At 61.8% G+C, this 57,344-nt stretch carries 51 protein-coding genes, 2 tRNA genes and 1 pseudogene (2 of these 54 running past the window's edge); 26 read left to right on the top strand and 28 right to left on the bottom strand.

Going from position 1 to position 57,344, the window contains the following annotated elements:
* Positions 1-80, top strand: partial view of a 2-amino-4-hydroxy-6-hydroxymethyldihydropteridine diphosphokinase gene (gene folK, locus DL86_RS17680; RefSeq protein WP_425348943.1) — the 3' portion only. Its footprint begins 430 nt before the window's first position; the window shows 80 of its 510 coding nt (coding positions 431-510); its start codon lies off the left edge, out of view; it ends in the stop codon at positions 78-80.
* 176 nt (positions 81-256) lie between these two features.
* Here folK and hemH read toward each other — a convergent pair whose 3' ends face one another.
* Both hemH and irrA read right to left on the bottom strand, forming a co-directional pair.
* Positions 257-1,321 carry a ferrochelatase gene (hemH, locus tag DL86_RS17685; protein ID WP_036264344.1) on the bottom strand — a complete coding sequence of 355 codons (1,065 nt, stop codon included), beginning with the start codon at positions 1,319-1,321 and terminating at the stop codon, positions 257-259.
* 325 nt (positions 1,322-1,646) lie between these two features.
* On the bottom strand, positions 1,647-2,072 hold the full coding sequence (gene irrA / locus DL86_RS17690) for an iron response transcriptional regulator IrrA (protein ID WP_202899231.1): 426 nt from the start codon (positions 2,070-2,072) through the stop codon (positions 1,647-1,649).
* A 249-nt stretch (positions 2,073-2,321) separates the two neighbouring features.
* Between irrA and grxC the strand changes: the two genes are divergently transcribed.
* A complete protein-coding gene (gene grxC, locus DL86_RS17695) occupies positions 2,322-2,588 on the top strand; it encodes a glutaredoxin 3 (RefSeq protein ID WP_036264346.1) in 267 nt (88 codons plus the stop codon).
* Entirely contained in the window at positions 2,585-3,043 is a 459-nt protein-coding gene (locus DL86_RS17700; RefSeq protein ID WP_036264348.1) for a DUF1178 family protein, read from the top strand. Before grxC ends, DL86_RS17700 begins: the two co-directional genes overlap by 4 nt.
* Positions 3,044-3,059: 16 nt before the next feature.
* Here the strand turns inward: DL86_RS17700 and DL86_RS17705 are convergent, their stop codons facing one another.
* From DL86_RS17705 to DL86_RS17730, 6 genes are all read right to left on the bottom strand, one after another.
* Positions 3,060-5,153 (bottom strand): M3 family metallopeptidase, encoded by a 2,094-nt coding sequence (locus DL86_RS17705; protein WP_036264586.1) that lies wholly within the window; start codon positions 5,151-5,153, stop codon positions 3,060-3,062.
* Positions 5,154-5,253: 100 nt separating this feature from the next.
* The gene (gene bluB, locus DL86_RS17710; RefSeq protein ID WP_036264351.1) at positions 5,254-5,913 is read right to left on the bottom strand and encodes a 5,6-dimethylbenzimidazole synthase; all 660 of its coding nucleotides are present in this window, start codon (positions 5,911-5,913) and stop codon (positions 5,254-5,256) included.
* Between the two features lie 130 nt (positions 5,914-6,043).
* Complete coding sequence (gene ychF, locus DL86_RS17715) at positions 6,044-7,141, bottom strand: redox-regulated ATPase YchF (RefSeq protein ID WP_036264353.1); 1,098 nt, start codon at positions 7,139-7,141, stop codon at positions 6,044-6,046.
* A 12-nt stretch (positions 7,142-7,153) separates the two neighbouring features.
* Positions 7,154-7,372 (bottom strand): hypothetical protein, encoded by a 219-nt coding sequence (locus DL86_RS17720; RefSeq protein WP_036264356.1) that lies wholly within the window; start codon positions 7,370-7,372, stop codon positions 7,154-7,156.
* A 189-nt stretch (positions 7,373-7,561) separates the two neighbouring features.
* On the bottom strand, positions 7,562-8,158 hold the full coding sequence (gene pth, locus DL86_RS17725; RefSeq protein ID WP_036264359.1) for an aminoacyl-tRNA hydrolase: 597 nt from the start codon (positions 8,156-8,158) through the stop codon (positions 7,562-7,564).
* Positions 8,159-8,325: 167 nt separating this feature from the next.
* On the bottom strand, positions 8,326-9,009 hold the full coding sequence (locus DL86_RS17730) for a 50S ribosomal protein L25/general stress protein Ctc (RefSeq protein ID WP_036264588.1): 684 nt from the start codon (positions 9,007-9,009) through the stop codon (positions 8,326-8,328).
* A gap of 200 nt (positions 9,010-9,209) precedes the next feature.
* Here DL86_RS17730 and DL86_RS17735 point away from each other — a divergent pair, with 200 nt between their 5' ends.
* The 3 genes from DL86_RS17735 to ruvB all read left to right on the top strand — a co-directional run bounded on the left by DL86_RS17735 (position 9,210) and on the right by ruvB (position 13,931).
* Positions 9,210-11,039: a chloride channel protein gene (locus tag DL86_RS17735; protein ID WP_084573010.1), complete on the top strand. Its 1,830-nt coding sequence runs from the start codon at positions 9,210-9,212 to the stop codon at positions 11,037-11,039.
* Positions 11,040-11,787: 748 nt separating this feature from the next.
* Positions 11,788-12,690: a 2OG-Fe(II) oxygenase gene (locus DL86_RS17740; protein WP_036264593.1), complete on the top strand. Its 903-nt coding sequence runs from the start codon at positions 11,788-11,790 to the stop codon at positions 12,688-12,690.
* 188 nt (positions 12,691-12,878) lie between these two features.
* Positions 12,879-13,931: a Holliday junction branch migration DNA helicase RuvB gene (gene ruvB, locus DL86_RS17745; RefSeq protein ID WP_036264361.1), complete on the top strand. Its 1,053-nt coding sequence runs from the start codon at positions 12,879-12,881 to the stop codon at positions 13,929-13,931.
* Positions 13,932-13,995: 64 nt separating this feature from the next.
* Here the strand turns inward: ruvB and DL86_RS17750 are convergent, their stop codons facing one another.
* Positions 13,996-14,820: a lysophospholipid acyltransferase family protein gene (locus tag DL86_RS17750; RefSeq protein WP_051953713.1), complete on the bottom strand. Its 825-nt coding sequence runs from the start codon at positions 14,818-14,820 to the stop codon at positions 13,996-13,998.
* 192 nt (positions 14,821-15,012) lie between these two features.
* Between DL86_RS17750 and olsB the strand changes: the two genes are divergently transcribed.
* The 4 genes from olsB (at position 15,013) to fliI (ending at position 19,269) form a co-directional block, all read left to right on the top strand.
* Positions 15,013-15,921, top strand: coding sequence for a l-ornithine N(alpha)-acyltransferase (gene olsB / locus DL86_RS17755; RefSeq protein WP_036264363.1), 909 nt, complete (start codon positions 15,013-15,015; stop codon positions 15,919-15,921).
* Positions 15,922-16,417: 496 nt separating this feature from the next.
* Positions 16,418-17,209, top strand: a complete 792-nt coding sequence (locus tag DL86_RS17760; protein ID WP_036264366.1) for a DUF1217 domain-containing protein — start codon at positions 16,418-16,420, stop codon at positions 17,207-17,209.
* A gap of 3 nt (positions 17,210-17,212) precedes the next feature.
* A complete protein-coding gene (gene flgF / locus DL86_RS17765; RefSeq protein WP_036264368.1) occupies positions 17,213-17,938 on the top strand; it encodes a flagellar basal-body rod protein FlgF in 726 nt (241 codons plus the stop codon).
* The gene (gene fliI / locus DL86_RS17770) at positions 17,935-19,269 is read left to right on the top strand and encodes a flagellar protein export ATPase FliI (RefSeq protein WP_036264370.1); all 1,335 of its coding nucleotides are present in this window, start codon (positions 17,935-17,937) and stop codon (positions 19,267-19,269) included. Before flgF ends, fliI begins: the two co-directional genes overlap by 4 nt.
* Before the next feature lie 194 nt (positions 19,270-19,463).
* Here the strand turns inward: fliI and DL86_RS17775 are convergent, their stop codons facing one another.
* The 4 genes and pseudogenes from DL86_RS17775 to DL86_RS17790 form a co-directional block, all read right to left on the bottom strand.
* On the bottom strand, positions 19,464-20,519 hold the full coding sequence (locus DL86_RS17775) for an AI-2E family transporter (RefSeq protein WP_036264371.1): 1,056 nt from the start codon (positions 20,517-20,519) through the stop codon (positions 19,464-19,466).
* Positions 20,520-20,817: 298 nt separating this feature from the next.
* Entirely contained in the window at positions 20,818-23,919 is a 3,102-nt protein-coding gene (gene putA / locus DL86_RS17780) for a bifunctional proline dehydrogenase/L-glutamate gamma-semialdehyde dehydrogenase PutA (RefSeq protein WP_036264374.1), read from the bottom strand.
* 156 nt (positions 23,920-24,075) lie between these two features.
* Positions 24,076-24,724: pseudogene (locus DL86_RS19510) on the bottom strand (IS6 family transposase).
* A 161-nt stretch (positions 24,725-24,885) separates the two neighbouring features.
* Positions 24,886-24,962 (bottom strand) — tRNA-Arg (locus DL86_RS17790).
* Between the two features lie 272 nt (positions 24,963-25,234).
* Between DL86_RS17790 and DL86_RS19515 the strand changes: the two genes are divergently transcribed.
* From DL86_RS19515 to DL86_RS17815, 5 genes are all read left to right on the top strand, one after another.
* Complete coding sequence (locus DL86_RS19515; protein WP_156964732.1) at positions 25,235-25,927, top strand: DUF938 domain-containing protein; 693 nt, start codon at positions 25,235-25,237, stop codon at positions 25,925-25,927.
* Between the two features lie 99 nt (positions 25,928-26,026).
* Positions 26,027-26,926 carry a tryptophan synthase subunit alpha gene (trpA, locus tag DL86_RS17800; RefSeq protein WP_084573024.1) on the top strand — a complete coding sequence of 300 codons (900 nt, stop codon included), beginning with the start codon at positions 26,027-26,029 and terminating at the stop codon, positions 26,924-26,926.
* A 115-nt stretch (positions 26,927-27,041) separates the two neighbouring features.
* Entirely contained in the window at positions 27,042-27,911 is an 870-nt protein-coding gene (gene accD, locus DL86_RS17805) for an acetyl-CoA carboxylase, carboxyltransferase subunit beta (RefSeq protein ID WP_036264375.1), read from the top strand.
* A 23-nt stretch (positions 27,912-27,934) separates the two neighbouring features.
* Complete coding sequence (locus DL86_RS17810) at positions 27,935-29,248, top strand: bifunctional folylpolyglutamate synthase/dihydrofolate synthase (protein WP_036264603.1); 1,314 nt, start codon at positions 27,935-27,937, stop codon at positions 29,246-29,248.
* Positions 29,249-29,413: 165 nt separating this feature from the next.
* Entirely contained in the window at positions 29,414-30,388 is a 975-nt protein-coding gene (locus DL86_RS17815; protein WP_036264376.1) for a hypothetical protein, read from the top strand.
* Positions 30,389-30,508: 120 nt separating this feature from the next.
* Here DL86_RS17815 and queD read toward each other — a convergent pair whose 3' ends face one another.
* The 6 genes from queD to DL86_RS17845 form a co-directional block, all read right to left on the bottom strand.
* Complete coding sequence (gene queD / locus DL86_RS17820) at positions 30,509-30,865, bottom strand: 6-carboxytetrahydropterin synthase QueD (protein ID WP_036264378.1); 357 nt, start codon at positions 30,863-30,865, stop codon at positions 30,509-30,511.
* A 10-nt stretch (positions 30,866-30,875) separates the two neighbouring features.
* On the bottom strand, positions 30,876-31,511 hold the full coding sequence (gene queE / locus DL86_RS17825; protein ID WP_036264379.1) for a 7-carboxy-7-deazaguanine synthase: 636 nt from the start codon (positions 31,509-31,511) through the stop codon (positions 30,876-30,878).
* Between the two features lie 139 nt (positions 31,512-31,650).
* A complete protein-coding gene (gene trxA, locus DL86_RS17830) occupies positions 31,651-31,971 on the bottom strand; it encodes a thioredoxin TrxA (protein WP_036264380.1) in 321 nt (106 codons plus the stop codon).
* A gap of 97 nt (positions 31,972-32,068) precedes the next feature.
* On the bottom strand, positions 32,069-35,575 hold the full coding sequence (gene addA / locus DL86_RS17835) for a double-strand break repair helicase AddA (RefSeq protein WP_036264605.1): 3,507 nt from the start codon (positions 35,573-35,575) through the stop codon (positions 32,069-32,071).
* Positions 35,572-38,733 carry a double-strand break repair protein AddB gene (gene addB / locus DL86_RS17840; RefSeq protein WP_036264381.1) on the bottom strand — a complete coding sequence of 1,054 codons (3,162 nt, stop codon included), beginning with the start codon at positions 38,731-38,733 and terminating at the stop codon, positions 35,572-35,574. Before addB ends, addA begins: the two co-directional genes overlap by 4 nt.
* Before the next feature lie 325 nt (positions 38,734-39,058).
* The gene (locus DL86_RS17845) at positions 39,059-39,631 is read right to left on the bottom strand and encodes a hypothetical protein (RefSeq protein ID WP_036264382.1); all 573 of its coding nucleotides are present in this window, start codon (positions 39,629-39,631) and stop codon (positions 39,059-39,061) included.
* A gap of 366 nt (positions 39,632-39,997) precedes the next feature.
* Here DL86_RS17845 and thiO point away from each other — a divergent pair, with 366 nt between their 5' ends.
* From thiO to DL86_RS17865, 4 genes are read left to right on the top strand one after another with little or no spacing between them, the layout of a single operon-like run.
* On the top strand, positions 39,998-41,023 hold the full coding sequence (gene thiO, locus DL86_RS17850) for a glycine oxidase ThiO (RefSeq protein ID WP_036264384.1): 1,026 nt from the start codon (positions 39,998-40,000) through the stop codon (positions 41,021-41,023).
* Entirely contained in the window at positions 40,992-41,189 is a 198-nt protein-coding gene (gene thiS / locus DL86_RS17855; RefSeq protein WP_036264608.1) for a sulfur carrier protein ThiS, read from the top strand. Before thiO ends, thiS begins: the two co-directional genes overlap by 32 nt.
* A gap of 2 nt (positions 41,190-41,191) precedes the next feature.
* The gene (locus DL86_RS17860; protein WP_036264386.1) at positions 41,192-41,983 is read left to right on the top strand and encodes a thiazole synthase; all 792 of its coding nucleotides are present in this window, start codon (positions 41,192-41,194) and stop codon (positions 41,981-41,983) included.
* Positions 41,976-42,587, top strand: coding sequence for a thiamine phosphate synthase (locus DL86_RS17865; protein WP_036264388.1), 612 nt, complete (start codon positions 41,976-41,978; stop codon positions 42,585-42,587). The genes DL86_RS17860 and DL86_RS17865 overlap by 8 nt, the downstream gene beginning before the upstream one ends.
* A 21-nt stretch (positions 42,588-42,608) precedes the next feature.
* Here the strand turns inward: DL86_RS17865 and DL86_RS17870 are convergent, their stop codons facing one another.
* The 3 genes from DL86_RS17870 to DL86_RS17880 all read right to left on the bottom strand — a co-directional run bounded on the left by DL86_RS17870 (position 42,609) and on the right by DL86_RS17880 (position 46,337).
* Positions 42,609-42,851: an aldehyde dehydrogenase gene (locus DL86_RS17870; protein WP_245276426.1), complete on the bottom strand. Its 243-nt coding sequence runs from the start codon at positions 42,849-42,851 to the stop codon at positions 42,609-42,611.
* Positions 42,852-43,017: 166 nt separating this feature from the next.
* Positions 43,018-44,739 (bottom strand): heparinase II/III family protein, encoded by a 1,722-nt coding sequence (locus DL86_RS17875; protein WP_036264391.1) that lies wholly within the window; start codon positions 44,737-44,739, stop codon positions 43,018-43,020.
* 248 nt (positions 44,740-44,987) lie between these two features.
* Complete coding sequence (locus DL86_RS17880) at positions 44,988-46,337, bottom strand: RsmB/NOP family class I SAM-dependent RNA methyltransferase (protein WP_051953736.1); 1,350 nt, start codon at positions 46,335-46,337, stop codon at positions 44,988-44,990.
* 195 nt (positions 46,338-46,532) lie between these two features.
* Between DL86_RS17880 and DL86_RS17885 the strand changes: the two genes are divergently transcribed.
* Positions 46,533-46,745, top strand: coding sequence for a DUF1674 domain-containing protein (locus DL86_RS17885; protein WP_245276427.1), 213 nt, complete (start codon positions 46,533-46,535; stop codon positions 46,743-46,745).
* A 22-nt stretch (positions 46,746-46,767) separates the two neighbouring features.
* Here DL86_RS17885 and pheS read toward each other — a convergent pair whose 3' ends face one another.
* Complete coding sequence (gene pheS / locus DL86_RS17890) at positions 46,768-47,850, bottom strand: phenylalanine--tRNA ligase subunit alpha (protein WP_036264393.1); 1,083 nt, start codon at positions 47,848-47,850, stop codon at positions 46,768-46,770.
* A 172-nt stretch (positions 47,851-48,022) separates the two neighbouring features.
* On the opposite strand from pheS, the gene DL86_RS17895 reads away from it, so the two are divergent.
* Positions 48,023-49,063 (top strand): cytochrome-c peroxidase, encoded by a 1,041-nt coding sequence (locus DL86_RS17895; RefSeq protein ID WP_036264396.1) that lies wholly within the window; start codon positions 48,023-48,025, stop codon positions 49,061-49,063.
* 57 nt (positions 49,064-49,120) lie between these two features.
* On the opposite strand, the gene cutA is transcribed toward DL86_RS17895, so the two are convergent.
* The 5 genes from cutA to DL86_RS17920 form a co-directional block, all read right to left on the bottom strand.
* Positions 49,121-49,438: a divalent-cation tolerance protein CutA gene (gene cutA, locus DL86_RS17900; RefSeq protein WP_036264397.1), complete on the bottom strand. Its 318-nt coding sequence runs from the start codon at positions 49,436-49,438 to the stop codon at positions 49,121-49,123.
* 54 nt (positions 49,439-49,492) lie between these two features.
* Positions 49,493-51,313 (bottom strand): aminopeptidase P family protein, encoded by a 1,821-nt coding sequence (locus DL86_RS17905; RefSeq protein ID WP_036264399.1) that lies wholly within the window; start codon positions 51,311-51,313, stop codon positions 49,493-49,495.
* Between the two features lie 45 nt (positions 51,314-51,358).
* Positions 51,359-51,820, bottom strand: a complete 462-nt coding sequence (locus tag DL86_RS17910) for a DUF2948 family protein (RefSeq protein ID WP_036264401.1) — start codon at positions 51,818-51,820, stop codon at positions 51,359-51,361.
* 202 nt (positions 51,821-52,022) lie between these two features.
* Positions 52,023-53,318 carry a UDP-N-acetylglucosamine 1-carboxyvinyltransferase gene (gene murA / locus DL86_RS17915; RefSeq protein WP_036264403.1) on the bottom strand — a complete coding sequence of 432 codons (1,296 nt, stop codon included), beginning with the start codon at positions 53,316-53,318 and terminating at the stop codon, positions 52,023-52,025.
* 18 nt (positions 53,319-53,336) lie between these two features.
* Positions 53,337-53,558 carry a hypothetical protein gene (locus tag DL86_RS17920; RefSeq protein WP_036264404.1) on the bottom strand — a complete coding sequence of 74 codons (222 nt, stop codon included), beginning with the start codon at positions 53,556-53,558 and terminating at the stop codon, positions 53,337-53,339.
* 161 nt (positions 53,559-53,719) lie between these two features.
* Between DL86_RS17920 and DL86_RS17925 the strand changes: the two genes are divergently transcribed.
* The 5 genes from DL86_RS17925 to DL86_RS17945 all read left to right on the top strand — a co-directional run.
* Positions 53,720-53,794 (top strand) — tRNA-Thr (locus DL86_RS17925).
* 90 nt (positions 53,795-53,884) lie between these two features.
* Complete coding sequence (locus DL86_RS17930; RefSeq protein ID WP_036264405.1) at positions 53,885-55,495, top strand: tyrosine-type recombinase/integrase; 1,611 nt, start codon at positions 53,885-53,887, stop codon at positions 55,493-55,495.
* A 109-nt stretch (positions 55,496-55,604) separates the two neighbouring features.
* Positions 55,605-56,858 carry a phage portal protein gene (locus tag DL86_RS17935; RefSeq protein WP_084573012.1) on the top strand — a complete coding sequence of 418 codons (1,254 nt, stop codon included), beginning with the start codon at positions 55,605-55,607 and terminating at the stop codon, positions 56,856-56,858.
* Positions 56,855-57,199, top strand: coding sequence for a gene transfer agent family protein (locus DL86_RS17940; RefSeq protein WP_036264407.1), 345 nt, complete (start codon positions 56,855-56,857; stop codon positions 57,197-57,199). The genes DL86_RS17935 and DL86_RS17940 overlap by 4 nt, the downstream gene beginning before the upstream one ends.
* A protein-coding gene (locus DL86_RS17945) for a phage major capsid protein (RefSeq protein WP_036264409.1) crosses the window boundary here: on the top strand, positions 57,186-57,344 show its 5' end (the start). 1,419 nt of this gene lie beyond the right edge of the window; only the first 159 of its 1,578 coding nucleotides appear in the window; it begins with the start codon at positions 57,186-57,188; its stop codon lies beyond the right edge, outside the window. The genes DL86_RS17940 and DL86_RS17945 overlap by 14 nt, the downstream gene beginning before the upstream one ends.

Below are 57,344 nucleotides of genomic sequence, written 5' to 3' on the forward strand. Positions count from 1 at the left end.
AGGCCGCCGCTCGTTTCGCCGAAGAGCCGCTGGAGAAATGGACGCCGGAGGACAACAAGACGGCGCCATCCGATCCCTGATCGGAACAGGCTTCTACTCGCACCCTGCCGTTCGACGGGGATCTTGCTCTTTATCCTTTTAATTTAGCACATAATCTGATCCAGAAAGTCCGCAACTTCTTGGGATTATGCTCGCTACTCTATCCTGCTGACGCATAATCTGATCCAAAAAGTCTGCAACTTTTTGGGATTATGCTTTAGACCCAGCCGTTGATTTCGCGCTCGACGAGATCGTAAAGAACCATCATCCCTAATTCGCTATCGTTGAGACAAGGGATCACGGCGAAATTCTTGCCGCCATTCTCCTTGAAGATAGCGCGGTTTTCGACGCCGATTTCGAAAAGCGTCTCGAGGCAATCGGCGGAGAATCCCGGCGTGATGACGACGAGGCTCTTGACCCCTTCGCGGGCCAGTTTCTTCACTGTTGCATCCGTATAAGGCTGCAGCCACTCCGTCTGGCCGAAGCGGGACTGGAAGGTGATCGGACACCGGTCGGCGCTGAGGCCAAGCTCTTCGCGCAGAAGCCGCCAGGTCTCGGTGCATTGTTCAAGATAGGGATCGCCCTTGGCGACATAGGATTTCGGAATCCCGTGAAAGGAGACAAGGATCATTTCGGGGACGAAATCGAGACGCGACAGCGTCGCCCGCAGGGACGTCGCCAGAACATCGATATAGGCGGGATCGTTGAAATAAGGCGGCGCGATCCGGACCGCCGGTTGCCATCGCATGCTTTCCAAAGTCACGAAGACTTCGTCGCAGACCGAGGCCGTCGTCGCCGCCGAATATTGTGGATAGAGCGGGAGGACGAGGATTCGTCCGCACCCATGCTCTTTCAATTGCGCCACGCCGAGACTGATCGAGGGGTTGCCGTAACGCATTGCCCAGGCGATGAAGATTTCGTCGCTTTGCGGGCCTGGCGCGTGCGTCTCAAGGCCGCCAGCGCGGATCCAGGCGGCGAGTTTCTCGGCCTGCGTACGCGTCGTGGCCTTCAATGGACCTTCATTGCGCTCTTTGTTCCAGATCGCAGCGTAATTCTTGGCCACCCGTCCTGGCCGAAACCAAAGGATGATGAAATGTAAGATCGGCCACCAAATGATTCGCGGCAAATCGACGACGCGGCGATCCGACAGAAACTCCTTCAAAAAACGGCGCACCGACCAAAAGCGGGGAGCGTCGGGCGTGCCGAGATTGACGACAAGGATGCCGACTTTGCCGGGTAGGACGGGTTCATGCTTGTTCGAATGGGCGCCGGACGGTGACATCAATCTGAAAGCCTAATAGCTGGGGCATGAACTTCGAAAAAGCGCAGACTTCTCGGATCAGGCCATGCGTTGAGACAAATCGGATAAAGCGCGATCCAATCTGACTGGATCGCGCTCCAAGATGATCCATATTTGAGTCATTTCTTAGGGCGGTTGCGCGGCGAACGGAAACGGGAAAGCGCGCTATCCTCAGGAATTATCGTTCTGCGGCTTGAAGGTTGTCCCGTCTCGCGACCGATTGTGACGCCGCGCAGGCCGCCTGCCGGCAATCAGGTCCCCGGAATCCGCGCCGGCGCGATTTGTTGAGGAGCAAACCCAGGCGCCATCACGCGAGGGGCGTATCGCGCAGCCGGACGATGACCTCCACCTGTGCGATTCGCTTGCCCGTCGGCGCCGGCGGCAAGCGCAATAGATCGACGGCGACCTGCGGAATATCGATCAGGGTATTTGCGCCCTCGATCAGAAAGTGGTGGTGGTCGGTGACATTGGTGTCGAAATAGGTTCTGGACCCATCGACGGCGATTTCCCGCAACAACCCGGTCTGAGTGAATTGATGCAGGCTGTTGTAGATCGTCGCGAGCGAGATCGAAACGCGCGAGGCTTGCGCCTCCTCCTGCAGGTTTTCGGCCGTGAGATGGCGGTCGCCCTTGGCGAACAGCAGCCAGCCGAGCGCGAGTCTCTGACGCGTCGGCCGTAGCCCAGCGGCGCAAAGCTTCACGCGCAAATCGTGAAAGGGACAGCCGGCCAACATGCCTAGCCGAGGCCTAACGCGCAAATTCGCAACGCGGCGGGACTTCGTTTGGCGTTTGGGCGGCGGCTGGCGGGAGACCATGCTCTTGGCGACCTTTGCAGCTTCTCCCGCCATGAGGCGACGGGAGACTCATTCAAAATATAGAAGAAACCAGTCTCAATCGCAACCTCGCAGAGCCTGGGTGGCACAGGCGCTGCTTGTGACAAAGAGCCGATTGCCCATATAACAGACAGTGAAAGGGAAAGCTCAATGCCTGAGATCACGATCTATACAACGGCCACCTGTCCCTATTGCCGCCGGGCCAAGGAGCTGTTGCGCAAAAAGAACCTCGATTTCACCGAGATTCCCGTCGATGGCGATGGAGAGGCCCGGATGAGGATGATGGAAAGGGCCAATGGCCGGATGACGGTCCCGCAAATTTTCTTCGACGATCTGCACGTCGGCGGCTGCGACGACCTCCACGAGCTCCATTATGACGGCAAGCTCGATCTATTGCTCGCAGATTTGGCGCGATGATCAAATTCGCCCTGCTCTGTGCGAGCGGACATGAATTCGAGAGCTGGTTCCAAAACGGCGCCGCATTCGACATGCAGGCCGCCGGCGGACTCATCCGTTGCCCGGTCTGCCAAACCGCGAGGGTGACGAAAGCCATCATGGCGCCAGCGATCGCCAGCAGCGGCCGAGAGAAACCCTCTCCCCTCCTCTCGCCGCCGGAGCCTTCCGCCAATGTCGCGCTGCTTGACGCCGGCGACAAGGAACTGCGGAGCATGATCGAAGGCATCCGCAAGCGCATCTTGGAACAGACCGACGATGTTGGGATGCATTTTCCGGAAGAGGCGCGCAAGATCCACCACGGTCTTGTCCCGGAGCGTCCAATCCACGGCCAAGCGAGCTTCGAAGAGGCCCGCGCCCTGATCGAGGAAGGCGTGGGAATCTTGCCGATCCCCTTGCTTCCAAGCGAGCAAAACTAACGCCGCGCCGCCTGACTCAAGCCTCAGCGCCCACCGTCTCCGTGGTTGTCGCCTCGGAAAGGCCGCGCTTGCGCAAAAGCGCTTCCGGCGAAGGCGCGCGGCCGCGAAACCCCTTATAGGCCGCCTCCGGGTCTCGGCTATAGCCAGCGGAATACACATAGTCATAAAGTCTCTTGGCAATCGCCGGATCGAATATATCGCCACTCTCTTCGAAAGCCTCGAAACCATCGGCGTCGAGGATTTCCGACCAAAGATAGCTGTAATAGCCGGACGAATAACCGTCGCCGGAGAAGATATGCTGGAAATGCGGCGTGCGGTGACGCATGACGATCGAAGCCGGCATGCCAAGCTTTTCGAGCTCCTTCTTCTCAAAAGCGAGAACGTCGATCGATTGAGGGTCGGGCTCGAGGTGCAACCCGAGGTCGATCAGGGCGGAGGAGGCGAATTCGACCGTCGCGAAGCCCTGGTTGAATTGGCGCGCCGAAAGCAGCCGTTGCAGCAGCGCCTCGGGCATCGGCTCGCCTGTCTCATAATGCACGGCGAAGCGCCGCAGGATCTCCGGCTGCTCCAGCCAATGTTCATAAAGCTGCGACGGGAATTCGACGAAATCCTGAGCGACGCTGGTCCCCGAGATCATCGGATAGGTCACGTTCGAGAGCATGCCGTGCAGCGCATGGCCGAATTCGTGAAACAAGGTCCGGGCATCGTCGAAACTCAAGAGACAAGGCGCATTCTCGCTCGCCCTCGCGAAGTTCAAGACATTGACGATGATCGGCAGAACGTCGCCGTCGAGCTTCTGCTGGTCGCGGAAGGCGCTCATCCAGGCGCCGCTCCGTTTCGAGGGCCGCGCGAAGTAATCGCCGATGAACAGCGCGAGCGCTTCGCCATCCGGCCCCGTTACAATCCAGGCGCGTGCGTCGGGATGATAAAGCGGGATGTCCTTGCGTTCCGTGAAGGTGAGGCCGAACAGCCGGCTTGCGGCATGGAACGCCGCCTCGATCATCTTGCCAAGTTGGAGATAGGGCTTGGTCTCGCCTTCATCGAGATCGAACAGAGCCTTGCGGCGCTTTTCGGCATAATAGCGCCAATCCCAGGGCGCGATCTGGAAATTGCCGCCTTCGCTGGCGGCGATCGCCTGTAAGTCCGCCTCTTCGCGCTGAGCGCGAGCCAGCGCCGGCGTCCAGACCGAATGCAAGAGCTCCAGCGCGGCTTCGGGCGTTTTCGCCATCCGGTCGGCGAGGCGGAAATGCGCGAAAGTCTCGAAGCCGAGGAGTTTCGCCCGCTCCGCGCGAAGCCGCACCATTTCGGCGGCGATGGCGCGATTGTCGGTTAAGCCGCCGTTCTCGCCGCGCGAGGCCCAGGCGCGGAAGGCCTTTTCGCGGAGATCGCGCCGCGCCGAGAATTGCAGGAAGGGCTCGATGCTGGACCGCGATAGGGTAACGCCATGTTTGCCCGGCAGGCCGCGGTCGGCCGCGGTCCGCGCGGCGGCAGCGATAAGCGGCAGGGGCAAGCCAGCCAAATCGTCCGGCGCATGGAGAACCAGCATATAGGCCTTTTCATCAGCCAGGACATTTTGGCCAAAGGCGGCGCCAAGCGTCGCGAGACGTTCGCCGATATCCGCCAGCCGCGCCTTGGTTTCCGGCGGCAGGCCGCCGCCATTGCGGACAAAGGCGATATGATAGCGCTCGAGGACGCGGGCCTGCTCCGCGTCAAGGCCGAGACTGTCCCGCTGGGCCTGCAACGCCGCGACGCGCGAAAAAAGCGCCTCGTTCAAGTAGGTTTTGCTGCGATGGCGCGAAAGGATCGGGGCAATTTCGCGCTCGATCGCCTCAAGCGCGTCATTGGCGTCGGCGCCGGCCAGGTTGAAAAAGACCGAGGCGACCTTGTCGAGGCTGGCGCCGCTGCGCTCCAGCGCATCGATCGTATTGGCGAAGGAGGGCGGCTCGGGATTGGCGGCGATGGCTTCTACTTCGGCGCTGTGTTCGGCCAATGCGATCTCAAAGGCCGGCCTGAACTGGTCCGGCTTCAAGCGATCGAAGGGCGGCGCCTCGAACGGCCCGGTCCAGGGCTCGAGAAGCGGGTTTGTTTCGCTTGAGCTGGCTTGGTCCATGTCCCGGACATTCCTCTTTTCCATTCGTTCAATCCTATAGCGGATTGCGGCGATCCGATCCAATGGGCCAGCGACTCTGAGTCGCCTTTGGGATCACGATCTAACGCCGCAAGAGCCGATCATTTTCATCGAGATGCGCCTGCCAATGCTGACGCTCGAGCTCGGGATCCTGATGCTCTTCCTGCGGAAACCCGACGCAGAGATAGCCGATGAGCTTCCAGTCCGGCGGCGTTTCGAGCGATGCCGCAAGCTCCAGCGGATCTATGATCGAGACCCAGCCGACGCCGAGGCCCCGCGCCCGAGCCGCGAGCCAAAATGCGTGGATCGCGGCGACGACGGAATAATCCAAAACTTCCGGCATGGTCTTCCGGCCAAGTCCGGAGCCGGCCTGCGTCGCCCGATCGCAAAACACAGCCAGATGCACCGGCGCCTCCCGCAGCCCGGACAATTTGAGGCGGGCGTAAAGCGCCGCGCGTTCGCCTTCGTAATCATTGAGCGCGGCGGCGTTGCAGGCGTTGAAATTGGCGATGACGGCCTGGCGCCGGTCCGGCGTCTCGACGCTGACGAAACGCCAGGGCTGGCTATTGCCGACGGAGGGCGCGAGCGCCGCGATCGCCACGAGGTCCTCAATCAGCCGGTCCGGCACAGGATCGGGGGTGAACCGGCGGACGTCCCGCCGCCAACGGAAAAGATCGACCAAGCGGAGGTTGAAGGTCTCGTCGAAGACCGGAGCCGGCTGGATGGGCGCATCGCGGCTCACCGGAGCCTGCCTCCACTACTCGAAGCGTCCCTCCGTCCCAAAGCGGCGGGAAGCGAGATCAAGGCGACTTTAGAAGCGGCCCTCTTCCCGAAATCCGTCATGGCCCGCTCCCGCGCGGCTGAAGCAATCGTCAGGTTGCGAACCTGAAATGCAGGACATCGCCATCGGCAACGACATAATCCTTGCCTTCGAGCCGGAACTTTCCCGCCTCGCGCGCGCCGGATTCGCCGTTGCAGGCGACATAATCAGCATAGGCGATGGTTTCGGCGCGAATAAAGCCTTTTTCGAAGTCGGTGTGGATCACCCCCGCCGCCTGCGGACCCTTGGTTCCTTGCGGGATCGTCCAGGCGCGGGCCTCCTTGGGCCCAACCGTGAAATAGGTGATCAGCCGCAACAGGCCATAGCCGGCGCGAATGACGCGGTTGAGCCCCGGCTCCTCGAGGCCCACGGCTTCGAGATAGTCCTTCTGATCCTCGGGCGCCAAGACCGCAATCTCGCTCTCGATTTTCGCCGAAACCGTCACCGCCACGGCGCCCTCCTCGGCGGCTCGCGCCTCGACCGCCTTTGAAAAGGCGTTGCCCCGGTCGGCGGACGCCTCCTCGACATTGCAGACGTAAAGCACCGGCTTTGATGACAGAAGGCCAAGCCCCTCGAAAAGCTTTTGCTCTTCGGGCTTGATTTCGACCAGCCGCGCCGGCTTGCCCTCGCGCAGCAGCACAAGGCAGCGCTGCACGAGATCGAAAGTTTCCTTGGCCTCCTTATCGGCGCCCTTGGCTTTCTTTTCCAGCGCCGTCACCCGCTTTTCGAGACTTTCAAGATCGGCCAGCATCAATTCGGTCTCGATCGTCTCGATATCGTCGACCGGCGCGATCTTGCCCTCGACATGGGTGATGTCGGAATCCTCAAAGCAGCGCACGACATGGGCGATGGCGTCGCATTCGCGGATATTGGCCAGGAACTGATTGCCGAGCCCCTCCCCTTTCGAGGCGCCGCGCACCAGGCCGGCGATATCGACGAAGGTCAGCCGGGTCGGGATGATCTCCTTCGAGCCGGCGATTTTTACCAGCATCTCCAGCCGCTCGTCGGGCACCGCGACGTCGCCGACATTGGGCTCGATGGTGCAAAAGGGATAATTGGCCGCCTGCGCCGCCGCCGTCTGCGTAAGCGCGTTGAAAAGGGTCGACTTGCCGACATTTGGCAAGCCAACGATACCGCATTTGAAACCCATGGTGAAACTCTTTCAGGCGGCGGCTGTCCGATCAGCGAGGATTTGCGCTTCGCCACGATAGACAAACGCGCGCCGCCACATGGCGCGGCCATCTCGCGCTTGATCGCGCAATCCGCTTTCCAAGCCAATCAAAAGCTCGATGTAGGCTTCGAGCGACAAATTCTCGGCATCCGCGCGTTCGCGCGCGAACGCGACAAGATCATCGGCCATTTCAATGTCGATGCGAGACATGACAAACTCTTTGGATTGTGTTGCTGCCCCTATGCGGGCAGGAGACGGAAAAAGCAAGCTTGCCGCAGAACTTTGTAGGGCAGCGGGGTGCGTCATGCCCGGCCTTGAGCCGGGCATCCAAGCACTGACGATCAGCGTTGGATGGCAGGGTCAAGCCCGGCCATGACGTTGCCGCCAATAGCGCGCCCCCTAAAACAGCCCGTCCTTGCCGAGGCCGGCGGTTTCCATGGCGTGGTGGATCTTGTTCTGGAAAGCTTCGTCCTCGCCTTTGGCCAAAAGCTCGGCATTGGCGGCGATCGAGAGGCACAGAGCCTCGACCCAGGGCGCTTCGCTCTTGGCGAAATCGCCGAGGACGTAATTGTGAACCAATGCCTTGTCGCCCGGATGGCCGATGCCGATCCGCACCCGGCGATAATCATTGCCGAGATGTTCGGTCACCGACCTGAGCCCGTTATGGCCGGCGTTGCCGCCGCCTTTCTTGACCCGCACCTTGCCGGGCGCGAGATCGAGGTCGTCATGAAGCACGACGATGTCGGACAGGGCGATCTTGTAATAGCGCGCCGCCTCGCCGACGGAGCGGCCGGATTGGTTCATATAGGTTTCCGGCTTGAGCAGGGCGACGCGCTCGCCGGCCAGCGTTATCTCGCTGACAAGGCCCTGAAACCGCGAGCGGAAAGCCGGCGCGCGATATTGCCGGGCAATCGCGTCGACCGCCATGAAGCCGATATTGTGACGGTTTCCGGCATAGGCTCGGCCAATATTGCCGAGGCCGACGAAAAGAAGCATGACGCCAGCTCACGACAAGCGCAACACTATGCGCGAAAGGAAGGCCCGCCTTCTTCCAAGGCATAATCCCAGTTGGACGCATTCGCGTCTTTTTTGGATTATGCCTCAGGCAATGAGCGGGAAGCAAAGAGCGGGCCTCCGCATTTTTTCCTTGAGACTCGCTCTGGCTATTTCTTGGCCTTTGGCGGAGCCTTGGCGGCGGGCGCAGCCGCTTTTGGAGCGCCTTTTCCACCCTTTCCAGCAGCGGCTGCGGCGGCGGCTGCAGCGGCCGGATCCTCGGGAACGACCAGCGGCGGCGTGATCGTCGCCACGGTGAAATCGCGATCGCGCAGCGTCGGCTTGCAGCCTTCCGGCAGGGGAATCGCCGAAATATGCAGCGATTCGTTGATCTCGAGCGCGCCAAGATCGGCGATGATCGCGTCGGGAATGGCGTCCGCCGGAACCCGCATCTCGACCGAGTGAAGCACCACGTTCAGCGCGCCGCCCTTCTTGATGCCGGGGCAGGTTTCCTGGTTGATGAAATGCACCGGGACCTGGACGCGCAGGCTGGCGCCTGGCTTCAGCCGCAGGAAATCGACATGCAGCGGGTGATCCTTGACCGGATCGAGCTGGTAATCGCGCGGAATGACGCGCTGCTTGCCGCCGTCGAGCTCGATCTCGAAGATGGTCGTCAAAAAATGCCCGGCGTAGATGAGCTTGTTCAATTCGCGATAATCCAGCGCAATCGGTTCGGCGGCGTCGCCGCCCCCATAGATGACGCCTGGAATACGGCCTTCACGGCGAACGCTGCGGGCGGCCCCCTTGCCTGTCCCTCCGCGCACCGTGGCCGTGAGAGTCTTGATCTCGGCCATGTTGGTGATGTCCTTGGTAAAAAGAAGTTTGGAAAAAACGCGTTGCGCCCTCGCCTCCAGGGGTGTCGGAAGGTGCGCAACCGGGCTTATAACGGCGACGGCGCGCGCGCGCAACGGGCTCCCACTTGTGCGCGCACGGAGAACGCCCGGCCCGCGGCATGAAGTGGGCTTGCATTCAAGCGTTTGGGATTTCAGTCAGAATGGTCGACCCCGAACGCGCCAACGCCAGGATTCATTTCATCTTCCAAATTCCCTCGCAGCTCTTTGCCCATCTCCGCGCCCAAGTCCGCGCCCTCGTGCGGCGCGACGAGATCGGACTCATCGGCTTGGGGCTTCTCGCCGGCGCGACCTCGGGTCTCTTCGTCAGCGGCATCCTCGCCGGCTCAAGCTTCCTGCATGAATGGCTTTTCGGACAAGCGCGCGTAAGCAGCCTCGCGGCGCTGGGCAGCCCGGCGCAAGCGCTGGCTCCGCTCGCCGGCGGCCTGCTGCTCGGCTTCTGCGGGATATTCATCCGTAGATGGCGCCCGCGCCGGCCGGTCGATCCGATCGAGGCCAATGCGCTGCATGGCGGTCGGATGTCGCTTCGAGACAGCGCCATCATTACCGCGCAAACCGTGATTTCGAACGGTTTTGGCGCTTCCGTCGGATTGGAGGCGGCCTATACGCAGATGGGGTCGGGCTTCGCCTCATGGCTCGGGCGCGTCTTTGCGCTGCGGCGCAACGACATGCGGACGCTGGTGGCATGCGGTTCGGCGGGCGCGATCGGCGCCGCGTTCGGAGCGCCCGTGACCGGGGCCTTTTACGCATTCGAGCTTATTCTTGGAACCTATACGCCCTTTGGCCTCGCGCCGGTCGGCGCCGCGGCCATCGGCGGCGTCCTGGTCGCGCGCCTGCTTGGCTCCAGCGGCGCATTCATGGGAGAGGTCGTCGCGCCATCGGCCCTTTCCGAAACCGAAATGGCGCTGCTGCTCCTGCTTGGGGTTTTTTGCGCCGCGTTTGGCATCGCGATTATGGGGGCCGTGCGATATGTCGAGGCGTTTTTCCGCTGGACTCGACTGCCGCAGGCGATTCAGCCGGCGCTTGGCGGACTTGCCGTCGGCGCGATGGCCCTGGTGACGCCTCAGGTGCTGGGCTCAGGCCATGGCGCCTTGTTCGAATTGTTCTTTGGGGCCGGTCGTCCGGCGATCGACCTCATCGTCCTGGCGCTGGCCCTAAAAGCGATCGCCTCCGTGATCTCGATCGGTTCGGGCTTTCGCGGCGGCCTCTTTTTCGCCTCGCTTTTCCTTGGCGCGATGATGGGCGAGGCCTACGCCGCCGCGATTGGGGCTCTCTATCCGGTCATCGCGCCCAATGCCTGGGTCTGCGCTATTGTCGGAATGACGGCGCTCGGCGTCGCGATCGTCGGCGGCCCCTTGACGATGAGTTTTCTGGCGCTGGAGACCACCGGAGATTTCCCCTTGAGCCTCGCGATGCTTTCCGTCTCAACGGTCGTCTCCGTCATCGTCCGACGCCTGTTCGGCTATTCATTCGCGACCTGGCGCTTGCATCTGCGGGGAGAATCGATTCGCAGCGCCCATGACATCGGCTGGATGCGCGATCTGACGGTCGGGCGGATGATGCGAACCGATGTCGCGACGGCGCCATCTTGGATGACCATCGCGGAATTCGTGGAGCGGTTCCCGCCTGGGTCCGCCCAATGGGTCGCGGCGACCGATTCATCCGGCCGCTATGAAGGCATGATTTCTCTTCCCGATGCGCATCTGGTCAATTTGAACGCCGAATCGAGCGGCGCAAGAATCAGCGCCTTATCACGCGACCCCGAAGGTTTTCTGCTGGCGCAGATGAACATCAAGCTCGCGGCGCAGCTTTTCGAGCAAAGCGAGAGCGAGGCCTTCGCTGTGGTAGACAATGAGGCCGACCGGCGCGTCATCGGCCTTCTGACCGAGGCGCATGTGCTGCGCCGCTATGCCGAGGAACTCGACAAGGCGCGCCGCGACCTCGCAGGCGAAATCTGGACCGCGAATAGCTGAGCAGGTTGGGCTTAGGCCGGTGCCTTAGAGCCGGATGACTCTCGACGGAATCGCAACGCGATCTCGTCCAAAGTCTTAAATCCGCCTCTCCTCAAAGAGTTAGAGCATGATGTCGTCCGAAAACCGGTTTCCACTTTTCGGCATCATGCTCTAGATCCGACTTGCATCGTCAACTCGCTCCTCCGCGCCAAGCGGCGCGGTCGGACTACGTTGTCTCTGACGCGCCGATCGCCAGTCCTATGAGCGCTTCCCGATCAGATGGAATCATCTGATTGAAAAGGAATCGCTCAAATTCAAAGGCTTAGAGTATGTTCTTATGAGACATCGGATATATCCGATGTCTCAATATCGAAAAAGTCGATCAACTTTTTCAAGAGCATGCTCTTGGCAAGCAAATGCCGAACAATAAAGCCGATCAACTCGCTTAGAGCAATTCTATGCCTTGAAAGAGCGCGCAACGATGCGCCCTTCTTAGTGAAACTAAGGTATTGCGCGGATAAAAGCTTGACGCAGCGCCGCCGTTGCAGCTATGAAAGCCTCCATCGCGAGGCTGCCCAAATAGCGCCGATCGTTACAGTTGCTCGCGAAGGCCCGCCCTCGCCGTTCGGCTCGCGGCTTGCCTTTATTGAGAACGAAGTTTCAGACGATTTATTAAAGTCATGCTACCTAGCGCCGGCGACGGTTGACGCCAAGCGAATGCCGCGAACTTTGGCGCTATGGGCGGCATGCGCCCGGAGGACCCTTCAGGATGCGCCAGGTTTCCACATTGAGCCAATCGCTCCCCGCAGCCGAGAATCCGCACCTCCCTCCGGATCAGGTCATTATTGGCGGGGTCGCGCTGGAGCTCGACGCACTCCTGAACAGCGCGTTTTTCGCGCCAAAGACGGTCGAATCCCTCGCTAGCGCGTTCAAGACCAATACGCCATTTCCGCATCTCGTTTTCGAAGGCCTTTTCGAACCGCGCCTCCTGGAGCTCATGCATTCAGAATTTGACAATCTGAAATGGAGCAACTGGAGACATTACGACAATACGAATGAGCGCAAGCGCGGGTCCTTGCCCAATACGCGCTTTGGAAATGCAACGCAGCTCTATTTCAATACGATTCATTCCGGCCGCTTTGTCGATTTCCTCCAGCGGATTACCGGGATCGCGAGCCTCATTCCCGACCCCGAACTCTTCGCCGGCGGACTGCATGACATCCCCCAAGGCGGCAAGTTCGCGCTGCATACGGATTTCAACCAGCATGCAGTCACGAAGCTCGACAATCGCCTTGTTTTCATCACCTATCTCAACAAGGATTGGAAAGCGTCCTACGGCGGCGCGCTGGAGCTTTGGAGCATTGAGGAAGACAAGTGCAAGGCCGAAATTGAACCTGTCTTCGGCCGGTCCATCCTGTTCTACCAATCCTCCAACAGCCTGCATGGCCATCCCCAACCGGTCAATGCGCCGGACGGACGCTCGCGGCGCTCCGCCGCCGCCTATTTCTACAGCAATGGGCGTTCGGACGATGAAAGCACGAGCTTTCACACAACGCTTTTTCCCAAACCGGTCACGCTTTCGCGCCAGCAGAAGATCGTCAACACAATCAAATATTTGACCCCACCCTTCATCGTCGATGCGGTGCGCAAGGCAAAAGCGATCCTGGGATAGCGCCCGCCATCGGCTCTCCTCGCGCCGAGGCCGCTTAAGCCATTGGCCACGTTGTCGCGGTTTACGCGACAACGCGGCGCGCCTTATAATCCTTGCGCCGCATCCGGTGAGTCGCGCCTTGCGCTTCCGGTTCGCCATGACGGGCGGATATTATCGCGGCCGGCCCGCGCAGGAAGAGGTTGCACGCCTTGGCCATCGGCCCCCGCCGCCTGGTGACAGCGGAAAAGCGCGAGGATGACGCGGAAATGTCGCTGCGCCCGCTCAACCTCGCCGATTTCACCGGCCAGGAGGCGGCGCGCAATAATCTGAAGGTGTTCATCGAGGCCGCCAAGGCGCGCCGCGAAGCGCTTGATCATGTCCTTTTCTGGGGGCCGCCAGGGCTCGGCAAAACCACCCTCGCCCAGATCGTCGCGCGCGAACTCGGAGTGAATTTCCGGTCGACCTCGGGGCCGGTCATCGCCAAGGCCGGCGATCTCGCCGCCCAGCTGACAGGGCTCGAAGACCGCGACGTGATTTTCATCGATGAGATCCATCGGCTCAATCCGGCCGTCGAGGAGATTCTCTATCCCGCGATGGAGGATTTTCAACTCGATCTCATCATCGGCGAGGGGCCGGGCGCGCGCTCGGTCAAGATCGACCTTTCCAGATTTACGCTGATTGGGGCGACGACGAGAGCCGGCCTGCTGACAACCCCGCTGCGGGACCGTTTCGGCATACCGATCCGGCTCGAATTCTACACCATCCCAGAGCTTGAACGCATCGTTCGGCGCGGCGCGCGGGTCCTCGCGATCGCGATTTCGGATGACGGCGCCAATGAAATCGCCAGACGCGCCCGCGGCACCCCGCGCATCGCCGGACGTCTCCTGCGCCGGGTCCGCGATTTCGCTGCCGTCGACAACGAACCGGAAATCACACGCGCGATCGCCGACAAAGCCCTGCGCCTCCTCGAAGTCGATACGATCGGGCTCGATCAAATGGACCGGCGTTACCTTCTTGCGATCGCGGTCTCGTTCAGCGGCGGCCCGGTCGGAATCGAAACCATCGCCGCCGCGCTGTCCGAGCCGCGCGATGCGATCGAAGACATCATCGAACCCTATCTGATCCAGCAGGGATTTTTGCAGCGGACCCCGCGCGGCCGGGTGCTGACCCAACATGCTTTCCGGCATCTCGGGCTGCAGGAGCCCATCCGCGACGCCGCTCAATTTCCGTTGTTTTCTGAGGCGGAAGACAGCCCATCCTGAGCGGAGCCCGGCAACCCCACAGCCGCGCCGCCCCCTTTGCCTAGCCGCGCCCGTTTGCGCCGACTTAAGACGCCGCCGTTGCCGCGAGAGGCTCGAACGATGGCCCTCCGGACCTGCCAGCGACAACGCCCCCGGCCGCCGGCGCCATGGACGCAAGCATTTCGGCGATCGCGGAGGCGACAGTGCTGGCGACGACCTTGCGATTCGTTCCGCGCTCATAGGCGAGAGGCTCGCCAAAGACGAGATCGCATTGGATCGGTTCGCCCTTGAGCACCGACCAGAGGTGCGGCGCCAAGGATGCGTCGCCGAACCAGGCCGCCGAAGGCGACGAATAGCGGATCGCGACGGGCTGCACGGCGACAGCCTCGACGTCATTGGCCTTGACGAGCAGATCGCGCGCGGCGGCGAAATGCGAACTGTGAAATTTGCGAAGCGTCAGGCCGTCGCCGGTCGTGCCTTCGGGAAACAGGAGCGCGCAGCGGCCCTTGAGCATGCGCTGCGCCAATGCCCCGTTCGCGCCCGGAATCGACCGGCGTCGATTGCGATCCACGAAGACGGTTTCCTGCAGGCGCGCGAAGGCGGAAATCATCGGCCAGGAGCCGACCTCCCGCTTGGCGAGAAAGCAGATCGGCTCGACGCTGCACAGCGCGAGAATGTCGAGCCATGACACGTGATTGGCGGCCAGAAGCCGGGGTCCTTGCGGTCCAACAACGGCGCCCCGCGCGGAAATCTTCAATCGCACCAACCCCGCCAGAGTCCGGCTGAAGAGTATGGGGAGCCAGAGCCGGATCGGCCAGCCCATGCGCAAAGCCATCCATTGCAAAGGCGCGCAGATGAGCAAGAAAAAGATCAGCGCAAGACAGATCATTGAAATTCGCAAATAAGCCATGTTGCTTTGCAGGCTCCGAATTTGAATCGGCTCTGTTTATCGCTGTAGACTTTCAGTTTGATGACAGACGAGCGTCAGTCCGGCTCAGCATGAGCTTCGGCCATGGGAGCGAAGCCTTCTTGCCTTCGTCATGAAAGCTTCGTGTCGCGCTCCTAGGCTTCGCCTTCTGTTTCTCGACGAGATTCGTTGATCATGTGGCCCATCGGCACGCCTTTCGGCGGAAATGTCCCGCGCCCTGCCCCCTTCATGCGGCCCCGCCGCATCATCCGCGACCTTACCGGTCTGCCGGCGGTGCTTGGACGTTTCGGTCCCTTCGAAATCAGACTCGCGACGACAAAACAGGAAATTCGCAAGGCGCAGCGCCTGCGCTTCCATGTCTTCTATGAGGAAGGCAACGCGACGCCGCAGCAAGGGACCGCGCTGATGCGCCGCGACATTTGTCCATTCGACAATTTTTGCGACCATCTGCTCGTCATCGACAGAGAGGCGCGCAATCGTTTCGGCCGGAACAAGCCGAAAGTGGTCGGCACCTATCGTCTGTTGCGCAGGGACGTCGCCGAACGCAATCTCGGCTTCTACAGCCAGCGCGAATTCGACATCGCCCCGCTGCTCGCGCGGCACGCCGACAAGCGGTTCCTTGAGCTGGGACGCTCCTGCGTTCACCCGAAATATCGCTCGAAGCGAGCCATCGAACTTTTATGGCGCGGTCTTTGGATCTACGCGAAACACCACCGCATCGATGTCTTGATCGGCTGCGCCAGCCTGCCCGGAATCAATCCGTTGGCTCTCGCGTTGCCTTTGAGCTTCTTGCATCATCAAGCTTCCGCAGCCGAGGAATGGAGCGTTCGTCCGCTCGCCGATCGCATAGAAATGGCGATCCTCGACAAGAACGCCGTCGATTCGCGCCGGGGGATCGCCGCTCTGCCTCCCCTGCTCAAGGCCTATCTCCGCGTCGGGGCGCGGTTTGGCGATGGCGCGGTGATCGACGCTCAATTCGGAACGACCGACGTCTTCACGATCATGCCGCTCGCCGATATCGAAGAACGCTACATCAGCTATTATGGCGGGCCGATGGAAATGCCGGAGAGCTTTGTCGCCTGAAGCGCGCAAAGGCTCCGTAAGGCGAGCATTCATTTCTTACGCATGATCTTATCCAAAAAAAGTCTCCAACTTCTTGGGATCATGCTCTCCGTCAAATTATCCGCATGATCTTATCCAAAAAGTCTCCAACTTTTTTGGGATCATGCTCTCGATCAAATTATCCGCATGATCTTATCCAAAAAAAGTCTCCAACTTCTTGGGATCATGCTCTCCGTCAAATTATCCGCATGATCTGATCCAAAAAGTCTCCAACTTTTTTGGGATCATGCTCTCGATCAAATTATCCGCATGATCTGATCCAAAAAGTCTCCAACTTTTTTGGGATCATGCTCTCGCATCCCCGTTTCGACGCAATTCCAAAACCACTTCTTTACCGGCGCGAATGTCAATTGAGGCGGTGAGCTTTCTGCGCCAATTTAAGCGATGCGCCGCTGCGGTCAGTCCCGGGCAAGCTCCTTCGGAAAAACTCCGCAGACCCGCTTGAGAGCCCAAATCCATGCTCAACGCCACAACTTATTATCGCGCAATCACAAAAGACTATTCCCGGACCCTGGCCGGGACAGCGTCGGGCGTGACGGCATCGCGGGAAACGGATTATTTTCTCGCGAATATCGGAAAGGTGAAGTCCGCCGACGCCCTATTGAAAAACAACAAGCTCTACGCCTATGTCATGAAGGCCTTCGGCCTGACCGACAAAATCAATGCGAAGGGATTGATTCGCAAGGTCCTCGAGGGGGGCGTCTCGGGCCCAAAAAGCCTCGCCACGACTTTGCATGACCCCCGCTACAAAGCCCTCGCCACGGCGTTCAACTTCGCGGCGAATGGCGCCGCGACGACGAGCATGACCGCGGCCCAACAGGGAACGGTCGACAAATATGTTCAACAGACCCTGGAAGCCAATGTCGGGCAGCAAAATGAAGGCGCGCAGATGGCGCTTTATTTTCAGCGCATGGCTCCGAACATCGCCACCGCCTACAATATCCTTGGCGACAAAACCCTGTTGAAGGTCGTTCAGACCGCGTTCGGCTTGCCAGTGTCGATGTCACAGCAAAACATCGATATGCAAGCCAAGCTGATCAACAATCAACTGAAGATCAGCGATTTGCAAAATCCCGCCAAACTGAAAAAATTCATCGAGCGGTTCACCGCCACCTATGATTCCAAGAATGCCTCGACAGCGCCGACGAATCCGACATCGGCTATGCTCTTCTCATCGGCGAGCGGAGCCGCCGGCGTCAGTTCGGATCTGCTTTTGCGGCTTGCAAATCTGAAACTTGGAGGCTCCTGAATCATGCAATCCGGGCTTTACGTCACCCTTTCCGCCCAAGTGGCGCTCGAGCGGCGCATGACCACGATCGCCGCCAATGTCGCCAACCAAGGCACTCCGGGGTATCGGGCCGAGGAGGTCGACTTCAAAGCGCTTGTATCGCGGTCCGGAGACAGACCCGTCGCCTATGTTTCGCAAGGAGAAACATTTATTTCCCGGCAGCGCGGCGTGCCGCTAAAGACCAACAATCCCCTCGACGTCTCGGTTCAAGGCGATGGCTGGCTCGCGCTGCAAACGCCAGCCGGAACGGTCTATACGCGCGATGGCCGCCTGCGCCTGCGGGAAAGCGGCGCATTGCAAAGCATTGACGGCTATGCCGTTCTCGATGCCGGCAACGCTCCTATTCTTCTCGATCCTGATGGCGGTCCGCCGAGCATCGCCCAAGACGGAATGATCACGCAAAGCGGCCGTCAGATCGGCGCCATCGGCCTATTCAGTCTGGACGACGGCGCGAAGCTCAAGCGCTACGACAATTCCGGCGTCATGTCCGATAAGGGCGCGACGCCCGTCCTCGACTTCAGCCGCAATGGACTTGCGCAAGGCTATGTCGAGGGGGCGAACATCAATCCGGTTCTTGAGATCGCTAGAATGATCGCGGTGTCGCGCGCCTTTGAAAGCGTGTCCTCCGCGCTGCAGGGGTCCGAAGCTTCTTTGAAAGACGCGATCAAGACGCTTGGCGGCCCGTCGTGAGCGAGAACGCGCTCGCTCGTCTCGCCCTCGGCGTGGAGCAGGCTTGCGATGAACTGCCGATGGTTCGCGTCTCCGGCAGCGTTGCCGAAATTGCGCCGTCGCATGCGCGCGTGGCAGGCCTATCGCTATACCTGAAACTCGGAGACTGCGTCGATTTCGAGTCGGGCGGACTGAGCCAACGCGCCGAAGTGGTGCGGATCGATGCGCAAGGGGCGAGCGTCAAGACTTTCGAGACCAATACGCGCGCCCGGCTCGGCGACCGCGTGTTTCGCGTCGGCCCCATGCAACTCGCGCCGCATGTGAGCTGGAAAGGCCGCGTCATTAACGCGCTTGGCGTCCCGATCGATGCGGCGGGTCCGCTGCGCCAGGGCGAGGAGGCCGTCGGGATCGAGGCCTTGCCGCCTCCCGCCATGCGGCGCGGCCGCGTCACCAGACCTTTGAGGACCGGCGTGCGGGTGATTGACCTGTTCACGCCGATCTGCGCCGGCCAACGCATCGGAATTTTTGCGGGTTCCGGCGTCGGCAAATCGACGCTCCTCGCGATGCTCGCGGGATCGCGCGATTTCGACGCCGTGGTGATCGCGCTCGTTGGCGAACGCGGCCGCGAAGTGCGCGAATTTCTCGACGACGCCCTGGCTTTGAACCGCGCGGTTTCAGTCGCCGTCGTCGCGACCGGCGATGAAAGCCCGACGATGCGGCGCATGGCGCCAAAGACCGCCATGGCCATCGCCGAATATTTTCGGGATCGCGGCGAATCCGTGCTGCTGATCGTCGACAGCGTCACGCGATACGCCCATGCCGCGCGCGATGTCGCGCTGGCCGCCGGAGAGCCCGCCGTGGCGCGCGGCTATGCCCCGAGCGTGTTCAGCGATCTGCCCAAGCTTCTCGAAAGGGCGGGGCCGGGCGAAGAGGGCAAAGGCTCGATTACCGGCGTGTTTTCCGTCCTCGTCGACGGCGACGATCATAATGATCCTGTGGCGGACGCCATACGCGGCACGCTCGACGGCCATATCGTTCTCGATCGCGCCATAGCGGATCAGGGCCGCTTTCCGGCGGTCAATGTCTTGGCCTCGATCTCCCGTCTGGCGCAGGTCGCCTGGACGCCCGAGCAGAACAGCCTCGTCATCAAGCTGCGCGGCCTCATCGCCCGCTTTGAGGACACGCGCGATTTGCGGCTGATGGGCGGCTATCGGCACGGCGGCGACGGCGAGCTCGACCAAGCGGTCGCGCTGGTTCCGAAAATCTACGAAGCCATGGCGCAAGCGCCAAAATCCGAGCCGAGCAAGGATGCGTTTCGGGAACTCGCCCAGCTCCTGCAGGAGAAGACATAAACTTAACTCCGTCGGCTGTGTGGGCTCGAGCGCCTGGATTTTTACGACCGCATCTGCGCCTGATCAGAAGTCTATCGATCGTCGGGCAGCTCTTCGAGCAACCGTGAGCCCCACCGATGCTGTCTGATTTTTTGGGCGGTCGGACGGACGGAACACAGACGTTTTCTGCTCGCTGATTCGACAACGGTGACCGTTCATATCGCGTTCGCCCCTGCGGGCCCATCTTCATCCAACCATTCCCGCCAGATCGCTAGAAGCACGGCGAGAATGAGCGGGCCAAGAAACAGTCCAATCAGTCCAAACGCAAGCAGTCCGCCCATCACGCCAAAGAGAACCATCACCAGGGGAATGTCAGTGGCGTTGCTGATCAACAGCGGCTTCAGAATATTGTCGGTCAGATTGACGACGACGGCTCCCCAGGCCAACAACGCGAGACCGGCGCCGACCTGGTCGGAGAGCAAAAGCCAAACGCTGATCGGCCCCCAGACCGCCACCGTGCCAATAAAGGGGATCAAGGCCGTCAATGCTGTCAGCGCGCCTAACAAAATGGGAGTTCCGACGCCAATGATGGCATAGCCGACGCCGGCGATGAAACCTTGCGCCATCGCGCTGACGATCACTCCGGAAACCACGGCTCGCGTCGTGTCTCCGACCGCTTTGAAATAATGGTCCGCGGGATCGCCCACCACTTTGCGCAATCCCTTGCGAACCTGCTCCAACACCTGGTCGCCGTCGCGGTAAAAAAAGAAGAGCGCCACCGCCGTCACGGCGAGCTGCGCTGCGCTGCGTCCAATCTTCCCAACCATCCCCGCCAGCTCGCGTATCCACGGCTCGAGCCATTCGTTCACCTGTTGCTTTCGAAGCTCGGGATCGTTCCAAACGCGAGTCAGCGCCTCGTTCAGAGCGGGGCCAACGACGGGAATGCGGGTGATTGCCTCCGGCAAGACAAATGGCTGCTCGGCGAACCTCGTCGACAGCTCACGATAGGCGGCGGCGAGCTCGCTCTGCAGACGGATCAAGAGAATCGAGACCGGCACGACCAGAACAATGATCAGCAGCAAAGTCGTGACCGTCGCCGCGAGGGTGGGCCGATCTCCGGACAGGCGAAGAATGCGCCGATGCGCGGGGTCAGTCACATAAGCAAGAATGGCGGCCCAGGCGAGCGGCGCCAGAAAGGGCTTGACCACGAAAAGACCGAGCCCGACGACGACGCCCAGCAAGATCAGGCCGAAACTCTGGTGATTTTGCATGGCGCACGCGCTCCCCGACCTCTTCGCCTTAAGCCTGATGACCCTGACTGCCAATGGGCCCCAGTGACTAAGCGCCGAAGTCCCGCCCTGCCGCGTTGCAACGGTTTTGGCGCGAAAACATCCAGCTCAAGGCTATGGGTCGAAGGCTAGAGCCTATTAGAGCATTTTCAAGCGAGGTGGATACCGGTTCGCCTTAAGAAAATGCGACAAAACAAAAGCCTGGAGCTGCTTTCTGATTCCGTCGGAACCGAAAGCGCTAGGCGAATGTTGGCTGAGCGTCAGTGTCTTTGCGCTTGGGTCACTGGCCGGCGTTGATGAGGCTTGCATTGCCGCCCACCGCAGCCGTGTTGATCGTCACCGTCTGCTCAACACAGAAGCGGTCAAGGTAATGCGGTCCGCCAGCTTTCGGGCCCGTGCCCGAGAGGCCGAAGCCGCCAAAGGGCTGCGTTCCGACGACCGCGCCGATCATATTGCGATTGACGTAGCAATTGCCGGCCAGTCGCCGCTCGACAATCTCATCGATCACCGCGTCGATCCGTGAATGCACGCCCAAAGTCAGCCCGAAGCCGGCGGCCTCGATGCTATCGAGCAGGCCGCCGAGCTCGCTCGCCTTGTAGCGCGCCACATGAAGGATCGGCCCGAACGCTTCGCGTCTGAGATCGCTCACGCTCGACAGTTCAAAAATATGCGGCGCGAGGTAAAAGCCGCGCGGCGGCGCGGTTGAGGGCGCCCGCCCGGCATAGTGGACGATCGCGCAGGCGCGCATGTCCTCGATATGAGCTTCGAGGCTTCGCTTGGCGGCGAGATCGATCACCGGGCCGACGTGGACGCCAAGAGCGCGCGGATCGCCAACGAGTAACTCGCGCGCGGCGCCTTTGATCATCGCGATCATCCTATCTGCGACATCCTCTTGAAGACAGAGCAGCCGGAGCGCCGAGCAGCGTTGTCCGGCCGAGCGGAACGCCGAGGCGACCACATCGTCGCACACCTGTTCGGGCAGAGCTGTCGCATCGGCGATCATCGCATTGACGCCGCCCGTTTCTGCGATCAATTGCGCGATCGGCCCCGATTTGGCGGCAAGGCTGCGATTGATCTTTGTCGCCGTATCCATCGAGCCTGTGATTGCAACCCCGGCGACGCCGTCGAGGGCGACAAGCGCCGCGCCCACATCGCCGTCCCCCGGCAAGAGATGAAGAACCGACGCAGGGACGCCGGCCCGATACAGCAATGAAACAGCTTGCGCCGCGATCAAAGGCGTCTGCTCGGCCGGCTTGGCGAGGACGCTGTTGCCAGCGGCCAGCGCGGCGGCGATCTGGCCAAGAAAAATCGACAGGGGAAAGTTCCACGGACTGATGCACACGAAGACGCCGCGGCCATGACAAAAAAGCCTATTGTCTTCTCCAGTCGGCCCCGGCATCGGAGCTGGCGAGGCGAACCGCCGCCGCGCCTCTTGCGCATAATAGCGACAAAAATCGATCGCCTCGCGCCATTCGCCGATGGCGTCCTCGAGCGTTTTGCCGGCCTCGATCTGGAGAAGATGAAGCCATCGCGGCGCCTGCGCCTCAAGCTCCTGCGCGGCGCGATCGAGACAGGCCGCGCGCAAGCCCACCGGCGTGCGCGACCATATTTTGAAGCCGCCGCGGGCCTCGCGCATGGCCTCCTGCAAGAGGCCTGGCGCCGCCTCCCGCACGAGGCCAATCGAAGACCCATCGATGGGCGAGGCGATGGCGCGCGCCGCTCCCTCCCGCGCCGCGCCGGAGACTATCGGCGCGGCCTCGAACGCGCCGGCCTCTCTTGCGATCGCGGCCATCAGCGCGCCAATTTCTTGCCGGTCGCCGAATTCGACGCCTTTTGCGGTCTTGCGCCCAGGGTGCAGATCTTCCGGCAAAGGCAGAAATGGCGGGCGGGCGTTTGTCGCCTCGCCGATAATCGTCTGCGGGCGGATCAAGAGCTCGGCCGCCGGCACATGCGGATCGCCAAGACGCGCGACGAAAGACGAATTCGCGCCATTTTCGAGAAGCCGCCGCACCAGATAGGCGAGCAGGTTTTCATGCGCGCCGACCGGCGCGTAGATCCGGCATGCGGCTTGGGGAAACTCGCTCCGAAGCGCTGCGGAAAGATCATCGCCCATTCCATGCAGCCGCTGAAATTCATAGCCCTCGACGCCGCCGGCCAATTCAATGATCGTCGCGATGGAGAGCGCATTGTGGGTGGCGAATTGCGGATAGATCGTTTCGCGCAGCGACAGGAGCCGCCGGGCGCAGGCGATGTAATTCAAATCGGTCATCGCCTTGCGGGTGAATACCGGATAGTCGGCGAGACCACGCTCTTGCGCACGCTTGATCTCGCTGTCCCAATAGGCGCCCTTGACAAGCCGCAGGGTCAGCCGGCGATTGAAGCAACGCGCGCTCGCCGCGACATGATCAATCACGTTTGAGGCGCGCTTCTGATAGGCTTGCACGGCGAGGCCAAAGCCCGACCAGTCCTTGAGCGTCGGATCGCTCAGCAATCGGTCGACGATATCGAGCGACAGCTCGAGCCGGTCGGCTTCCTCCGCATCGATTGTGAAGTTCAGATCATGCCGCTTCGCCGCGCAAGCGAGCTCCAAGACCAGCGGCGTCAACTCGGCGAGAACGCGCGCGCGCGATTGCGCTTCGTAGCGCGGGTGGAGCGCGGAAAGCTTGACCGAAATGCCGGGACGCGCCGCCAGCGAGGAGGCGGGTTCAGCCAACACGCCAATGGCCTCGATCGCATGCGCATAGGCGGCATAATAGCGCTCCGCATCGTCCATGGTCCGGGCGCCCTCGCCCAGCATGTCGAAGGAATGGCGATAGCTCCAGCCAGCGGCCGAGCCGGCGCGATACAAGGCGTCCTCTATCGTTTGACCGAAGACGAAATGCGAGCCCATGAGGGCCATCGCCTGCCGCGCGGCCGCGCGCAATGCGCCCATGCCGATCCGGCGCGCCAGCACAGCGACGACGCCTTCGGCGCACTTGCCCTTCTCGATGACGCGCGCGGAAATCCCGAGCGCCCAAGCTGCGGCGGAGACAAGCAGGGCCTCCGAGCCTCCGGCATGGCTGCTCCAATGGGCCGACGCAAGCTTGTCCTCGATCAATCGGTCGGCGGTGAAATCGTCCGGCACGCGCAGCAACGCTTCCGCCAGCACCATCAGAGCGAGGCCCTCCTCCGACGACAGGGAATATTCCCGGAGCAAATCCTCAAGCCCGCCAATGCGGATGGATCTGCGCCGGACCGACGCGATGAGGCGCGATGCGAGCCCATCGATCCGCGCCTCGGCCTCGTCGCCGAGCCGCGCATCTTGCAGCAATTTTGCGGCGAGCAGCGCGTCCGCTGGCGCATAAGGCGCGCAGAATGCGGGAAGCCCGAGTTCGGTCGTCATCGGCAGCTTTTAAACGGTGTTGAACGAGAGTCTCATATAGGCATCGGGCGCGGCTGTTCGAGTATGGCTCTTTTCGGAGATCGCAAGCTTCACAAGGCTCCTCTGGTGCAAACTTTCGGAATCAACGCAACGAATTGATGGGGAGCACGAGTCGGCTCATGCAGCGAGAACTGCATTCCAGATTTCGGGCGCGGTTTTGCCTTTGACGAGAAGCTTGCCGAGTTTGAATTGACCTTTTCTGATCCGATGCATCAGTTAAATGCCGGCAATGGTGATCGAGGCGCTGCGAAGCCGCTTCAATCCAAGCATAGGACCCAAACGAAGTTTGATTGATCGGTGATCCTGCTCGATCAAATTGTTGAGGTACTTGGACGATCGTATTTTGGTCCGCTCGCCGCGCCGATGTTCGCCGAGGACTTCCCGCGCCGCCCGATGGGATGCTTGGCAGCCATCGAGCGTGACGGCGCGCGGCAGCCGGCCCTGGCTCTTGAACGCCCGATGGAGAAACGCTCTGGCGGCTGCGACATCCCGCTTGGCGCAGAGCAGGAAATCGACGGTCTCTCCCTCTTTATCGACGGCGCGGTAAAGATAAGTCCAGCGGCCTTTGATCCTCACGTAGGTTTCGTCGACGCGCCAAGGCGCGCCAGCTCGGCATGCAAAGCCGTTCCCGCGCTTTTCGAATTCCGGACGATAGCGTTGGATCTAGCGCATGAGCGACGGAAATCCCGCGCTCGGCCATCATTTCCACGAGATCCCGAAAGCTAAGCTTAAACCTCAGATGCCACCGGACGCAAAGGATGATGATCTCCCGGTCGAAATGGCGGCCTTTGAAAGATCATCAATGTTCAGCATTCGAGTTCCTGTCCTCCAAAAGCGTGTTCACGGCAAATATGCCGCGCTTTTGCCGTTCGCACCAGAACCCTTGATCCAGGGCGCCAATAGGCGAGCCGATGTCATTGAAAAAATTGGCGCACCCGAGAGGATTCGAACCTCTGGCCTCTGCCTTCGGAGGGCAGCGCTCTATCCAGCTGAGCTACGGGTGCCTGCGCAGGATCTCTCTTTGCGCTATTTGATTTATCTTAGCCGATTTTGCTGCGTCGCGCCAAGCGGCTTCTTTCCGGCCTTGGCCTTCAGACCCCTTTTTCGCCCAGCCGAATCCCGCAAAACCGATGTTCCCCGTCGCCGCGTCGAAAATTCTGGCGTAGGAACATGGACCAACGCTCCCGAACGCCTCGCAAAGCCGCGGGACAGGCATGACTGTATTTCTCGCCCTCCATCCATCGGCCCAAGCGCGCGCCGCCGCAAACAAAGGCGCATGATGGAGGATCTCCGCCTCTACGCGCCGGCCGCCCGGCGAAACTGCAATCCGATTCTGGAAATTCTGCTGGAGCATCTGCCCTCCGAAGGACTGGTCCTTGAAGTGGCGAGCGGCTCCGGCGAACATTGCATCAGGTTCGGCGAAAAGCTGCCCCGCCACGTTATGCAGCCGAGCGATCCCGATCCGGCGGCCAGAGCCAGCATAGACGCCTGGATCGCGGCGTCCCGCGTGGAAAATGTCCGCGCCGCGATCGCTCTCGACGCGGCCGCGACTGTCTGGCCGCTGAATGAGGCCGCCGCCATCATCTGCATCAACATGGTCCATATTGCGCCTTGGGCCGCGACGCAGGGCCTTTTCACAGGCGCCGCGCGCGTTTTGCCTTCGGACGGCCCCTTGTTTCTTTATGGACCTTACAAGCGCGGGGGCGGCCATGTCAGCCAAAGCAACGCGGATTTCGACCTCGATCTGCGCCGGCGCAATGCGCAATGGGGCGTCAGGGACATTGAGCAAATCGCCGAGCTTGCCTTGGCGACCGGCTTTTCAGAACCGCTCGCCATCGAGATGCCGGCCAATAATATGACGCTGGTGTTCCGCAAGCAGCGCGAGGGCGCGTGCGCAAAGCCTTTTTCGTCCGAGCGCGCCGAATCGAGCCGCATTTGCGGCCTTCCGCCTGACCCGACTTCATGTTAGAGCGCTCCCTCTCCTCTCGGGACGAGCAGCCGATCCGCCGCGATGCAGCGGCGCTTGATTTTTTCGGCTCCTCGCCCGTCAAACGCCTGGCAAGACCGCATGCCAACTCGGATCGATAACCGTTTTGCAGACCTCGCGCGGGAAAAACGCGCTGCGCTCATCACTTTCGTGATGGCCGGCGATCCCGACCTCGCGACATGCCTCGATATCCTGAAAGCCTTGCCGAAGGCTGGGGCCGACGTGATCGAGGTCGGCATGCCCTTCACCGACCCCATGGCCGACGGCCCGGCGATCCAGGCGGCTGGGCTGCGCGCGTTGGCGGCTGGAACCAATCTTGTGAAAACGCTCGCCCTCGTCGCTGATTTTCGCAAGAGCGATCAGGCGACGCCGATCGTCCTCATGGGTTATTACAATCCGATCTATGTCCATGGCGTAGACGCCTTTCTGAAGGAAGCCCAGGCGGCCGGCGTCGATGGCCTGATCGTCGTCGACCTGCCGCCCGAAGAGGACGAAGAGCTCTGCCTGCCGGCGCTCAAGGCCGGGCTAAATTTCATCCGTCTCGCGACGCCCACCACCGACGATGCGCGCCTGCCGGCCGTCCTCGCCAATACGTCGGGCTTTGTCTATTATGTTTCGATTACCGGCATTACCGGAGCCGCCGCGCCGGATTTTTCGAAAACCGCCATGGCCGTCGAGCGGATCAAGCGGCATACGGCTTTGCCGGTCGCCGTGGGATTTGGCGTCAAGAACGCGAAATCCGCCCGCGCCATCGCCGCCCATGCGGATGGAGTCGTCGTCGGCTCGGCGCTGGTTGAGGCCTTGCGCGCCTCGCTCGACCGCGATGGCAAGGCGACGGGCAAGAGCGTCGAGGCGGTCGTCGGCCTCGTCGCCGAGATCGCCAAGGGCGTTCGAATGGCGGCGCCGCGATCCGCCTTGCGCATGATCTTCGAAAAACTGCAAGGTTTCTGGATAGGACCATCCGTTAAAACAACGAGATAGAGAGCATGATTGGAGTTCTGGCGCTGTTTCGCGGCTTGGATCGAAAAATGCTCCAAGGCCCCGCCGCGAGTTCCAAGTTGCGCCCAGCCAAGATCGCCCTTAAACAGGATCGCCCATGAACTGGATCTCAAATGTCGTCCCGCCCAAGGTCAGGTCGCTGCTGCGCCGCGAGACGCCGGAGAACCTTTGGGTCAAGTGCCCGGAAAGCGGCGAACTGGTCTTTCACAAGGATCTTGAAGCCAATCTCTTCGTGGTGCCGGGATCTGGCTATCACATGCGGCTCGCGCCCAAGGCGCGGCTGGACAATCTTTTCGACGGCGCGGTCTATGAAGAACTCGCCACGCCTGAAGTGCCTCTCGATCCCTTGAAATTTCGCGATGTGAAGCGCTACACCGACCGGCTCAAGGAATATCGCCTGAAGACCGAGGCGCTAGACGCCATAAAGCTCGCCTTCGGCGCGTTGGAAGGCAAGAACGTCGTCGTCGCCATTCAGGATTTCGATTTTCTCGGCGGTTCGCTCGGCATGGCGGCGGGCGAAGCCATCGTGACCGGGATGCTGACCGCGGTTGAGCGCCACACCCCATTCATCATCTTCACGGCCTCGGGCGGCGCGCGCATGCAGGAGGGGATTTTCTCGTTGATGCAAATGCCGCGCACGACGATCGCCGTGCAGCGCCTGCGCGCCGCCAAGCTTCCCTATATCGTCGTGCTGACCAATCCGACGACGGGCGGCGTCACCGCCTCTTACGCGATGCTCGGCGACATCCACGTCGCGGAACCAGGCGCGGTGATCGGCTTTGCTGGCGCAAGGGTGATCGAACAGACCATTCGCGAACGCCTGCCCGAGGGCTTCCAGCGCGCGGAATATCTCGAGGCGCATGGCATGATCGACATGGTCGTCCACCGGCACGACATGCGCGCCACGCTCGCCCGGCTTTGCGGCCTTTTGACCCGGACGCCAACCGCGGCGCAGGCCGCCGCCTGACAGGCGGCGCGAACAAGAGCACCATGGATTCGCTGGACGCGCTCCTCTCTCGCCTATTCAAGCTGCATCGAAAAACGATCGAGCTGTCGCTCGGGCGGATCGAACGGCTGCTTGCGGCTCTCGGATCGCCGGAGCGCAACCTGCCGCCCACCATCCATGTCGCCGGCACGAATGGCAAAGGCTCGACGATCGCCTTCATGCGCGCGATCCTGGAGGCGGCGGGAAAGCGCGTCCATGTCTATACGTCGCCTCATCTGGTGCGCTTTCACGAGCGCATCAGGCTTGGGGCCGAAGGCGGCGGACGGCTCGTCGGCGACGCCGAACTTTTCGCCGCGTTGAGCGCTTGCGAGGAGGCCAATGCTGGCGCGCCGATCACCTTCTTCGAATCGACCACGGCCGCCGCGTTCAAACTGTTCAGCGAAACGCCAGCCGATTATCTCCTGCTGGAGGTCGGCCTCGGCGGCAGGTTCGACGCCACCAATGTCATTGCGCAGCCGCGCGCTGCGATCATCACGCCCATCTCGATCGATCATCCGGAGTTCCTCGGTTCGACGATCGAAAAAATTGCTTTTGAAAAGGCCGGGATCTTCAAGCCGGGCGCGACGGCGATTTTGAGCGTGCAACACGAATCGGCCTTGGCGGCGCTGCGGCGGGAAGCCGGGCGCAAGGGCGCGCCGCTGATCGTTGCGGGCGAGGATTACGCCGCCAGGGAGGAACACGGCCGCCTCATATTCGAGGATGAGCGCGGCCTTCTCGATCTGCCGGCGCCGCGTCTGCTCGGCCGGCATCAGCATCAAAACGCCGCGACCGCCATAGCCGCCGTGCGCTACATCGAGCCGGATCTCGAACATGGCGCCTTCGAGCGCGGCCTCAGCCAGGCCGAATGGCCAGCGCGGCTGCAAAATCTCGTCAAGGGGCATGTCGCGGCGCTCGCCCCTGAAGGCGCCGAAATCTGGCTCGATGGCGGCCACAACGAGGACGCCGGGCGCGCGCTGGCCCAATCCATGGCCGATTTCGAGGACAAGCTGCAAAAGCCGCTCATCCTCATCTGCGGCACGCTCGCGACCAAGGACACCAGCGGCTTTCTGCGGGCGTTCAAAGGCCTCGCGCAGGAAGTGCTCGCCGTTCCAGTTGAGGCCGAACAAGCCAATCCGGCGCGCGACGTCGCCGCCGCGGCAAACACTGTCGGGATCAGGTCGGCGGCATGCGAAAGCGTCGAATCGGCGCTGCGCTTCCTCGCCGTGCGCGACTGGCGCGCGCCGCCGCGCATCCTGATCACAGGCAGCCTTTATCTCGCCGGCGAAGTGCTGGCGCTCAATGGAACGCCGCCGCAATAGCGCGCAAATGGCGCGACGACTCGTGGAGAAAATCAGACGCTTAGCGGCCGCCGCTTAGGGCCGGAAAGGAATAGCTTCGCGATGCATAGTTTTTGATTTCTGCGCGAAACATGTAGCTTTATATGGCGACGGTTCGTGTTTGTTAAGAATCGTCCAGGAAAAGAAATGCCCGAGATAAGCCGGAACCGCGTTTATGAGCGCGACACTGATTCCCTTTTCTTGCGTCTTCTGCGTGATCGTCCGGATGTAGGGGGCAGCCTCGCCGAGATGACGACCGCAAATCGGCCAGTCGGAACCTTCGAGGTGAAGAGCCAGGTGCGACATGCGACGGGAACTGGTTCTGTCGATATCGTCGTTCGGTATCGCGACGGACCGCTTCTCCTAATCGAAAATAAGATTGATGCTGCTTACAGTATCACGCGCGAGGGTCACGGCCAGCCGCAGCGCTACCAGAAAAGCGTCATGGCCTTCCGGGCAGCAGGCGTCGACGCTCACTCCGTGCTGCTCGCCCCGGCGAGATACCTTGCGAGCAGTCGGCTCGCCGATCTGTTTAATGCACGGATTCCCTACGAGAGCCTCCGGACTCTGATGGAAGGTAAAGACCGTACATTACTTGAGGCGGCGATTTTGCAGGCCCAAGCGCCATACGAGCCTCTCGCGAATATGGGGGCGGGCGAATTCTTTGCCGGGATCCGTCAACTGATTGTCGAGCGCTACCCTGATCTCGTTATGAAGCGCGATCCGAACGATGGCGGTATTCGACCAGATGCATCGCGTACAGTGTATTTCGATGTTCCTCGGACATTGCGCTTGCACCAAAAAGTGCCCCGGCCCCGCATGTCGCTTCAATGCTGGGATAGCGCGGCGCGTTCCGCTTCCGTCAAAATCATGCTGCCGAATCGGGCTGTGCTCGCATCGCGCTTGGCTGTGCCGCAAAGCCTAGCAGACGTTGGGGGTTATTTGCGCACAGCAAATCGCTCGCTCGGCATCACAATTGATACGCCGCGTCTCGATACACAGAAACCATTTTTTGAACAAGCAGATGACATCGGCGAAGCAATGGAAGCCGCTTTGCGTCTGCAAAGCTGGTGGAACGGGAACAGCGAACTCTTACGGCAGTGGGACTCTATTATTCTATAACGGCCGCAAAGGTGCTGTGCAAAAATCTCAATTTTTGCACAATTCCCAAAGGCTACTCCTGGTCAAAAATACATGTTCAACGGGGTGCCAACCGGATTAATCCCCTGGCAAAGTCTGCACTCAACCGCCATCATATTCGGCCCAGCAATCCGGCGTCTCGAACACGATGACGCTCGCAAGCTGCGGCAGTTTTGGCCGGACGCGGTCGAAAATCCAGATCGCGATGTTTTCGGCGGTGGGATTTTCGAGCCCTTCGATATCGTTCAAATAAAAATGGTCGAGCCGCTCCAGCAAAGGCCCGAAGGCGGCCTCGATTTCAAAAAAATCGACCACGAAACCGGTGAGCGGATCGACCTCGCCTTCGAGCCTCAACTCGACGCGATAGGAATGGCCGTGCAGCCGGCGGCAGCGATGCTTTTCGGGCACATTGGGGAGAAGATGCGCCGCTTCGAAGCGGAAAGCTTGAGTGATCTTCATTGAAGGAATTTCATGGAATGCCGATCAGCTTGTGGGTTTGCAGACTGAGCCGCCAGCGCGGATGCGCGAGACAATAAGCGATCGCCTCGGCGGTATTCGCCGCGAGATTGGCGCCATCCATCGGCTGGAGCCAGAAATGCGCAAACGAAAGCTCAGCGAATTCCTCCGGCGCGACGCCCGGTTGTGGGAAAACCAGCTTGAGTTCGGATCCGCCCGTGGCGACCAAGGCGGCGCCGGCCTTCGGGCTGACGCAAATCCAGTCAAGGCCTGAGGGCGCGGCGAGCGTTCCATTGGTCTCGACGGCAATCTCGAAGCCGCGCGCATGCGCCGCGTCGATGAGTTCCGCGTCGAGTTGCAGCAAAGGCTCGCCGCCGGTGAAAACGACAAAGCGATTCGCCTCTCCGCCGCTCCATACCGCCTCGATCGCGGCGGCAAGTTGCTCGGCATCGGCAAAGGCGCCGCCGCCCGCGCCGTCGGTTCCGACAAAATCGGTGTCGCAGAAACGGCAATCGGCATCGACGCGATCCTTCTCCCGGCCCGACCAAAGATTGCAGCCGGAAAAGCGGCAGAAGACCGCGGCCCGCCCGGCCTGCGCGCCTTCGCCCTGCAAGGTCAGGAAAATCTCCTTCACCGCATAGTGGCTCATGAAGGCTCCGCCCCCGCTTTCGCTCCTCGCCCAAGCGAAGCTCGTGGAACAAGCAAAAAGGACCTCTCTCGAGGTCCTTTTTCCAAGTGAGCGGCCAACAAGTGAGCGGCCGACAGGCGGCCGGCGCGCTGGCGGCGGATCAAATGGCGTCGGTGATCCATTTCTTGAGTTCGCCCTTCGGCGCGGCGCCGATTTTCGTGGAGGCCTGCTTGCCATCCTTGAACAGCATCAAGGTCGGTATCGTCCGGATGCCATAGGCCCCGGCGACGCCCGGGTTCTCATCGACATTGAGCTTGGCGATGGTGACCTTGCCTTGCAACTCCTCGGCGATTTCCTCGAGCGACGGGCCGATCATCTTGCAGGGCCCGCACCATTCGGCCCAAAAATCCACCACGACGGGGCCGCCGGCCCCCACCACGTCGGCTTTGAAGGTGGCGTCTGTGACTTTAACGGTGGACATGCTCGTCTCTCGTCATTGTAGGGCGCGGGACTATACCCGCCGCATTGCACCCAGCAACGTAGGAAAGCGCGCGCCTTGCGTCAAGCCAAGCCTTGAATCAATCAAAGCTGGGCGAACCCGCTCCATGAGCGGCGAAGCCCCCCAAGGCGGCGTCGAGCGCCGCATCCTCCAAATCAACGACGAGCGGCCCTTCCGTCCAAATCAACAGCATGCGCAGGCGCTTGTCGGGCCAAAGCGGAGCCAGGACGGCCCGATAAAGCGCCATCTGAGCCAGATAGGCCGCGGGCGTCCGCGCCACGGCACAAGGCGCGCCGGTCTTGTAATCGGCGACGAGAACTTCGCTTTGAGCGACGGCAATCCTGTCGACTTGGCCGGTCACCTCGATAGAGCCGCCGGAGGGCAACGACGCCTTGCCGGCGACGGAGACTTCGGCCCTTGAGTCCGGCCCGAAGAGGCCGGCGAGCGAGGGCGAGTCGATCACCGCCAGGGCCTTATCGGCAAGGTCTTGCCGAATTGGCGCGTCGAGATCCCCGGCCCGCGCGGAGAGAAACGCCAGCGCCGCCTTGCGCCGATGCTCGGCCTCGACGCCCGGCAGATATTGGAGCAGGACATGCATCAGCCCGCCCTGCCGCAGCGCAATGCGCCGCGTTTGCGTCAGATCGGCATCCTCCAGCCGATCGGCGGCGGCAAGAGCGTTCGATGGCCGGATCGGCGGCGGCGCATTGGTTTCGGGCGCGGCGGGGCACCAAAGCCAGTCCGGCGCGTCCAAAGCCGCATCATCCGAAGGCGGATTTACCGCATCATCGGCCAAGGGCGCGCCGCCCAGCGTGTGGCGGCGCAAAATTGTCTCCTCGGCGTCCCAGAAGGCCGGCGCGCGCTCTATCTCGTCGTCCTGCGCCAGCGCCGCTTCGATCATCGCCGCCCAGCTGCCGGCGCTCGGCTTTCTCACCCCGTAGAATCCGGCGATATACAGGCGCTCCTCGGCGCGGGTCAAAGCGACATAGAGAAGCCGCCGGTATTCGTCGGCCGTCGCCTCCTGCATTTTCTTGCGCGCGGTTTCGATCGCGATGCAATCCGCATCGCGGCGCGGCGACCAGGCGATGACCGACTGCTCGGCTGTCCCGGTCTCAAGCGCGAATATCTTCGGTTCGTGATGCGCCGAGGGCGCCCCGCAGGTATCGGGAAGAAAGACGATCTTGGCCTCGAGCCCTTTGGCCGCATGCACCGTCATCACCCGCACGACATCGCGTCCAGCCTCCATGTCGCGCCGGATCGAATGCTCCATGCCTTCAAGATCGGCGAGGAACGTCGCCAGGGAAGGTGCCGCCTCGTCTTCATGCGCCAAGGCGAGCGCTAAAAACTCATCGATCGCGTCGCCCGCTTCCGGGCCAAGCCGCGCCTCCAGCGCGCGGCGCCCGCCTTCCTGTCCGAGCAGACGCGAATAAAAGGAAAAGGGGCTCGATGCGGTCCGTTGACGCCAAAGAGAGAGCTTGGCGAAGGCCCGCGCAGACCGCGCATCGGGTGCGCTCCCGAGCGCGTCGAAAAGGCTGCCGTCGCGATGCGGCGCGATCGCCAGAAGATCGTCGTCATCAAGCCCCATCAACGGGGATTTCAGGACGCAGGCAAGCGTGAGATCGTCCTGCGGCAGCAAGGCCGCGCGCCCGGCTGCGATGAGATCCATGACCGCGATGTGTTCGCCGAGCTCCAGCCGGTCGGCGCCGGCGACGGGAACCTTGCAGCGCTTCAGGGCGCGAATCATCGCCTCGAAAAAAGCATCGCGCCGACGCACCAGAATCATGATGTCTCCGGCGCGAACCGGACGCAATCCGCCGACTTTATCATCATGGACATATTCGCCGGAGCCGACAGCGGTGAGCCGGGCGATCTTTTGCGCGATCCGCTCCGCGACGAGACTTGCCGGGTCCTTGGCGTCGAGAATGTCGAGCGGCAGCCTCCAGTCGCGCGGATCATCGCGCGCCTCGGCGGCAACAATCGGCCAGATTTCGACAAGGCCAGGTAGCTGAAGCTTCAAGGCTTCGTGCGGCATCCAGACGTCATTGGGCGCGACGAGGCCGTTTTGATGTTCGCTTCGCTCGAATACCTTGTCGATGGCCGCGAGCACGCCGGGCGCCGAGCGAAACGATTGGACGAGGCGCACATGCGCAAAGGATTGCGCGCCGGCAATGAATCGCGTTTCGAATTTTCGCCGCATCTGCCCGAACATATGCGGCGCGGCGCCCTGGAACGAAAAGATCGATTGCTTCTCGTCGCCAACCGCGAAGAAAGTGCGCGGCGCGCCGTCCCGCCCGAAGCCGGACGCGAAATCGCCGGTAAGCCGTTCGAGGATCTTCCACTGCGCCGCGCTCGTGTCCTGCGCCTCGTCGACGAGAATATGGTCGATGCCCGCGTCTAACTTGTAGAGCACCCAACGCGCATCGGATCGTTCGAGCAGAGCCAGGGTCCGCGCGACGAGATCTTCGAAATCGAGCGCGCCGCGCGCGGCCTTCATCTCTCCATAGCGCGTGAAAACCGCGTCGACGACCGCGATAAGCGCAAGCGTGCGATCCAGCGCCGCGGCGCTCTTGCGCTCGGCGCGCAGCGGCTCGAGGCGCTCCTGCTTTGAAAAAAGCGCATCGGCAATGTCGGGGCGATCCTTGGCGAGGCTTGCTGTGAGAAGGCTTTTGGCCTTTGCGCCCTCGCCCTTGTCGATGAAGAAGACGGCGAGAAATGAAGCGAGACAATCTTGAAGATCGTCATCGAAGCGGCGCGCCTGATAGGCCGCCGCGGCTTGCCGTAGAAGCCCCGCCCTGTCTTGGTCGCTCTTCTTGCCGCGGTCGAGAAAGGCCGCGATCTCGCTCCATTGCCCGGGCGCAAGACCATCCTCGATCATCTCGCGCTCGATGCATGCGCTGTTGCGGCCAGGCGCCAATCCCAACGCCTTGCGCAACGCCGGTTTGGGGTCCTGCGGCCAGCGCGCCCGCGACATCGCGCGATGCCTCATCGCCTCCTTGATCAGGGCTTCGAAATCGCTCGCCGAACATTCGTCCGCGATGCGCGAAAGCGCCTCGCCCAGATTGGCGGCTGCGTCCCCCGCCCGCGTCAAAATCTCGCGCCGCGCGCGCTGCAACAGCTCATCCCGGCGCATATCGTCGGCGACCTCGAAACGCGCCGGAACATTGGCCTCGAATGGAAACAGGTGAAGCAGTCTTTCGCAGAATGCGTGGATCGTTTGAATTTTCAATCCGCCCGGCGTCTCCACCGTCCGCGCGAAAAGTTTTCGCGCTGCGATTATATCCTGCCGGCGAGGCGTCGGCGCTCCAGTCGAGAGAATCGCCTCGGCCAACTCCTGATCGGCAAGGCGCGTCCAGGCCGCGAGCGTATCGAACACGCGCGCCGCCATGTTGGCCGCCGCCGCCTTGGTGAAGGTCAGGCAGAGAATTTTCGAGGGCGCGACGCCTTGCAGAAGAAGCCGCACGACGCGCTGCGCCAGGACATGCGTCTTGCCCGATCCGGCATTGGCCGAAACCCATACCGAAGAGGCCGGATCAGACGCCGCATGCTGCTTCTTGAGCGTCGAAAGCGAAATTCGCAAAACGTCCGTCATTGGCCCGCCGCTTCCGGCTCGCCGCCGAGCGACCATTCCTTGACCCGCGCCAGATGATCATAAGCATTGAAGCGCGCGTAAAATTTCGGAAAGGGACGCGGCGGATAGGGCGTCGCGGGGTCGCGGAACTGATTGAGCAGATCGACGAGACCGGCATAGTGGCTCGCGGCGACTTCGGCGAAACCGCCATTGTCCTTGAACTCCACCGGATATTCCTTGCCGCCCTCGGCCCCGCCGAGTTTGAGATAGAGACCCTCGATCGACGCCAGCTTCGGGCGAGGCCCGAAGGCGCCCTCCCCCGCCATCACGGCCTCGAGCGTGAGTTGCGGCGCGAAGCCGACGAGAATTTCCGTCTTTCCCGGCGGCGCTCCGGTCTTGTAATCGACAAGCATCAAGCCTCCGTCGGCCCGCAGCTCGATGCGGTCGGCGCGCGCCCGAAGCGTGAAATGCGAACCATCAACCAGGGGAATGACGAGCCTGCCCTCGACCTCGGTCTTGATCTCTCTTATGCCGCCGCGCCGCCTTGCCTCGAACCCGAGATAGAAATCGATGGTCCTTTCAAATCGCGGCCGTTGAAACGCTTTGAAATCCGGATCCATCAGATTGGCTTTGAGACCCTCGCGCAGCAGCGCGCAAAGCTGCTCGCGCGCATCGGGCGGCAATGCGCCGCTCGGATAGGCCGCAACAAAACGCTCCAGCGCGGCATGAACCGCGCTGCCGACCTCGGCCGCGCCCGCCGCGCCGCCAAGGGGCGGCAATTCCGTGAGCCGCAAGATCCTTTCGGCATAGATGGCGTAGGGATCGCGCCGCAAGGTCTCGATGCGCGTGACGCTGAGATTGTCCGGGCGCAGATCGACCGGGGGCCTCGGCATCGGCCTCTTGATTTGCGCCGTCGCCTCCACCGGCCGGTCGATCGTCCGCGTCAGGTCCAGATAAAACTTTCCGCGCCGGGCGCATTCAAGCCAGGCCTCGTCCCCAAGCGCCGCCATGCGCTGGAGAAAACGCGAAGCCACCGTCGGCGCGCCGCCGCGTTTACACGCCCGGCTCAAGATCACCCGGCGATGGCCGAAGGCTTGCGTGAAATCATGCGCGGTCTGACCGAGTTTACGCTCTGGCGGCGTCAATCCCAGAGCGGCGCGCATCGGACGATTGAGAAAGGCGTCGGTTCGCGCTTGCGGCGGCCAGACGGTCTCATCGAGGCCACCAAGCAGCACCACATCGGCATCCATGAGGCGGGCTTCGAGAAGACCAAAAATCTTGAGGCGCGGATGGGCGCGCTTGGGTCCCCGCAATACGACCTCCCGCGCGACCGCGGCGAAGAAATGGCCATAGGACTCCGCGTCAAAGACCATGCCCGCGGCGGCGCTCGCCGAAAGCTCATCGAACAACGCCTCCAAAGCCTCGCGATCCTCGCCGCCGGCGGGATCGTCTTCGGCGCTCGCGACCGCATCGAGCGTTTCGCGATGCGCGGCGATCCAGGTTTTCAGACCCTGCTCCCCGCGCAAGGCGAGAAGCGGCTGAAATTGCGCGCCAAGGCGGATCAGGAGCTCGTGCAACCCCGCCCATTCGCTCGCCGAAATCCGTTGCTTGGCGGGATGCGCGAAGCGATCCTTGGCCTCCTCTTGCGCCGCCGCGATCATATCTGCAGCGGCGCCAAGAATGCGATCCTTGAGGCCTCCGGCGGCGCGCGGCGAGCGCAACACGCCGATTTCGAGAAGCGGCGCGAGGCGGGCGACTTCGCCGGAACAAAGCCCGAGACGCAACTCAGGATGGGCGAGAAGCGCGGCAAGGCTTTCCGCGCTCATCGCGCTAGCGGCGCAAGCGATGACCAGCCGCGCCAAAACCCCATGCGGGCTTGCGCTCAAAGGCGCGCCGCCGGAATCGTCGACCTCGATCCCCCAGCGCAGCAATTCGGCGCCGACGCGGCGCGCAAGGGTGCGGTCGGGCGTCACCAAGGCCGCCGTAGCGCCCGGCGTTTCCAAGGCCTCCCGCATGGCGATGGCGAGTCCGAGCGCCTCCTCGCGTTCGTCGGCGGCTTCGATGAGGCTCACGCTTTCCAGCGCGGCGGTGCGGGCGGCTGGGTCAAGCTCTGCGCGATAGGCGATCCATGCGTCGGTCGCATCGGCCGGCCGCAGCGCCTGCGAAACGAACCGGGCGCGGGCCGCGCGCGCGGGGTCCACTTCGCCCAAACGGACAACCTCCTCGCGTTTGACCTGGAGCGTCTTCAGAAGGCGGCAAAGGGCCGACTGCGGATGGGTGAAGGAGGCGTCGACATTCGCCTTGGCGTCGCCCGCGATCAGCGCGAAGGCGCCCTCGTCCAGGTCCTGATCGAGACCGGGCAGAACCACCGCGCCCATTGGCGCGCGGGCAATGGCGGCCAGCAGCCGCGCCGTCGCGCGATTGGTGCCAGTCGAGCCGATCGCGATGACCGGCGTCGTGACGCGGCCCTCTTCCAGTCTTTTGATCTGCGCCTCGACGAGCGCCGCCTGCCGGCGGGCCTTGTCGACAAGGCCTTGATCCTGCAGAATTTTTGGCCACTGACCGATGGCTATGTTAAGGAAATCAAGGGTGATGCGCCAATAGGAATCGAACTCAGGCAGGACCAGCGGATCGAGTGCGCCCCAAGCGACATCCTCGATGATCAATTCGTCGATAAGCCCCGCCAATTCGCCGGAGAGATGCCAGGCGTCGGCGGCTGTCGTCGCGACGAGGAAGGATTCGGCGGGATCGACCTCGTGTTTGCCGCCGGCGCAGATTCTGACGATCGCATGAGCCAGAGCGCGCGCCCATTTCAAGATCAATTCGGCAAGTTGCATGCGCCGCGCGATTTCGCCCATCGCCAATGGCGGGTCGAAGCCTTGCGGCTCATCCAGAAACGACGCGGCGTCGAAGAGAAGCCCGGTCTCAGTCTCCTCCAAGCCACCGAGCGGCAGAATGCGCGGCAGCAGCGTCGAGGAGCGCCCCAAGGCGCGGGCGAGTTCATCGGCCAAGGCGCGGGCGGCGCGGCGGGTCGGCACATAGATGGTCGCCCCGGCGATTTCCAGTGGCCCCAACTGGCGGGAAAACCTCTCGACGACGCGCCCGTCAAGCAGCGCCTCGGCAAAGGTTTTGAGAAATGGCGCGCCGGGAGGGATGGTGAAGATTCGTTTTTTTTCCACGCGCGCCGATCCGTGCCGTTAGAGCATGATGCCGAAAAGTGGAAACCGGTTTTCGGACGACATCATGCTCTAACTCTTTGAGGAGAGGCGGATTTAAGACTTTGGACGAGATCGCGCTGCGATTCCATCCAAAATCATCCGGCTCTAGAGCATACTTTTGACGCGAACCAGCGCCCGCTTCGCTTGAGAAGGGTCCAACGATTTGGACGCCCCGGCGCAGATTTTATGCATTGATTTTCGGGAAATTTCACTCCTTGAGCGCATCAATTCAGTGCGTTTGCACAGATGCATGCTTTGATCGAGGATTTCAGCCATGAACCGCAGTTTACTCACGGGCGCAGCAATCCTGGCCCTGGCGCTCGCCATTGGCGCGCCGAACACAGCCGACGCCTTCCGCGACGGACCTGGCGGGCGCGTGGCTGGCGGCGCGGGCTTTGACCGAGGCGCCGGCGGCGGTGAGCGGGGCGGGGACCGTGCTGGCGGCGCGGGAGCCGAGGGCGGCGGATGGCGCGCGGGCGCGGGTGGAGCCGAAGGCGGCGCGGTCTACGGCGGAGCAGCGGGCGGAGTCGAGGGCGGCGCGGTCTACGGCGAAACAGGCGGCGTGGAGGGCGGCGCTGTCTATGGCGGCGCGGGCGGCGTCGAAGGCCGAGCGGCATATGGCCGCGCCGGCGGCGCTGAAGGCGGCAAGTGGGGCGCAGGTGGCGGTGATGGCCATGCAAGCCGTTTCGGCGGCGGCGAGGGATTCGGCGGCCGCGCAGGCGGCTTCGGCGGCGGCCACGCAAGATGAACAGATAGACGCGCCTTCCGTGGACTCGTCACCTTGCTGAAAGAAGGTCCAGGGATTGATCGCTTGCCAGAGCCTTTGCGGGGCCAACGAGATCTGGAAAGGTCTCGACATGGTCGCCTCATGCTGGGAAGGAGACTAGGAGACAAGCCAGAAGCATAGAATTTCCGAAGGCGGGACGAAAAAGGCTTCCAACTGGCGCGCCTTGACGCCAGCCGCCGCCGCGCCTACCTATCTTGTTCAAACCTAGGGGATCCCCGTCAGGGGGCTGAGAGGCTGGCAGCGCTTATTTTCGGCGCATGAATCTATCCGAAAAGTCTGCAGCTTTTCGGGTTCATGCTCAAAAGAAGCGGCCCGGCGACCCTTCGAACCTGATCCAGTTCGCACTGGCGTAGGGATGGTCGGCAATGCTCCCCTTTAGAGAACCGCCTCTTCGCAGCTCCTTTGGTCGGCGCCCCGTGCGGCTTGGGCGCGACGCAAATGGGTAAGACCCCGCGCATCCGCGTCATCGGCGCCGGCGTCGCCGGCCTGACCGTCGCGTTTGAATTCGCCCGAGCCGGCTGCCCCGTCGAGCTGATCGAGCGCCGCGCGGGACCAGGCCTTGGCTGCTCGCATTTCGCCGGCGGCATGCTCGCGCCCTGGTGCGAGGCCGAAAGCGCCGAACAGCTCATCGTCGATCTCGGCGTCGAATCGTTGAAGTTCTGGACGCAAACCGCCGCCCTCGCGCAAAGGTGCGGCTCGCTCGTCCTCGCGCCCGCGCGCGATCAACCTGAGCTAACGCGCTTTGCCCGCCGCACCAGCGGCTTCGAACGCCTCGACGCCGAAGGGATCGCCGCGCTCGAGCCCGATCTCGCCGGGCGTTTCGAGCAGGCGCTTTTTTTCACCGATGAGGCTCATCTCGATCCCCGCGCGGCCATGGCGGCGCTGGCCGCGCGTTTGCAAGAATTCAAAAATGTCGCGCTGCGCTACGGCGCTGAGGCCAAGCCCTCGCGCGACAAAGACGCCGATTGGACGATCGATTGCCGTGGTTTCGACGGGCGCGACGCCCTGCCCGACCTGCGCGGCGTCCGAGGGGAAATGCTGGTGTTGGCGACATCCGAAATCAGATTGGCGCGGCCGGTGCGGCTCATTCATCCGCGCCATCCCGTCTATATCGTACCGCGCGGCGATGGGCGCTTCATGATCGGCGCGACAATGATCGAAAGCGATGCGCCAGGCCCCGTCACCGCCCGCGCGATGCTGGAGCTTCTGGGCGCGGCCTATGCGGTTCATCCGGCTTTCGCCGAGGCGGAGATCATCGAGACCGCGGCGGGCGTGCGGCCGGCCTTCGCCGACAATCTGCCGCGGATCCGTTGCGAGGATCGCAGGATTTATGTCAACGGCCTGTTCCGGCATGGTTTTCTGGTCGCGCCCGCGCTCGCCCGACGGGTTGTCGACATCGTGCTGGAAGGCGCCCATTTTCCGGAGGTCATGGATGCGGATCCAGGTGAACGGCAAAGCGCTTGACGTTTCGGCGACGACGCTCGCAGCCCTGCTCAGTGAACTTGGAGTCGATGAAGCTATCGTCGCGACCGCGCTCAACCAGAATTTCATCCGCAAGACCGAGCGCCAGCGGACGCAGGTGAAAGAGGGCGACGCCGTTGAAATTCTCACCCCGCGCCAGGGGGGCTGAACATGGATGAGCTCTCCCTCTATGGCGTCACGCTCGCCTCGCGCCTCCTTGTCGGAACCGCGCAATATCCCTCGCCCGCCATCCTCGCGACGGCGATCAAGGCGGCGAAGGCGGAGGTCGTTACAGTCTCGCTGCGGCGCGAGTCGGGCGCCGGCCGCGCCGGCGAAAATTTCTGGGCGCTGATCCGCGAACTTGGCGTCAGGGTTCTGCCTAATACGGCGGGATGCCGGACCGTGAAAGAAGCGGTGACGACGGCGCAGATGGCGCGCGAAGTCTTCGATACGTCCTGGATCAAGCTAGAGGTCATCGGCGAGGAAGACACGTTGCAGCCCGATGTGTTCGGCCTTGTCGAGGCCGCCGCGATCCTGGCGCGGGACGGATTTCAGGTTTTTCCCTACACGACCGAGGACCTCGTCGTCGCGGAAAAGCTGCTTGGCGCGGGTTGCGAGGTTCTGATGCCCTGGGGGGCGCCGATCGGCTCGGGACGCGGCCTCAACAATCCCTATGGGCTGAAAGCCTTGCGCGCGCATTTTCCGGGCACGCCGCTCGTCATCGACGCTGGAATCGGCGCGCCCTCGCATGCGGCGGCGGCGATGGAGCTTGGCTATGACGCCATCCTGCTCAATACCGCGATCGCGAAGGCGGGCGATCCCGTCGCCATGGCGCGCGCCTTCGCCTTGGCGGTCGAGGCCGGACGGCTCGGCTTTCGCGCCGATCCGATGCAACCGCGCGACATGGCCGCGCCTTCGACGCCCGTGATCGGGCGGCCGTTTTCGGATCTCGCGCGTGCTTGACCCGTTTTATCTCATCGTCGACAGCGCGGCCTGGATCGAAAGGCTTTTGCCTTGCCGCGTTCGGCTCGTGCAATTGCGCGTCAAGGATGCTTCCGACGCAAAGCTTCGGGCAGAGATTGTTGCCGCCAAAGCGCTTTGCCAACGTCATGGCGCGCAGCTTGTCGTCAATGATTATTGGCGCGAGGCGATCGACGCCGGTTGCGACTACATCCATCTCGGCCAAGGCGATCTCGATGCGGCGGACCTGTCCGCGATCCGCCGCGCCGGATTGAAGTTTGGCGTCTCGACCCACGACGAAGCGGAGCTAGCCCGCGCGCTCGAAACCGCGCCGGATTATATCGCACTCGGGCCGATCTATCCGACAATTTTGAAGCAGATGCCTTTCGCTCCGCAAGGCCTGCCGCGCCTAGGCGAATGGAAGCGCAAAATCGGCGCGATCCCTCTTGTCGGCATAGGCGGGATCACCCTTGAGCGCGCGCCGGGCGTATTGGAGGCCGGGGCCGACGTCGCCGCTGTTGTGACCGACATCACGCTCAACGCCGAACCAGAGCGACGCGCGAAGGATTGGGTGAAGGCGATGCGCCGACGCGCGGAGCATCGTTAAGGCTGCGTCACGTCAAAAAACTCACTTACAAAACTGCGCCTGGAACGCCGCCTGTTTCTCCGGCGTGTCGAGGCCTTTTCTGGGGTTCCAGTTTTTCGCGGCGAAAAACGAGCGCACGTCGAGCGTGATCTCCTTCCCGTGGACATACCAGCGCTCGATCGCGTCAGGCGTGATGACGGCGGGGCCATCCGTGCGATGCACCTTGCCGTCTTCGAACCAGATCTTGGTGTCGGCATAGACGTAATAGCCGAGCAATCGACCCATATCATCCTGGTTCACTTCATCGACTAAACGCATCTCGGCCACGATCAAACCTCTCAAATCAAACTGGCGAGCAATTCAGCACCCCTCGCGGGCGACCGTTTTCCGGCGCCGTTTTGTCCTCATAGCAGATTATGGGCCAGGGAAACATTTCTCGGCGCGAGAGCCCTCACCCCGCATCGGGCGGCCGCTTCTTCTCGACGTTTCGGAAACTCCATTCGATTTCCACATTTTCGTCGGCATCGCCAAAAATGACGATTTGGGCGCAGCTGCGCGGACCGTCCGGCGCCGCGAAAAATATGCTCTCTTCAAGGTCGACGAACCAATTCGGAGATTCGAAAAGCCAGCGCCTTCCATTGGGCAGCACGCAAAGGACCGCATGTCCCTCGCGCACGCGTTTCAAGCGCACGGCCGGGTGGATGTGAAAGCGCAAGGCGAAGGGGCGCGTTTCGATCGCGGCCCCGGCTATTGTCCCGCGCAGGCGATCTACGCCTTCGAGCCTCTTGCCGTCCCGCTGCAGCATGATCTGACGCTGGCAGATGACGCCAAACCGGGACTCATAGCCGTCATGCGCCACCAGGATCATTGTTCCGGAAGGGTGATCGCGGCGTTCGACGTCAACTTTCTCCGGCCCGGCGACCATCTCGTCGCCGAGCCATTTGCCGATGCCGGCATGGAAGGCGAAACGGCAAGAGGAGGTGTCGTCGATCACCAGCGTCGAATGCGCCGCGGTCATCCGCGCGGCCTCGCGGGCGGCGGCGCGATTGGCGTCGGGCGCGCCGCAATTGATGACGAGCCGCTGCGCGCCAACCGAAAACTCAAAGGACGAACATCCGGCATGCGCCCGATTGGAAAACACCGGCGGCGGCGGGCGGCCGGCATCCATCACGAAAATCGCATCCTGGGCCTCGATTCGCTGATACCCGGAATGGCGCGCATTGGCGAGCGCCTGCGCGCGCACGTCGTCATAGGCGAGAACCGTCGCAAGCTGTTCGGGCGCGGTAACGCCCATGCCGTTGAACAAAGCGAGCGTCCCATCGCCATGCCGGAACAAACGCAGCATGGGCATCATTCGGTCAATCGCGTTGAGGAGTTGCGCCGGGGTCTGCAATCCCCGCGCGGCATAGGCCTGCCGCAATGGAAGCAGATCGAGAAGCAGGTCGACCAGGATCTGCGGATTGCGGCTGACATGGCCGCCATCGGGAAGAATCTGGCGCTCCAACTCCTCGACAAGCTGCTTCGTGCTTCGTTGCTGCAGCTTGCCGGTCCCTTCGGCGCAAAGCCCCAGTTCGGCAAGCGCGATCGCCACGATGAGGCGCTGTTCGCCGGCCAGTCCGGCGGCCATCCGGCGCTCCAGGAAAGCCTGGGTGCGGCCGATGCCTTTCATGAATCGCCGGTAGAAGAGACGATCGGAGCCTTCGAGAATGATCGGCGATTGCGAGAGCCAGGCGAGCAGCCGGCGCGCCGCGACCTGCGGCTCCCAGGCCGGGGTTCGGCTAGGCTTTCCAGCCAGGGTCAAGAAATCCTCGACAAGGGCGCGGGCGTTGGCGCGGGCTACAGCGGTGTCGGCGGCGCGCAAGTGGCGGAGCCAGCTGAAGCTCGCGAGCGAACGCATCCAGGCGGGCGAACCAGGGTCCAATTCGAATGGCGAGCGGCCATGCGCATTGACGATCTTGCCGCCGAACGCAAAATAGCCGGCGTAAATATCCGCCGCCAGGGTCGGATCGCTGGTCCGGATGTCCTGCGGCGCGATCAGCAGCCGCTCCGGCGGCCGATGCCGTCCCACGATGGCGCGCAACGGCGCGCCAAGGCGCCGCCACAAACCCGACGCCGCCCGAGCAGCGAGGAGCCCGACCACGCGCAACCGGTCCTTGAATGTCGCGCCGGCCACCCGCTTCAACTCCTCGAATTCGCGCCGGCCGACGTCCGCGCCAGCCGATAGCGGCGCCTCTTGTCACGCAGCGCGCCAGTGCATGATCTTGTCCAAGAAGGCGCGGACCTCTTGGACAAGATCATGCGTTAAAACAAAGAGACAAAGAGCATGATCGATTTCTATTTGAAGCGCTCATGCCCGCACGGCGAAACCGGACAGTCCTGGCCCGGAACATTGCCTTATCCCCGAAAATCCTATCCGCTTTATTAACCACGACGGATCAAGCGGGCGGCGAAAAATCCATCAAGGCCGGCAAGCCGCGTCTCGGCCGCCGGAAGATGCGAGGACAATGTCCGCAATTCACCGTTTTCGTTCAGGATTTCGGTTACGTGACCAACCTCCGCGGGATCGATCGGCAACCGCATCACATCAGGATTGCGCCGAAGCAGAGCCGAGATCTGCATCTCGCCCTCCTCCGGTTCGATCGAACAGGTACAATAGACGATTCGCCCGCCCGGCTTCACGAGTTCGACTGCCTTGTCGAGCATGCGCGATTGCGCGAGGGTCAGCGCGGCGATGTCGCTCGGCTTCTTGATCCAGGCGATATCGGGGTGACGCCGGATGGTTCCGGTCGCAAGACAGGGCGCATCGACCAGAATGGCATCGAAGGGCGGCGCCTTGAGATTGACGATATCGGCGACGACGACGTCGGCGTGAAGACGCAGCCTTTCGAAATTGGCGGCGAGCCGCTTCAACCTTTCGGCGGAGCGGTCGATCGCGACGACTTCTGCGCCCGCCGCCGCGAGTTGCGCCGCCTTGCCGCCGGGAGCCGCGCAAAAATCGGCGACCCGCGTCCCCGGCGCAACCTCAAGGAACCGCGCCGGCAGAGCGGCGGCCGCGTCCTGAACCCACCATTCGCCATCCGCGAATCCGGCGAGTTCCGTCACCGGCTGATGGCTCCGCAACCGCAACGATCCGGTCGGCAACAGCACTGCTCCAAGACGCTCCGCCCAGACCAGAGGATCCGATTTGACCGTGAGGTCGAGCGTCGGCTCCTCCCGATTGGCGGCGGCGATGGCGCGCGCCAGGTCCTCGCCATAGGTCTTGCGCCAGCGCGCCGCCAGCCAGGGCGGAGTGTCATGGTCGAGCGGATCGCTTTGGGCGAGGATCTTCTCCCGCTCGCGCGCGAGATTGCGCAACACGCCATTGACGAGAGCGGCGTAGGGCGCATTCTTCGATTCGAGACGGGTCATGCGGACGGCGAGATCGACGGCGGCGTGATCCGGGACGTCCAGGAAGAGGATTTGCGCCGCCGCGACGATCAAGGTCCATTCAAGATGCGCGGCCTGGCGCGGCAGACCCTTCTCCATAAGCTCGGCCAAGGCCGCCCGGATCGTGCCGAGCCGGCGCAGCGCGACGGTGACGATGGAGCGCGCCAAGCTGACGTCGCGGGCGTCGAGTCCGCCGAGCCGGGCGGGGATCGCCCCCGCCGAAAAGCACTCGTCGAGGGAATGCGCTTTGGCGACGATGTCGCAAAGGATCGCGGCGGCGGCGAGACGGACCGGCAAGCCCGGCTGCTGCTCGGCGATCAGCCTTTGCGCCTCGGCGGAAACCATTTGGCCGGGACGGTTCAGCGACGCCTTGCGGGTCCGACGCCGATCCACCGGCGGGCGCGGAGGTGCGTTCAAACTCAGGCTCCGCTGCGAAGGCTTTGGCTAAGAATCATAGGCTTTTCTAACATGATCGGTTAGGCTTTGCGTAGAGTTTCCTGCTCAATCCCAAAGCTTCTCGGCGTCTTCAAGGCAATTATTGTGGATCAACTGAAGAATACGAAAACAAATCCAACTCCAGAGTCGCCTCGCAAGACGCTGCCCCCTGAGGCCCAACGCGCGCTCGCCGAAGCGGAGGAGCGCCGCCGGCTTGCCGCGCCAAAGGAGGCTCCAAAAGAAATCAATGGCCGCGACGGTCCAGAACCGGTGCGCTACGGTGATTGGGAAGTGAAGGGCATCGCCAGCGATTTTTAAGATTGTTTGCGATGACGCCTCTTTATGCGCTCAACCCGCCTACCAGCGTCGGCAGATCGAGCGGCCGGAACCCGTAATGCCTGAGCCACCGGATGTCGGCCTCGAAGAAGGCGCGAAGGTCCGGCATGCCATATTTCAACGTGGCGATGCGGTCGATGCCGATTCCCCAGGCGAAACCTTGGTAGACATCGGGATCGAGCCCGCAATTGCGCAGCACGTTTGAATGCACCATGCCACATCCCAGAACCTCGAGCCAATCCTCGCCCTCGCCAAAGCGAATCTCGCCGCCTTTGCGCGCGCATTGGATATCGACTTCCATCGAGGGTTCGGTGAACGGAAAGAAACTCGGCCGGAACCGCATCTTCACCTCGCTCACCTCGAAGAAGGCCTTGAAGAACTCCTCCAAGATCCATTTCAGATGGCCAAGATTGGCGGAGCGGTCGATGACCAGGCCCTCGACCTGATGGAACATCGGCGTATGGGTCTGGTCCGAATCGCAACGATAGGTCCGGCCAGGGCAGATCACCCGGATCGGCGGCTTTTGCGTCAACATCGTGCGCACCTGGACCGGGCTCGTATGCGTGCGCAGAACCTTGCGCTGGCCTTGGGCGTCCGGATTAAAGAAGAAGGTGTCGTGCATGTCGCGCGCCGGATGATCCGGCGGAAAATTCAGTTTGGTGAAGTTGTAATCATCCGTTTCGATGTCCGGCCCTTCGGCGATGGAAAAGCCCATATCGGCGAAGATCGCGGCCAGTTCGTCCATGACTTGCGACACCGGATGGATGCGGCCGAGCTCGATCCCGCGCGCGGGAATGGGCAAAGTGACATCGACCGTCTCGGTCTTGAGGCGCGCTTCGAGCGCCGCCTCCTTCAAGAGTGCGCGCCGCGCGGCCAAGGCTTCAACGACGCTATCCTTGAGCGCATTGATCGCCGCCCCTTCGGCCTTGCGCTCATCAGGCGCCATCTTGCCGAGCCCCGACAGAAGCGCCGAAATCGAACCTTTCTTGCCGAGCGCCGCGACGCGGACCGCCTCGAGCGCGGCCTCGTCGGCGGCGGCCGCGATCTCGGCCAAAGTCTTGCTGTGCAGCGCTTCCATCTCGGACATGTTCGGGGCCGTCTCAACCACTTGCGTCACTATTTCGCGTCAACCGGCTTGTGCCATGCGCGCGCGCGGATGTCGAGGCGGCGCGGCGGAGGTCAAGTCCGTTGACAGCCCAACCCCGCGTCGCTAGGAGTGAGCCGGCCGCTGCAATGCAGCATGAACATGGAAGCTCGCCATGGTAAAACGCGTTGTCGTCGCTGTCTTGTCTCTTGGCTGCCTGTGGACGTCTCCTATCCTCGCCGACGAGGATTTGCTGGCGCGGGCGCGGCAGCTATTCGATCCGATCCCGCTCGCTCCCCCCGCTCTGCCCGGCAACCCCGCGACGCCAGCTAAGGTCGAGCTTGGCAAGAAGCTCTTTTTCGAACCGCGCATCTCCGCCAGCCACGCCATCAGCTGCAATTCCTGTCACAATTTAGGGCTTGGCGGCGCCGACGCCGAGCCGACCTCCATCGGCCATAATTGGCAGCGCGGCGGACGCAACGCTCCTACCGTGCTGAATGCAGCGTTCAATCTGTCCCAGTTCTGGGACGGCCGCGCCAAGGACCTCGAGCAGCAGGCCGGAGGCCCGATGGTCAATCCGGTCGAGATGGCCTCGGCGACGGAGCGCGTCGTCGAGCAGATCAAGGGCATTCCGGGCTATTCCGCCGCCTTCGCCGCCGCCTTTCCGGACGACTCGGACCCGATCACGCAGGCCAATGTGCAAAAGGCGATCGCCGTATTCGAAGGAACGCTGATCACCCCCAACGCGCCGTTCGACCGGTTCCTGAAGGGCGCGGCCGACGCGCTTGCGCCCGAGCAGAAGGAAGGCTTGGCGCTGTTCATCGCCAAAGGGTGCGCGGAGTGCCACAATGGACCCAATGTCGGCGGCGGCATGTATGCGCCTTTCGGCGTGGTCATCAAGCCCGGCGTCGAATATATGCCGGCGAATGACAGGGGAAGGTTCGCGGTCACGAAGGACATAGAAGACCAGAATGTCTTCAAGGTGCCGACGCTGCGCAACATCGCCTTGACGGCGCCCTATTTCCACACCGGCAAAGTCTGGGATCTGCGTCAGGCCGTGGCTCTGATGGGCGCAAGCCAGCTGGGCGACCAGCTCAATGGCGAAGAAATCGACAAGATCACCGCCTTTCTCGGCAGCTTGACGGGCGACCAGCCGAATGTGACCTATCCCATTCTGCCGCCCAACGTCTCCACAACGCCGCGACCGGAGCTGTAGCCGCCGTTTTGCGGCGCAGCTGGATCGCCTCGGCGCGCCGAGGCGATGGATTTCGGATCATCTGGTGACCGATGCGATCCAATCGAGATAGGCCGGCGCGCCTTTCTCGATTGGAATCTCGATGATTTCCGGATTGGCGTAAGGATGCGCGGCGCGGATCGCCGCCTCGACATCCGCGTAGTCAGCGCGCTTGATCTTGCACAACAGCATCAACTCGCGCGCCTCTTGCACCGCGCCTTCCCATTGATAGAAGCTTTCGATCGGAAAAATCTGGACGCAGGCGGCGAGACGCTCGCCGATCAGCAACCGCGCGATCGACTCCGCATTCGCGCGATCGGCGCAGGTCGTCATGACAAGCGCATATGTCGTTTCCATCGGATCGCCCTATCCGCCTCGTCCTACCATCGCTACTGCTGGGCGGATGGGCCGCTATGCTCGGATGCGCTTCGTCGCGCTAGTCAACCAGCGCCGCACATCCGGCTCGACCAGGGGCGAAATCTCGCGCCGCACGCGGGCGTGATAGGCATTGAGCCAGGCGATTTCCTCCTTGTCGAGGAGCTTTGGCTCGACCAGGGCAAGATCGATCGGCGCCAGCGTGATCGTCTCGAAACCGAACATTTCCCGTTCCGCGCCGGCGATTTCCCGGGGCTCCACCACGATCAAATTCTCAATGCGGATGCCCCAGTGGCCGGCATGATAAAAGCCTGGCTCGTTCGACAAGATCATGCCGGGCTCCAGGGCCGCCGATCCCAGCTTCGAAATGCGCTGAGGTCCTTCATGCACCGATAGATAGGACCCGACGCCATGCCCCGTCCCATGGTCAAAGTCGAGACCGGCCCGCCAGAGCGGAAGTCGCGCCAAGGCGTCGATTTGCGCGCCCGACGCGCCTTTCGGAAAAACAGCCCGCGCGATCGCGATATGCCCCTTGAGCACCCTTGTGAATCGATCGCGCATCTCGGCCGTCGGTTTGCCGACGGCGAGCGTGCGCGTGATGTCTGTTGTGCCATCCTCATATTGGCCGCCGGAATCGATCAGGAAAATGCCTTTGCCAATCTTGCGGTTGGTCTTGATGCTCACGCGATAATGCGGGATCGCCGCATTAGGCCCGGCAGCGGCGATTGAGGGAAATGAGACGTCCTTCAGCTTGCGCGTTTGCCGCCTGAAGGTCTCGAGCGCTTGCGCCGCGTCGATCTCGGTGAGTTCTCCCGCCGGCGCATTGAGCGAAAACCAATGCAGGAAGCGCACAATCGCGGCGCCGTCTCGGAGTTGAGCCCTGCGCGCTCCGGCGAGTTCAGCGGCGTTCTTGCGCGCTTTCATCAAGGCGACTGGATCTTGCCCTACATCGATAAGTCCGCCCGCCACCTTCACGATCGAGGTCAGCTTGGCGGGCGCCGTGGCGGCGTCGAAAAGCACGTGCTTGCCTCGTCTGCCAAGATCTTCGAGATCGCCCTCAAGGCGGTCTGGCTCCTCGATGTCGGCGAGGCTGCAGAGCTGGTCCCGCAACCCATTGTCGAGCTTGCGCGCATCGACATAAAGACGCGGCTTGCCCTCTTTCAAGATCAGGGCGAAGGCCAGCGGCAGCGGCGTATGCGAGACATCGGCGCCGCGAATGTTGAAGATCCAGGCGACGGCATGCGGATCGCTGATCACCAAGGCGTCCTTGCCCTTGAGCGCAGCGCCGGCGCGGGCAAGCTTCTCGGATGCGCCTTCTCCGGCGAGCTTGCGCGGATGCAAGCGGATCCTGCCGAGCGGCGGCGCCGGACGATCGGTCCAGATCGCATCGATCGGGTTCGGCTCGATGGCGACGAGTTCGGCTCCCGCGAGTTGCGCCGCCTTGCCAAGGCTCTCCACCTGGAGCGGCGTGTGCAGCCAAGGATCGTAGCCGAGCCGAGCCCCCCGGCTCAGATTCTCCTCAAGCCATTTCGAAGGGCTGGTCTCCGCCATGGCGACAGGCTTGAAAATCGAAACGTCGACTTGGTCCTTGACCGCCAGCGCATAGCGGCCATCGACGAAGATCGCAGCGCGATCGCGCAACACAATCGCGAGCCCCGCCGAGCCGGTAAAGCCGGAAAGCCATGCGAGCCGCTCTTCGGAGGGGGCGACATATTCATTTTGATGCCGATCGGCGCGGGGGATGAGAAAGCCATCGAGCCCGAGGCGATCGAGTTCGGCGCGCAAAGCCGCGAGCCGCGCCACGCCCTGCGAAGGATCGGCCTGATCCTCAAAGGTTTGGAAAACACATTCGAACATGGCGCCAGCCTAGAGCCAGTTCCCCGCCCCCGCAATATGCGCCGATTATTTTGGCGCGCCCTCCGCATTTTCGAGCGGGTGACCTGGCAGGCAACCAGCTTTCCAGCGCAACCCAAGATCGCGCAACTCTGCTTCAAGGCATTCCACCTCGAGCCGCAGAGCGCCCCCCGCGGAGAAGATGAGCGCCACCTCGCCCGACGGCGGCTCCGTCTCTTTGAACGAAATGCTGAGAAGATTGAGGATTGCGCCCTTGTCCCGCTGCGAGAACCCCGCACATGAGACCTTGAAAACACGCTCGAAATGCAGCCCGGTGCGGCAGCGCTCCAAAACGCCCTGATTCGCCTTCACCCAATCGAACCTCGACGAGACAATGGCGAACCGCTTCGAATGCGGCAGATAAGCCATGTCGCCGACACGGACCAATGCGTCCTGAAGATTGGCCGAGATGACGCCAAGATCCTCGCTATCCATGGCGACCAATCGAAGGAGATCCGGCAGTGGCGTCACGTTACGTTACTCTCATCGGAAAGAGCTGCGCGCTCGGTCATAGCTTTTAGCCATACGGATTGAATTTTCGCGAGCAAGGAGCCCCCCGGCGCCTCCGCCAAGGGGCTGGCGTCAGCGGCGCTGGTTGTTCCACCCTTGGCGTCGAACTTTCGATTCTGCCTGATTTCCTTCGGAAAGCCAGCGTCATTTCCGAAACAATGGTTTAGGCGTGGCCGGAGAGCCGCTCGATGATCGCGCCGCAGCCGCCCAGCTTGTCCTCGAGATGTTCGAAGCCGCGATCGAGATGATAAACGCGGTTGACCATGGTTTCGCCCTGCGCCGCAAGCGCCGCGATGACGAGCGACACCGAAGCGCGGAGATCCGTCGCCATTACCTGGGCGCCTTGGAGCTCGTCCACCCCTTCGACCAAGGCGACGTCGCCCTCGAGTTTTATGCGGGCGCCGAGCCGGGCGAGTTCCTGCACATGCATGAAGCGGTTTTCGAAAATTGTTTCGGTGATCTTCGAATGCCCCTTGGCCTTTGTCATCAAAGCCATGAACTGGGCCTGCAAATCGGTCGGGAAGCCGGGAAACGGAGCCGTCGAGACATCGACCGGCATGATCCCGGCGCCATTGCGCCGCACCCGAAGCCCCTCATTGGTGACGGAAACGCTCGCCCCAGCCTGCTCGATCGCGTCGAGAGCGCTTTGCAAAAGCCCGGCCTCGGCGCCTTCCAAAAGCACATCGCCGCCCGCCATGGCGACCGCAATCGCATAAGTTCCCGCTTCGATGCGATCGGGCAAGACGGTGTGGCTTGCGCCCGAAAGGCTGCCAACTCCCTCGATCTCGATGATGGACTGCCCGGCGCCCTTGATCTTGGCGCCCATCTTGATGAGGCAATCGGCGAGATCGACGATCTCCGGCTCGCGCGCCGCATTGACGAGAAGCGTGTGGCCCTTGGCCAGGGAGGCGGCCATCAGCGCCGTATGCGTGCCGCCGACCGTCACCTTCGGAAAATGAATTTCCGCGCCGATCAATCCTTTCGGCGCGGTGGCGTGAACATAGCCCGCCTCGATCTCGACGCTGGCGCCAAGCTTTTCCAGCGCCATGATGAGCAGGTCGACCGGCCGTGTGCCTATGGCGCAGCCTCCTGGCAGCGAAACCTTGGCCTCGCCCATCCGCGCAAGAAGCGGCGCGACGACCCAAAAGCTCGCGCGCATTTTGGAGACAAGCTCATAGGGCGCCATCGTATCGACAATCGTTCGCGCGGAAAGATGGATCGCCCGGCTGGCGCGCGGCGCCGCTCCCGGCCGCCGTCCATCAACCGAATAATCGACGCCGTGATGACCAAGAATGCGCAGCAGCATGCCGACATCGGCGAGACTGGGCACATTTTCGAGGGTGAGCGTCTCGGCTGTGAGAAGCGAAGCGATCATCAGCGGCAGTGCCGCGTTCTTGGCGCCGGAAATCCGAATGACGCCGTTCAGCGTTTGCCCGCCGACGATGCGAATGCGATCCATCAATCCCCCGATTCGAGCCTACCGCTCGTGAAAACTGCTTCCCTTTTCGAGCGCCGCGGCCTCGTCCTGGCTGGCCTCGCGCGCCCGGCGGTCGCGGCTTTGGGCCTTGCGCCGGTTGAGGTTAGCCCGCAGCGCTTCGGCGAGACGCTGGCGCTCGGCCGCTTTCTTGCGCGCATTGGCTTCGGCGGCGTCCTTGCCATCTGGCGCGGACAGATCCTCCCCCTTGCCGGACGCCCCCATGCAGTCACCCTCGATTATTGCTTCAAATCAGACAGCGGCGCATTTTTCTGAGAAATGTAGTAAAATGTCTTTAAGGCCGAGGCAAGGCTACCCGCTTGCCTAACCGGCGCGCCTATGTCACATACGCCGGCGCCTTGTAACCTGAAAGCGCGCCCCGCGAGGCTGCGGTAGCTCAGTGGTAGAGCACTCCATTGGTAATGGAGAGGTCGACAGTTCAATCCTGTCTCGCAGCACCAGCCAAGCCCTTGTTTTCAAAATATTCCCTTGAAAAATCAGCCTTTTCCATTCTGATGTAACAATCCGTGTTACAAACTGAATGGTGCGGAATGGCTGGCAAGACCCCATACCTTATAAACCGGCAAGGAAACTTTTGGGCGCGCATCGTCGTCCCAAAGGAGCTTCGCGCGATCATCGGCAAAACCGAATTGCGCGAAGCTCTCGGCCCAAACCGCCCCGAAGCGATTAAGAACCTTCACGCGGCGCTTGTCGGATTCCATGCGCAGCTTGACGACGCGCGTCGTCAAATTCCAAACGCCCCAATTCCAGAGAAAAAGCGCGGCGATTCCATTCGCGCCCTAGCGCGGGCACATTATGAGCAAGAGCTTGCGCACGATGAATTATCTCGGCGCAATTACCTTCGCGGCGTCGTTTCGCCGAAGGAATTAAACGGCGTCCTGCCACGCGACCCGTATCTCAGAAATTTGAAAGTGGTCGCATCCAGCGGTTTCACTGGCGAATCTCTCGACATTGAATTTGTCGCGGCGACAATCGGTTGGGCTATCGATCAGTTCAACGTCGAGGGTAGGACGACGCCCGAACGCGGTTCGCCCGAATGGTTAAGCTTAGCGCGGACCCTTGCGGCGATTCAGGTCGAATCGCTAGAGCGCAGCAAAGAGCGCGACGAAGGCAAACTCGACGGCAAGCCTTACCATCCGATATTAACCGACGCACCCGATGAACCGCAGGAAGCTGAACCCGTATCGATCAATGGGCTTTTCGACGCATATATCAAAGAATTGGCGCGATCTGGTAAGGGCGCTGTCGCCGCGAAGCGCTGGGCACCCGCTTTCACCGATCTGGTTAAATTCGTCGGGCATGACGACGCCACACGCCTGACAAAGAAAAATATAGTCGATTGGAAAGATCGCCTCCTAGAATCGAAAAGTCCGAAAACGGTCCGCGACACCGCCTTAGCTGCACTTAAGGCTGTACTCGCCTTCGCGGCTGAAAACGACAAGATCGCTGAAAACGTCGCCGCTGGCGTCAAAGTCAGGTTCACCGCGCCAAAGCTCAACCGCTCCAAAGGATTCACGCCAGACGAAGCCGCAGTGGTTTTAAAGGCCGCTCTGGCGCACGTACCCAAGCCTTCAGACAATCCCCAAACCCGCGAAGGTCCGCATCTAACGGCGGCTAAGAAATGGGTTCCTTGGATTTGCGCACACTCTGGCGCGCGCGTCGCGGAGATCACCCAACTACGGAAAGAGGACATTCGCGCGCAAGACGGCGTTCAATTTATCAGGATCACGCCCGAAGCTGGTTCGGTAAAAACGGGCAAATATCGCGACGTGCCGATTCATCCGCAATTGATCGAACTTGGATTCCTGACCTTCGTCGAGGACGCCGCAGATGGTCCGCTTTTTTACGCGACCAAGACCCGCACCGGAACGACGCACCCGTCAAAGACTGTCGCGGGCAGAATCAGCCAATGGCTGAAATCTTTGAACGTTGTTCCGCCAGAAGTAGACCCCTCGCATGGCTGGCGGCATCGGTTCAAAACGGTCGGACGCGAAGCAGGCATAGACCCGAGAGTCCTGGACGCAATCCAAGGTCACGCGGCGCGCACGGCTGGCGACAACTATGGCGACGTAAGTCTGAAGGCGTCTATGCTCGCTATCGGCAAGCTTCCGTCGATCGATTTGGCTGATTCAGATGGATAATCTGTAATCCACTAAAAGCTAATCACACAACTACCTAAAATAGTTGTATATTAAGTGTATTTTAATGGTATACTTATGTCATAGCAATTGACATTGGTATATTCATTTTATGGCATTCTGGAATAGCTGGTTTGAAAAGAAGAGTTCTGGCATTAGTTCGCCAGAACCTTGGCTTTTCGATCTATTTGGCTCTGCTACGGCATTATCTGGCGAACTTGTTTCGCCTTACGCTGCATTGAAGTGTACCGCCGTCTCTTGTGCGGTCAGAGCTATTTCCGAAGCGGTTGGCCAGCTTCCAATTCATCTTTACTCCAAAGACGACAACGGCGCTAAGTCCCGCGCCACAAGTCATCCGCTCTATAATATCCTGAACAAATCGGTAAACGACTTCACGTCCTGCCAAGAATTCCAAGAGCAAATGGTTCGCGACGCGCTTCTGTTTGGGAATGGCTACGCTCATATCAATCGCGTGAATGGCAAGGTAGTCGAGCTAACCCGGCTTCGCCCTGAAGCTTGTTCGGTCTTTGAGGATCAAATTACAGGCGAGCCTGTTTACCGCCTGACGACGAACGGCACGAACGAATGTCGCGAACTTCCTTATCGCGACGTCTTCCATCTGAAAGCACCGGTTGGCGCATTTCTCTATCGTGGCGAAAGCGTCGTTATGCAGGCGCGTGAGGCTATCGGCTTGGCGCTGGCGCTAGAAGCCCATGCGGCGCGTCTCTTCGCGTCTGGCGGACGTCCTAGCGGCGTCCTTACATTTCCCGGCAAACTAACCGCCGACGCCGCATTGCGCATTCGCAACAGTTGGCAAGCCTCGCACGCTGGCGCGAATTCAGGCCGCACGGCGCTCTTGGAAGAAGGCGCAGCTTTCCAAGCTCTAAGCTTCAACAGTGTTGATTCCCAATATATTCAAATCAGGGAGTTCGCCATTGCGGAAATCGCCCGCGCCTTCCGCGTCGCGCCAATTCTGCTTCAGGACTTGGGCCGCGCGAACTTCAAGAATTCCGAAGAGATCGCGCAACAGTTCGTCAACTTCACGTTGATTCCTTGGGTTCGCCGCATCGAATCTGAAATCTATTTGAAGTTGATCGAACCTCCTGAACGCGATCAGCTACATGCGGAATTCTGCTTAGACGATTTGCTCAAAGCCGACCTCTTCCAGCGCGCCCAAGCCTACCAAATTTTCATTCAATCGCGGATTTTGAATCCGAACGAAATTCGCGAGCTGGAGAACAGAGCGCCATACGAAGGCGGCGATGCGTTCATCAATCCGAACACTACCAGCGGCAACAATCCAGACGTCGCTGTAGAGGCCGCCGAACCCGGCAAACCGCCTGAAGCTTCGGAGCCTAGCTTATGACAACGGACACCCGCCTGACGGCCTTCTTTGGCGATCTTGAACACGATTTTCAGATCACGCCAGCGTTGATCCCCGAACTAGAGCGCGTCACGGAATCAGGCATCGGTTCGCTTTGCAGGCGCTTATTCAACGGCGACTTCCGCCACGCGGATATGATCGAAACCATCCGCCTCGGACTCATTGGCGGCGGCGCTAATCCGCAACAAGCCTCTCTCCTTGTGAAGGCTTACGCGCTCAATCGCCCGCTTGATGAAACGCTTCCCCTGGCAATCGATATCCTAAGCGTGCTCTGGTTCGGCAATGGCAACAAAACGAATGAAAATTTAGATGAACAAGCTTGAATTCAAATCAGCTCTCTCCGTATCGGATGAAGGTGAAATCAGCGGGATTGCTTGGGTCTTTGATACGCCTGATCGAACCGGCGACATCATTACAAAAGGAGCCTTCTCTACCGCGCCTTCAAGGCTTCCTATTTTATGGTCGCAT

The sequence above is a fragment of the Methylocapsa aurea genome (genome assembly GCF_000746085.1).
Classification (GTDB): Bacteria; Pseudomonadota; Alphaproteobacteria; order Rhizobiales; family Beijerinckiaceae; genus Methylocapsa; species Methylocapsa aurea.

Bases quoted from the DNA above. Each gene is read 5' to 3' on its own strand.
- queE (WP_036264379.1), bottom strand. From the start codon at position 31,511: ATGAGCCACTATGCGGTGAAGGAGATTTTCCTGACCTTGCAGGGCGAA.
- DL86_RS17760 (WP_036264366.1), top strand. From the start codon at position 16,418: ATGCTCAACGCCACAACTTATTATCGCGCAATCACAAAAGACTATTCC.
- DL86_RS17920 (WP_036264404.1), bottom strand. From the start codon at position 53,558: ATGGGGGCGTCCGGCAAGGGGGAGGATCTGTCCGCGCCAGATGGCAAG.
- DL86_RS17720 (WP_036264356.1), bottom strand. From the start codon at position 7,372: ATGTCTCGCATCGACATTGAAATGGCCGATGATCTTGTCGCGTTCGCG.
- DL86_RS19515 (WP_156964732.1), top strand. From the start codon at position 25,235: ATGATGGAGGATCTCCGCCTCTACGCGCCGGCCGCCCGGCGAAACTGC.
- DL86_RS17750 (WP_051953713.1), bottom strand. From the start codon at position 14,820: ATGGCTTATTTGCGAATTTCAATGATCTGTCTTGCGCTGATCTTTTTC.
- accD (WP_036264375.1), top strand. From the start codon at position 27,042: ATGAACTGGATCTCAAATGTCGTCCCGCCCAAGGTCAGGTCGCTGCTG.
- trpA (WP_084573024.1), top strand. From the start codon at position 26,027: ATGCCAACTCGGATCGATAACCGTTTTGCAGACCTCGCGCGGGAAAAA.
- addA (WP_036264605.1), bottom strand. From the start codon at position 35,575: ATGACGGACGTTTTGCGAATTTCGCTTTCGACGCTCAAGAAGCAGCAT.
- cutA (WP_036264397.1), bottom strand. From the start codon at position 49,438: ATGGAAACGACATATGCGCTTGTCATGACGACCTGCGCCGATCGCGCG.
- thiO (WP_036264384.1), top strand. From the start codon at position 39,998: ATGGGTAAGACCCCGCGCATCCGCGTCATCGGCGCCGGCGTCGCCGGC.
- irrA (WP_202899231.1), bottom strand. From the start codon at position 2,072: ATGTTGGCCGGCTGTCCCTTTCACGATTTGCGCGTGAAGCTTTGCGCC.
- putA (WP_036264374.1), bottom strand. From the start codon at position 23,919: ATGACGACCGAACTCGGGCTTCCCGCATTCTGCGCGCCTTATGCGCCA.
- DL86_RS17810 (WP_036264603.1), top strand. From the start codon at position 27,935: ATGGATTCGCTGGACGCGCTCCTCTCTCGCCTATTCAAGCTGCATCGA.
- DL86_RS17935 (WP_084573012.1), top strand. From the start codon at position 55,605: ATGGCATTCTGGAATAGCTGGTTTGAAAAGAAGAGTTCTGGCATTAGT.
- pth (WP_036264359.1), bottom strand. From the start codon at position 8,158: ATGCTTCTTTTCGTCGGCCTCGGCAATATTGGCCGAGCCTATGCCGGA.
- DL86_RS17700 (WP_036264348.1), top strand. From the start codon at position 2,585: ATGATCAAATTCGCCCTGCTCTGTGCGAGCGGACATGAATTCGAGAGC.
- DL86_RS17705 (WP_036264586.1), bottom strand. From the start codon at position 5,153: ATGGACCAAGCCAGCTCAAGCGAAACAAACCCGCTTCTCGAGCCCTGG.
- DL86_RS17895 (WP_036264396.1), top strand. From the start codon at position 48,023: ATGGTAAAACGCGTTGTCGTCGCTGTCTTGTCTCTTGGCTGCCTGTGG.
- DL86_RS17930 (WP_036264405.1), top strand. From the start codon at position 53,885: ATGGCTGGCAAGACCCCATACCTTATAAACCGGCAAGGAAACTTTTGG.
- ychF (WP_036264353.1), bottom strand. From the start codon at position 7,141: ATGGGTTTCAAATGCGGTATCGTTGGCTTGCCAAATGTCGGCAAGTCG.
- DL86_RS17880 (WP_051953736.1), bottom strand. From the start codon at position 46,337: ATGGTTTCCGCCGAGGCGCAAAGGCTGATCGCCGAGCAGCAGCCGGGC.
- DL86_RS17870 (WP_245276426.1), bottom strand. From the start codon at position 42,851: ATGGGTCGATTGCTCGGCTATTACGTCTATGCCGACACCAAGATCTGG.
- DL86_RS17740 (WP_036264593.1), top strand. From the start codon at position 11,788: ATGCGCCAGGTTTCCACATTGAGCCAATCGCTCCCCGCAGCCGAGAAT.
- DL86_RS17860 (WP_036264386.1), top strand. From the start codon at position 41,192: ATGGATGAGCTCTCCCTCTATGGCGTCACGCTCGCCTCGCGCCTCCTT.
- DL86_RS17775 (WP_036264371.1), bottom strand. From the start codon at position 20,519: ATGCAAAATCACCAGAGTTTCGGCCTGATCTTGCTGGGCGTCGTCGTC.
- thiS (WP_036264608.1), top strand. From the start codon at position 40,992: ATGCGGATCCAGGTGAACGGCAAAGCGCTTGACGTTTCGGCGACGACG.
- DL86_RS17905 (WP_036264399.1), bottom strand. From the start codon at position 51,313: ATGTTCGAATGTGTTTTCCAAACCTTTGAGGATCAGGCCGATCCTTCG.
- grxC (WP_036264346.1), top strand. From the start codon at position 2,322: ATGCCTGAGATCACGATCTATACAACGGCCACCTGTCCCTATTGCCGC.
- olsB (WP_036264363.1), top strand. From the start codon at position 15,013: ATGTGGCCCATCGGCACGCCTTTCGGCGGAAATGTCCCGCGCCCTGCC.
- murA (WP_036264403.1), bottom strand. From the start codon at position 53,318: ATGGATCGCATTCGCATCGTCGGCGGGCAAACGCTGAACGGCGTCATT.
- DL86_RS17940 (WP_036264407.1), top strand. From the start codon at position 56,855: ATGACAACGGACACCCGCCTGACGGCCTTCTTTGGCGATCTTGAACAC.
- queD (WP_036264378.1), bottom strand. From the start codon at position 30,865: ATGAAGATCACTCAAGCTTTCCGCTTCGAAGCGGCGCATCTTCTCCCC.
- pheS (WP_036264393.1), bottom strand. From the start codon at position 47,850: ATGTCCGAGATGGAAGCGCTGCACAGCAAGACTTTGGCCGAGATCGCG.
- flgF (WP_036264368.1), top strand. From the start codon at position 17,213: ATGCAATCCGGGCTTTACGTCACCCTTTCCGCCCAAGTGGCGCTCGAG.
- hemH (WP_036264344.1), bottom strand. From the start codon at position 1,321: ATGTCACCGTCCGGCGCCCATTCGAACAAGCATGAACCCGTCCTACCC.
- trxA (WP_036264380.1), bottom strand. From the start codon at position 31,971: ATGTCCACCGTTAAAGTCACAGACGCCACCTTCAAAGCCGACGTGGTG.
- DL86_RS17815 (WP_036264376.1), top strand. From the start codon at position 29,414: ATGCCCGAGATAAGCCGGAACCGCGTTTATGAGCGCGACACTGATTCC.
- DL86_RS17730 (WP_036264588.1), bottom strand. From the start codon at position 9,009: ATGGCCGAGATCAAGACTCTCACGGCCACGGTGCGCGGAGGGACAGGC.
- DL86_RS17735 (WP_084573010.1), top strand. From the start codon at position 9,210: ATGGTCGACCCCGAACGCGCCAACGCCAGGATTCATTTCATCTTCCAA.
- DL86_RS17845 (WP_036264382.1), bottom strand. From the start codon at position 39,631: ATGTCGAGACCTTTCCAGATCTCGTTGGCCCCGCAAAGGCTCTGGCAA.